The 56,155-nt window shown below is 72.7% G+C and carries 50 protein-coding genes (2 of these 50 only partly in view); 21 read left to right on the top strand and 29 right to left on the bottom strand.

The annotated features are described in order from the left end of the window. The 8 genes from ACF08F_RS19140 to ACF08F_RS19105 form a co-directional block, all read right to left on the bottom strand. Window positions 1–2,328 carry the 5' portion of a SpoIIE family protein phosphatase gene (locus ACF08F_RS19140; protein WP_392299695.1) on the bottom strand. The gene continues 72 nt to the left of window position 1, outside the view, so 2,328 of the gene's 2,400 nt are visible here — the first part of the coding sequence; it begins with the start codon at window positions 2,326–2,328; the stop codon falls past the left edge of the window. A 47-nt stretch (window positions 2,329–2,375) separates the two neighbouring features. Next, window positions 2,376–3,011, bottom strand: coding sequence for a TetR/AcrR family transcriptional regulator (locus tag ACF08F_RS19135; protein WP_392299694.1), 636 nt, complete (start codon window positions 3,009–3,011; stop codon window positions 2,376–2,378). Between the two features lie 94 nt (window positions 3,012–3,105). Then, window positions 3,106–4,380 (bottom strand): acyl-CoA dehydrogenase family protein, encoded by a 1,275-nt coding sequence (locus tag ACF08F_RS19130; protein ID WP_392299693.1) that lies wholly within the window; start codon window positions 4,378–4,380, stop codon window positions 3,106–3,108. 10 nt (window positions 4,381–4,390) lie between these two features. Next, window positions 4,391–5,560, bottom strand: coding sequence for an acyl-CoA dehydrogenase family protein (locus ACF08F_RS19125; RefSeq protein ID WP_392299692.1), 1,170 nt, complete (start codon window positions 5,558–5,560; stop codon window positions 4,391–4,393). 62 nt (window positions 5,561–5,622) lie between these two features. After that, on the bottom strand, window positions 5,623–7,692 hold the full coding sequence (locus ACF08F_RS19120; RefSeq protein ID WP_392299691.1) for an acetate--CoA ligase family protein: 2,070 nt from the start codon (window positions 7,690–7,692) through the stop codon (window positions 5,623–5,625). A 1-nt stretch (window position 7,693) separates the two neighbouring features. Further along, window positions 7,694–7,885 (bottom strand): ferredoxin, encoded by a 192-nt coding sequence (locus ACF08F_RS19115; RefSeq protein ID WP_362562478.1) that lies wholly within the window; start codon window positions 7,883–7,885, stop codon window positions 7,694–7,696. Further along, window positions 7,882–9,381, bottom strand: coding sequence for an NADH-ubiquinone oxidoreductase-F iron-sulfur binding region domain-containing protein (locus ACF08F_RS19110; protein ID WP_392299690.1), 1,500 nt, complete (start codon window positions 9,379–9,381; stop codon window positions 7,882–7,884). Before ACF08F_RS19110 ends, ACF08F_RS19115 begins: the two co-directional genes overlap by 4 nt. Beyond that, window positions 9,378–9,911, bottom strand: coding sequence for a hypothetical protein (locus ACF08F_RS19105; protein ID WP_392299689.1), 534 nt, complete (start codon window positions 9,909–9,911; stop codon window positions 9,378–9,380). Before ACF08F_RS19105 ends, ACF08F_RS19110 begins: the two co-directional genes overlap by 4 nt. A 484-nt stretch (window positions 9,912–10,395) precedes the next feature. On the opposite strand from ACF08F_RS19105, the gene ACF08F_RS19100 reads away from it, so the two are divergent. The 8 genes from ACF08F_RS19100 (at window position 10,396) to ACF08F_RS19065 (ending at window position 18,928) form a co-directional block, all read left to right on the top strand. Further along, window positions 10,396–11,643, top strand: coding sequence for an aromatic ring-hydroxylating dioxygenase subunit alpha (locus ACF08F_RS19100; RefSeq protein WP_392299688.1), 1,248 nt, complete (start codon window positions 10,396–10,398; stop codon window positions 11,641–11,643). 165 nt (window positions 11,644–11,808) lie between these two features. Continuing rightward, a complete protein-coding gene (locus tag ACF08F_RS19095) occupies window positions 11,809–12,939 on the top strand; it encodes a spermidine/putrescine ABC transporter substrate-binding protein (RefSeq protein ID WP_392299687.1) in 1,131 nt (376 codons plus the stop codon). A 1-nt stretch (window position 12,940) separates the two neighbouring features. After that, the gene (locus ACF08F_RS19090) at window positions 12,941–13,831 is read left to right on the top strand and encodes an ABC transporter permease (protein WP_392299686.1); all 891 of its coding nucleotides are present in this window, start codon (window positions 12,941–12,943) and stop codon (window positions 13,829–13,831) included. Further along, on the top strand, window positions 13,828–14,664 hold the full coding sequence (locus ACF08F_RS19085) for an ABC transporter permease (protein ID WP_392299685.1): 837 nt from the start codon (window positions 13,828–13,830) through the stop codon (window positions 14,662–14,664). The genes ACF08F_RS19090 and ACF08F_RS19085 overlap by 4 nt, the downstream gene beginning before the upstream one ends. Before the next feature lie 5 nt (window positions 14,665–14,669). Then, a complete protein-coding gene (locus tag ACF08F_RS19080; protein WP_392299684.1) occupies window positions 14,670–15,776 on the top strand; it encodes an ABC transporter ATP-binding protein in 1,107 nt (368 codons plus the stop codon). 25 nt (window positions 15,777–15,801) lie between these two features. Then, window positions 15,802–17,124, top strand: coding sequence for a flavin monoamine oxidase family protein (locus ACF08F_RS19075; protein ID WP_392299683.1), 1,323 nt, complete (start codon window positions 15,802–15,804; stop codon window positions 17,122–17,124). Next, window positions 17,117–18,517 (top strand): aminobutyraldehyde dehydrogenase, encoded by a 1,401-nt coding sequence (locus ACF08F_RS19070; RefSeq protein ID WP_392299682.1) that lies wholly within the window; start codon window positions 17,117–17,119, stop codon window positions 18,515–18,517. Before ACF08F_RS19075 ends, ACF08F_RS19070 begins: the two co-directional genes overlap by 8 nt. Before the next feature lie 78 nt (window positions 18,518–18,595). Continuing rightward, window positions 18,596–18,928, top strand: a complete 333-nt coding sequence (locus ACF08F_RS19065) for a helix-turn-helix domain-containing protein (RefSeq protein WP_392299681.1) — start codon at window positions 18,596–18,598, stop codon at window positions 18,926–18,928. Between the two features lie 271 nt (window positions 18,929–19,199). Here the strand turns inward: ACF08F_RS19065 and ACF08F_RS19060 are convergent, their stop codons facing one another. From ACF08F_RS19060 to ACF08F_RS19045, 4 genes are all read right to left on the bottom strand, one after another. Continuing rightward, entirely contained in the window at window positions 19,200–19,994 is a 795-nt protein-coding gene (locus ACF08F_RS19060) for a S8 family serine peptidase (protein WP_392299680.1), read from the bottom strand. Between the two features lie 101 nt (window positions 19,995–20,095). Further along, window positions 20,096–21,565, bottom strand: a complete 1,470-nt coding sequence (locus ACF08F_RS19055) for a tetratricopeptide repeat protein (RefSeq protein WP_392299679.1) — start codon at window positions 21,563–21,565, stop codon at window positions 20,096–20,098. Window positions 21,566–21,767: 202 nt separating this feature from the next. After that, entirely contained in the window at window positions 21,768–22,649 is an 882-nt protein-coding gene (locus tag ACF08F_RS19050; protein ID WP_392299678.1) for a diacylglycerol/lipid kinase family protein, read from the bottom strand. Window positions 22,650–22,680: 31 nt separating this feature from the next. After that, window positions 22,681–24,276 carry an FAD-binding oxidoreductase gene (locus tag ACF08F_RS19045; protein ID WP_392299677.1) on the bottom strand — a complete coding sequence of 532 codons (1,596 nt, stop codon included), beginning with the start codon at window positions 24,274–24,276 and terminating at the stop codon, window positions 22,681–22,683. A gap of 75 nt (window positions 24,277–24,351) precedes the next feature. Here ACF08F_RS19045 and ACF08F_RS19040 point away from each other — a divergent pair, with 75 nt between their 5' ends. From ACF08F_RS19040 to ACF08F_RS19030, 3 genes are all read left to right on the top strand, one after another. Further along, window positions 24,352–24,951: a TetR/AcrR family transcriptional regulator gene (locus ACF08F_RS19040; RefSeq protein WP_392299676.1), complete on the top strand. Its 600-nt coding sequence runs from the start codon at window positions 24,352–24,354 to the stop codon at window positions 24,949–24,951. Continuing rightward, window positions 24,948–26,525 carry a glycerol-3-phosphate dehydrogenase/oxidase gene (locus ACF08F_RS19035; RefSeq protein ID WP_392299675.1) on the top strand — a complete coding sequence of 526 codons (1,578 nt, stop codon included), beginning with the start codon at window positions 24,948–24,950 and terminating at the stop codon, window positions 26,523–26,525. Before ACF08F_RS19040 ends, ACF08F_RS19035 begins: the two co-directional genes overlap by 4 nt. A 62-nt stretch (window positions 26,526–26,587) precedes the next feature. Then, window positions 26,588–27,397: a TIGR01458 family HAD-type hydrolase gene (locus ACF08F_RS19030; RefSeq protein ID WP_392299674.1), complete on the top strand. Its 810-nt coding sequence runs from the start codon at window positions 26,588–26,590 to the stop codon at window positions 27,395–27,397. A gap of 80 nt (window positions 27,398–27,477) precedes the next feature. Here the strand turns inward: ACF08F_RS19030 and ACF08F_RS19025 are convergent, their stop codons facing one another. The 7 genes from ACF08F_RS19025 to ACF08F_RS18995 form a co-directional block, all read right to left on the bottom strand. After that, on the bottom strand, window positions 27,478–28,284 hold the full coding sequence (locus tag ACF08F_RS19025; protein ID WP_392299673.1) for a hypothetical protein: 807 nt from the start codon (window positions 28,282–28,284) through the stop codon (window positions 27,478–27,480). A 157-nt stretch (window positions 28,285–28,441) separates the two neighbouring features. Further along, a complete protein-coding gene (locus ACF08F_RS19020; RefSeq protein ID WP_392299672.1) occupies window positions 28,442–29,551 on the bottom strand; it encodes a serine hydrolase domain-containing protein in 1,110 nt (369 codons plus the stop codon). A gap of 647 nt (window positions 29,552–30,198) precedes the next feature. Further along, window positions 30,199–32,574, bottom strand: coding sequence for a SpoIIE family protein phosphatase (locus tag ACF08F_RS19015; protein ID WP_392299671.1), 2,376 nt, complete (start codon window positions 32,572–32,574; stop codon window positions 30,199–30,201). Between the two features lie 199 nt (window positions 32,575–32,773). After that, the gene (locus tag ACF08F_RS19010) at window positions 32,774–33,688 is read right to left on the bottom strand and encodes an oxygenase MpaB family protein (RefSeq protein WP_392299670.1); all 915 of its coding nucleotides are present in this window, start codon (window positions 33,686–33,688) and stop codon (window positions 32,774–32,776) included. Window positions 33,689–33,793: 105 nt separating this feature from the next. Continuing rightward, window positions 33,794–34,018, bottom strand: coding sequence for a hypothetical protein (locus tag ACF08F_RS19005; protein WP_392299669.1), 225 nt, complete (start codon window positions 34,016–34,018; stop codon window positions 33,794–33,796). 331 nt (window positions 34,019–34,349) lie between these two features. Further along, window positions 34,350–34,631: a hypothetical protein gene (locus tag ACF08F_RS19000; RefSeq protein WP_392299668.1), complete on the bottom strand. Its 282-nt coding sequence runs from the start codon at window positions 34,629–34,631 to the stop codon at window positions 34,350–34,352. Window positions 34,632–34,662: 31 nt separating this feature from the next. Beyond that, window positions 34,663–35,061 (bottom strand): hypothetical protein, encoded by a 399-nt coding sequence (locus ACF08F_RS18995; protein ID WP_392299667.1) that lies wholly within the window; start codon window positions 35,059–35,061, stop codon window positions 34,663–34,665. Between the two features lie 429 nt (window positions 35,062–35,490). Between ACF08F_RS18995 and ACF08F_RS18990 the strand changes: the two genes are divergently transcribed. Beyond that, entirely contained in the window at window positions 35,491–35,619 is a 129-nt protein-coding gene (locus ACF08F_RS18990) for a hypothetical protein (RefSeq protein WP_392299666.1), read from the top strand. A gap of 1,042 nt (window positions 35,620–36,661) precedes the next feature. On the opposite strand, the gene ACF08F_RS18985 is transcribed toward ACF08F_RS18990, so the two are convergent. The 3 genes from ACF08F_RS18985 to ACF08F_RS18975 all read right to left on the bottom strand — a co-directional run bounded on the left by ACF08F_RS18985 (window position 36,662) and on the right by ACF08F_RS18975 (window position 41,184). Further along, a complete protein-coding gene (locus ACF08F_RS18985) occupies window positions 36,662–38,410 on the bottom strand; it encodes a lysyl oxidase family protein (RefSeq protein ID WP_392299665.1) in 1,749 nt (582 codons plus the stop codon). A 276-nt stretch (window positions 38,411–38,686) separates the two neighbouring features. Beyond that, window positions 38,687–40,063 (bottom strand): uracil-xanthine permease family protein, encoded by a 1,377-nt coding sequence (locus tag ACF08F_RS18980; RefSeq protein ID WP_392299664.1) that lies wholly within the window; start codon window positions 40,061–40,063, stop codon window positions 38,687–38,689. Further along, window positions 40,060–41,184, bottom strand: a complete 1,125-nt coding sequence (locus tag ACF08F_RS18975; protein ID WP_392299663.1) for an aryl-sulfate sulfotransferase — start codon at window positions 41,182–41,184, stop codon at window positions 40,060–40,062. The genes ACF08F_RS18980 and ACF08F_RS18975 overlap by 4 nt, the downstream gene beginning before the upstream one ends. Window positions 41,185–41,372: 188 nt before the next feature. Between ACF08F_RS18975 and ACF08F_RS18970 the strand changes: the two genes are divergently transcribed. The 5 genes from ACF08F_RS18970 (at window position 41,373) to ACF08F_RS18950 (ending at window position 45,990) form a co-directional block, all read left to right on the top strand. Next, a complete protein-coding gene (locus ACF08F_RS18970) occupies window positions 41,373–41,933 on the top strand; it encodes a helix-turn-helix domain-containing protein (RefSeq protein ID WP_392299662.1) in 561 nt (186 codons plus the stop codon). A gap of 232 nt (window positions 41,934–42,165) precedes the next feature. Further along, window positions 42,166–43,365 (top strand): S8 family serine peptidase, encoded by a 1,200-nt coding sequence (locus ACF08F_RS18965; protein WP_392299661.1) that lies wholly within the window; start codon window positions 42,166–42,168, stop codon window positions 43,363–43,365. Window positions 43,366–43,835: 470 nt separating this feature from the next. After that, window positions 43,836–44,465 (top strand): hypothetical protein, encoded by a 630-nt coding sequence (locus ACF08F_RS18960; RefSeq protein WP_392299660.1) that lies wholly within the window; start codon window positions 43,836–43,838, stop codon window positions 44,463–44,465. Between the two features lie 90 nt (window positions 44,466–44,555). Further along, window positions 44,556–45,209 carry a copper resistance protein CopC gene (locus tag ACF08F_RS18955; RefSeq protein WP_392299659.1) on the top strand — a complete coding sequence of 218 codons (654 nt, stop codon included), beginning with the start codon at window positions 44,556–44,558 and terminating at the stop codon, window positions 45,207–45,209. Window positions 45,210–45,279: 70 nt separating this feature from the next. Further along, window positions 45,280–45,990 (top strand): DUF3093 family protein, encoded by a 711-nt coding sequence (locus ACF08F_RS18950; protein ID WP_392299857.1) that lies wholly within the window; start codon window positions 45,280–45,282, stop codon window positions 45,988–45,990. A 120-nt stretch (window positions 45,991–46,110) separates the two neighbouring features. Here the strand turns inward: ACF08F_RS18950 and ACF08F_RS18945 are convergent, their stop codons facing one another. Both ACF08F_RS18945 and ACF08F_RS18940 read right to left on the bottom strand, forming a co-directional pair. After that, a complete protein-coding gene (locus tag ACF08F_RS18945; protein ID WP_392299658.1) occupies window positions 46,111–46,734 on the bottom strand; it encodes a GNAT family N-acetyltransferase in 624 nt (207 codons plus the stop codon). A 555-nt stretch (window positions 46,735–47,289) separates the two neighbouring features. Continuing rightward, window positions 47,290–47,541 (bottom strand): hypothetical protein, encoded by a 252-nt coding sequence (locus ACF08F_RS18940; protein WP_392299657.1) that lies wholly within the window; start codon window positions 47,539–47,541, stop codon window positions 47,290–47,292. Between the two features lie 265 nt (window positions 47,542–47,806). Between ACF08F_RS18940 and ACF08F_RS18935 the strand changes: the two genes are divergently transcribed. Beyond that, window positions 47,807–48,997 carry a 4-hydroxybenzoate 3-monooxygenase gene (locus ACF08F_RS18935; protein ID WP_392299656.1) on the top strand — a complete coding sequence of 397 codons (1,191 nt, stop codon included), beginning with the start codon at window positions 47,807–47,809 and terminating at the stop codon, window positions 48,995–48,997. A 97-nt stretch (window positions 48,998–49,094) separates the two neighbouring features. Continuing rightward, window positions 49,095–50,870, top strand: a complete 1,776-nt coding sequence (locus ACF08F_RS18930) for a methyltransferase (RefSeq protein WP_392299655.1) — start codon at window positions 49,095–49,097, stop codon at window positions 50,868–50,870. Between the two features lie 110 nt (window positions 50,871–50,980). Here ACF08F_RS18930 and ACF08F_RS18925 read toward each other — a convergent pair whose 3' ends face one another. Then, the gene (locus ACF08F_RS18925; protein ID WP_392299654.1) at window positions 50,981–51,433 is read right to left on the bottom strand and encodes an Lrp/AsnC family transcriptional regulator; all 453 of its coding nucleotides are present in this window, start codon (window positions 51,431–51,433) and stop codon (window positions 50,981–50,983) included. Window positions 51,434–51,547: 114 nt separating this feature from the next. On the opposite strand from ACF08F_RS18925, the gene ACF08F_RS18920 reads away from it, so the two are divergent. Continuing rightward, window positions 51,548–52,174: a LysE family translocator gene (locus tag ACF08F_RS18920; RefSeq protein WP_392299653.1), complete on the top strand. Its 627-nt coding sequence runs from the start codon at window positions 51,548–51,550 to the stop codon at window positions 52,172–52,174. Between the two features lie 60 nt (window positions 52,175–52,234). On the opposite strand, the gene ACF08F_RS18915 is transcribed toward ACF08F_RS18920, so the two are convergent. From ACF08F_RS18915 to ACF08F_RS18900, 4 genes are all read right to left on the bottom strand, one after another. Then, the gene (locus tag ACF08F_RS18915) at window positions 52,235–53,686 is read right to left on the bottom strand and encodes an RNB domain-containing ribonuclease (RefSeq protein WP_392299652.1); all 1,452 of its coding nucleotides are present in this window, start codon (window positions 53,684–53,686) and stop codon (window positions 52,235–52,237) included. 244 nt (window positions 53,687–53,930) lie between these two features. After that, window positions 53,931–54,545, bottom strand: coding sequence for a GNAT family N-acetyltransferase (locus ACF08F_RS18910; protein ID WP_392299651.1), 615 nt, complete (start codon window positions 54,543–54,545; stop codon window positions 53,931–53,933). Further along, window positions 54,538–55,155, bottom strand: a complete 618-nt coding sequence (locus ACF08F_RS18905) for a hypothetical protein (protein ID WP_392299650.1) — start codon at window positions 55,153–55,155, stop codon at window positions 54,538–54,540. The genes ACF08F_RS18910 and ACF08F_RS18905 overlap by 8 nt, the downstream gene beginning before the upstream one ends. After that, window positions 55,145–55,780: a TetR/AcrR family transcriptional regulator gene (locus tag ACF08F_RS18900; RefSeq protein ID WP_392299649.1), complete on the bottom strand. Its 636-nt coding sequence runs from the start codon at window positions 55,778–55,780 to the stop codon at window positions 55,145–55,147. Before ACF08F_RS18900 ends, ACF08F_RS18905 begins: the two co-directional genes overlap by 11 nt. Window positions 55,781–55,988: 208 nt before the next feature. Here ACF08F_RS18900 and ACF08F_RS18895 point away from each other — a divergent pair, with 208 nt between their 5' ends. Continuing rightward, window positions 55,989–56,155, top strand: partial view of a PP2C family protein-serine/threonine phosphatase gene (locus tag ACF08F_RS18895; protein ID WP_392299648.1) — the 5' end (the start) only. 1,063 nt of this gene lie beyond the right edge of the window; 167 of the gene's 1,230 nt are visible here — the first part of the coding sequence; the start codon lies at window positions 55,989–55,991; its stop codon lies off the right edge, out of view.

Raw genomic sequence — 56,155 nt, 5'->3', positions numbered from 1 at the left:
GGTGAGCTGGGCGACCATGAACAGTCCACGCCCGCCCTCCTCGTCACTGCCGGCGTAACGGGCGTGCGGTGAGGTGTGCTGCGAGTCGGACACCTCGCAGATGAGGGAACGGTCCCGGATCAACCGCAGGCCGACCGGCCCGGAGGCATGACGGATCGCGTTGGTGACCAGTTCGCTGACCACCAGTTCCGTGGTGAAGGCCAGATCGTCCAGGCCCCACTCCGCGAGCTGTTCCACGGCCATCGCACGAGCGCGTGCGACGAGCGCGGGGTCCGGTGGCAGCTCCCAGGTCGCCACCTGCCGTGCCCCCAGCGCGCGGGTGCGCACGACGAGGAGCGTCCTGTCGTCCTGCACCTGGTCGGACGCCAGCTCCGCGACGATCTGGGCGCACAGCCGGTCGGACGACGATCCCCGCTGCTCGCCGAGCACGGCCGCGAGCCGGTCCAGCCCCACGTCGACGCCCTTCCCCCGGACCTGGACGAGACCGTCGGTGAACAGGACGATCAGGCTTCCCTCGGCGAGCTCCACCTCCACGCCTTCGTAGGGAAGCCGTTTCACGCCCAGAGGAGACCCCGGCGGCAGGCGAAGGAAGCTGACCGGGCCGTGCGGCTGCACCACGGCCGGTGCCAGGTGCCCCGCCGCCGCCCAGGTGCTCGTCCGGAGAGCCGGATCGTAGATCCCGTACAGGCACGTCGCCCCGACGGCGCTGCTGCCGACCGCGTCTTCCCCGTTGTGGTCCGACGCGTCCTTGCCGACCTGATCGTTCAGCCGCGCCAGGAGTTCGTCGGGCGCGAGGTCCAGCTCGGCCAGGGTGCGCACCATCGCGCGCAGCCGCCCCATGGTGGCGGCGGCCCCGAGGCCGTGGCCGACGACGTCTCCCACGACGAGTCCGACACGTGCCCCCGACAGCGGAATGACGTCGAACCAGTCGCCGCCGGCGCCGAGGTGGCTGTCGGCCGGCAGGTAGCGGCTCGCCGCCTCGACCCCGCTCAGCTGGGGCAGCGACCGCGGCAGCAGGCTGCGCTGGAGCATGAGCGCGGCCGTGTGCTCCCTGCGGTACCGCCGGGCGTTGTCGATGCACACGGCGGTCCGCGACGCCAGTTCCTCGGCCACGGCCCGATCGCCGTCGTCGAAGGGTTCCGAGTCCTCGCCGCGTACGAAGGTGACGAGGCCCAGGGGCGTCCCCCGCACGATCAGCGGGACGTACAGCCGTGTGGGCGCGCCCGCGACGTCGGCGGCCGACCGACCGCCGGCCAGGCTCTCGGCCTGCGACGATCCGGCGGCGTACGCGACCCGCTCGCCCACCCGGGAAGGGGCCCCCTCGGAATCCGCGACGCGTACGAGGCCCCATGCCGTGACGGGCTTCGGTTCCTCTCCTTCGAGGACCTCTGCCGCGATGTCGACGAGCACGGCGCCGGCGAACCGGGGCACGGCGACCTTGGCGAGCTCCGCTGCCGTTGCGAACGGGTCGAGCGTCGATCCGATCCGCGCGCCGGCCTCCGCGAGGAGCGCGAGGCGCTGCTGCGCACGGTAGTGGTCGGTGACGTCGATGGACTGTTCGCACACGCCCACCGGGTCTCCCCGGCCGTCCAGCAGTCGGAAATAGGACGAGGACCAGACGTGCTCACGCCGTGGGTCGGTCGGCGAGGGCCCTCGGAAGTGGACGTCGATGACCGGCTCACCGGTCTCGAGGATCTGCTGGACGAGGTCCTCCGGCGGCGTCGGGTGCTGGGCGCTGAGGACGTCACCGGGAAAGAGTTCGGTGATGGAGCGGCCGAGCAGTCCCGTGAGGTCGCCGCCGAGCTCCCGGACACTGGACGCGTTGGCCCACAGGAGGCGCGCGCCGGGACCGTAGATGGTCAGTGTCACCGGCGACTGGGTGACGAGTCCCTGCAGCATCGCCTGTCGCGTCTCCCACCAGCGAAGCCCCTCCAGCTCGGCCGCCCTGAGGACGGCGACGGGTGCCTGACCCGAGGCGGCCCCGTCGGAGGCGGGGGTCAGGGGGTGCAGGGTCACCGCCACGCGTACGGTGCCTCCGCCGCGGTGGCGCACGTCCATGACGGTGCTGCGGGTCCCGCCGAGCGGCAGCCGCTGATCCGGCCGCGGCTCGCCCGGTCTGTCGCGACCGGCGGGCGAGGTGGCGATCAGGTCCGCGGCCCGGCGTCCCAGTACCTGCGAAGCCGGATACCCCAGGAGGGCTTCCGCCTCACGGCTCCACCCGACGAGCACGCCGTCCGCGGCGACCAGGGCGAAGGCCGCCGGGGGCGGGCCGAGGCGCCCGCCCTCGTCCTCCCCGGCGGGAGGAGTGAACGGCAGCAGCCTTTCCATGCTCCCATCATCCTTGCCCGCGGGGCGAAAGGCATGCCGCGCCACGTCTACGCCTGGAGTTCCGCGGCCGTCCGGACCTCGGGGAATACGGGAGAGATGCCCAGTGACGGAGCGATCGCCGACCAGATCGTCGCCTGTGCCGTGGGGAGGTCGACACGCGCGTCGGCGAGCATGACGCGAATGCCCAGGCCGTCACAGAGCGCCAGGATCAGCGTGCTGATCGCGGCGACGTCGCACGGGGCGAACTCGCCCGTCGCGACACCGCGTTCCACCGCGCCGCCGACCCAGGCGTGGAGCTGGTCGTACAGGTCGACGGCGAGGTGCCGGGCCGCGTCGTCGCGCTGTGCGCGCACCCACAGCTCCTGCCACAGTTTCCAGTCCTGGCGCAGCTCCTCGTCCGTGGGCAGCATGGTGCGCACGATGCGCGCGAGCAGGACGCCGGACGGCAGGTCGGCGTCGCCGCCGTCGAGGTCCGTACCGGTCTGGGCGAAGGAGTGCGTCATCGCCTCGGCGAAGAGCTTCTCGCGGGTGTCGAAGTGGTAGTGGAGCAGCGCCTTCGACACCCCCGCGTGCTCGGCGACCTTGCGCATGCTGACGTTCTCGAACCCGATGTCCGCGATCACCTCGCACGCGGCCCTGAGGATTCGCTCCCGCGTCTCGAATGCGCGCTCGGCCTTGGTCACGTGGCAACTCCCCGTTTCGGTTCTCCGTCCCGGACCATCATCCCTGCGGAGCCCGTGAGCCCGCAGCCCACGAGCCCCACCCGGGCGAGGTCGCTCACGAGGTCACCGGCAGCTGCAGGACACCCGTCCCGCGCTTGACGAGTTCGCCCGCGACGATGAGCCGCTGGATCTCGGAGGTGCCCTCCCAGATCCGGTCGACGCGCAGCTCGCGGTAGAGGCGCTCGACGGGGTACGAGCGGTCGTAGCCGCGTCCGCCGAAGATCTGCAGGCACCGGTCGACCACCCGGCCGGACGCCTCGCTCGCCGCGAGCTTGGCGATCGCGGCCTTCGCATGCAGGGTCTTGCGGTCGGTCCGGCCCTCGCCGACCTCCCAGGCGACCTGGTGGGTGTACGCGCGGTTCACGGCGATGTCCACGGCCGAGTCGGCGAGCATTCCCTGGATCAGCTGGAAGTCGGCGATACGGGAACCGAACTGGCGGCGTCCGACCGCCCAGTCACGGGCCAGTTCCAGGGCCCGTTCGGCCGCCCCGATCGTGCGGGCGGCGATCATCAGCCGCTCCTCGGAGAACCAGGAGCGGGTGAGGTCGTAGCCGTTGCCGACCCCGCCGAGCACCGCGTCCTCGGGCAGGTGGACGTCGGTGAAGGTGAACTCGGGGTGCTCGTACACGAAGGTGTGCATCCAGCGGGGTACCCGGGTCATCTCGATGCCCGGGGTGTCCTTGTCCACGAGGAACAGCGTCGGCGCCCGGTCCTCCCCCGCGGCGGCGAGCACGATCATGAAGTCGGCGTGGTCGCCCACGGTGACGAACCACTTCTCGCCGTTGAGCACCCAGCCGCCGGCGCTCCGGGTGGCGGTGGTGCGCAGGTTCTGCGGGTCGGAGCCGGCCTCGGGCTCGCTGACCGCGTAGCAGTCGCGCCGGCGGCCGTGGATCACGGGCACGAGGTACCGCTCGCGCTGTTCGGGGGTGCAGTGCGCGAGGGCGTTGGCCGGCCGCCACACCATGTCCCACAGCGCGCCGGTGAGCCGGCCCAGTTCCTCCTGGACGACGACCTGCTCGGGGACGGTGAGTCCGGCGCCGCCCCACTCGGCCGGCATGTTGACGGCCTGGAGTCCGCTGTCCAGGACGGCGTCGCGGATCGCGGCGTGCGCCTGCGGCGGCAGACCGTTGTTCTCCTCGCAGTCGAGCTCGTACTTCATGATGAAGTCGGTGAGGTGACGCGCCGATTCCTTGAGCTCCTGCTGGCGTGCGGTGAGGCGGAAGTCCATGGGGTCCTGGTCCTCTCGGATGCGGGTGCGGATGCGGATGCGGGTGCGGGTGCGGATGCGGGGATGGGTGGCGGGCAGGGCGGTGGCGTGTTCTCCGGGCACGGCGGGGGGCTCAGCGCGGCAGGGCCAGCGCCCCGGTGCCGCGCTTGATCAGCTCGTTGGCGATGATCAGCCGCTGGATCTCGGAGGTGCCCTCCCAGATCCGGTCGACGCGCAGCTCGCGGTAGAGGCGCTCGACGGGGTACGAGCGGTCGTAGCCGCGTCCGCCGAAGATCTGCAGGCACCGGTCGACCACCCGGCCGGCGGCCTCGCTCGCCGCGAGCTTCGCCGTGGAGGCCTTGGCGTGCAGGGTCTTGCGGTCGGTCTCGGGCCGGTCGGCCTCCCAGGCGATCTGGTGGGTGTAGGCACGGTTGACGGCGATGTCGACGGCGCAGTCCGCGAGCATGCCCTGGATCAGCTGGAAGTCGGCGATACGGGAACCGAACTGGCGGCGTCCGACCGCCCAGTCACGGGCCAGTTCCAGGGCCCGCTCGGCGGCGCCGACGGTCCGGGCCGCGATCATGAGCCGCTCGTCGGTGAACCACTCCTTCGTCAGTTCGTAGCCGTTGCCGACGCCGCCGAGCACGTCCTCGTCGGGTACGAAGACGTCGGAGAAGCGGAACTCTGGGTGCCCGTTCACCGCGGAGTGCATGAATCGGGGGACCCGTGTCATCTCGACGCCCGGCGCCTGCTTGTCGACGAAGAACAGCGTCGCCGCGCGGTCCGGCCCGGCATCGGCCTGCACCAGCAGGAAGTCGGCGATGTCGCCGCAGGTGACGAACCACTTCTCACCGGTCAGCAGCCAGCCGCCCGCCGTGCGGGTCGCGGTGCTCGTGCCCGAGCCGGGGTCGGATCCGGCCCCGGGCTCGGTGACGGCGAAGGCGTCGAAGCGCTCGCCGCGGATCACCGGCAGCAGGTACTTCTCGCGTTGGGCCTCGGTGCCGTACGCGAGGACGTTGGCGGGCCTCCAGGGGATGTCCCAGAGGCAGTTGGTGACCTTGCCGAACTCCTCCTCGACGATCACCTGGTCCAGCAGGGAGAGTCCGGCGCCGCCCCACTCGGCGGGCATGTTGACGGCGTAGACGCCGGCGTCGATCGCGGCCCGGGTCAGCTCCCGTACGGTCTCGGCGGGCAGGGGGCCGCCCGCTTCCTCGGACTGCTCCTCGTACCGCATCAGGAGCCTGGTGTAGGCCGCGGCGCGCGCCTTGAGCTCGGTCTGCTCGGGGGTGTAGCGGAAGTCCACGGTGCGGGTCTCCTCGGGGGCGGGAAGGGCGTACGGGCAGGGTTCGTGTGGGAGGGGCGGGGTCAGCCGAGTACGGCTCGCGCGTCCAGCGCGACGCATCCGTCCGGGCGCACCAGCAGCGGGTTGACCTCCAGCTCCGCGATCTCCGGGTGGGACGCCGCGAGTTCGGTGATGCGGGCGATTACGGCGGCGGCCGCCGTCACGTCCACGGCCGGACGGCCGCGCACGCCGTCGAGCAGGGCGGCCGTCCGCAGCCCGCGCAGCAGCTTCTCGGCGGAGCCGGCGGCCACGGGCGCGAGGGCGAAGGCCACGTCCCGCAGGGTCTCGGTGAGCACCCCGCCGAGGCCGACCATCGCCACCGGGCCGAACCGGGGGTCGCGTTGGACGCCGACGATCAGTTCGAGACCGTCCGAGAGGTCCGCCATGGCCTCGACCGAGTAGGCGGGGGCACCGAGGCGGGCGTGCATCTGCCGGTACGCGGCCAGCAGCGCGTCCCGGTCGGCGAGCCGCAGCGCCACCCCGCCGGCGTCGGACTTGTGCAGGACGTGGAGGGCCTTCAGGACGTACGGCCCCTCGAACGCCGCTGCAGCGGCGAGCAGTTCGGTCTCGTCGGAGATCTCCCGGGCCGGCGGGAAGGGCACTCCGGCCGCCGCCAGCAGCGCCCGCACACCGTGGTACGAGGGGTCCCCCAGTGGGGTCGTGGCGGGCGGCCGGGCGGCAACCGCGGCCGGTGCGCCCGCCGATCGGCCGGTGAGCGCGGCGAGCGCGCGGGCCGCGTCCTCGGTGGCGTCGAACACCGGGACGCCGGCCTCCGCGAGCGCCCGGCAGCTGGGCGAATCCGGGTACATGGACTGCACGACCAGGGGCTTCGGTGTGGTGGCGAGGTGTCCGGCGATCTCCTTCGCCGCCCGCTGCTCGCCCTCGGCGAGGACGGAGCCGCCGGCCGGCCCGCCGCCCAGGCCGCCCTCGGAAGCGGCGTACCCGCCGAAGTAGCCCGTCATCAGGACGGCGTCGACCTCGTCGGCGGCCAGCAGCTCGCGGACGGTGTCGGCGTACGAGAGGGGGCGCTGCTCCCCCATGCCGGCGAGGTCGACCGGGTTTCCGACCGCGGACTGCTCCCACAGCACGCTCCGCAGCCGGTCCTGGGCCGGTGCGCCGAGCTCGGGGACGTCGAGCCCGGCGTCCTCGGCGGCGTCGGAGGCGACCGCACCGTGGCCGCCGCCGTCCGTGAGGACCGCGGTCCGGCGGCCGGTCGTGCGCCGTCCGCCGGCCAGGGCGGCGAGGACCACGGTCATCTCCCTCGGGGTGCGGACGAGTTCGACACCCGCGTCACGGCAGGCCGCGGCCACCACGTCGGCGGAGGTGGTCAGTGCCCCCGTGTGCGACTGGGCGCTGCGGGCCGAGGCCGTGCCGCGGCCGGCGGTGAGGAGGACCACGGGCTTGCCTGCCTCGGCGGCGGCACGGGCGAAGGCCCGGCCGTCGCCGAAGTCCTCGGCGTACACGGCGATCACGGAGGTGGGTTCGTGGCGGGCGCAGTCCTCGACGAGGTCGACGAGGGTGACGTCGGCCTGGTTGCCCAGCGACACGAAACGGGAGAAGCCGAGGCCGTGCGGGGCGCCGCGCAGCTGGAGTTCGAGGGCCAGGTTGCCGCTCTGGCTGAGCAGGGCGACCCGACCGGGCGCGAAGCGGTCCGAGGCCAGGTACAGCTCGGTGGTGTTGTCCGCGATGCCCAGGCAGTTGGGGCCGACGAGCACGGCGCCCGCCGCCCGGACCCGCTCGGCGACGGCCCGCTGGCGGGCGAGACCGGCCGGGCCGGCCTCGGCGAAGCCGGCGGTGATGGCGACGATCGCCTTGGCCCCGCAGGCGAGGGCGTCGTCGACGGCGGCCTCGAAACCGGTGCCGGGTACGGAGATCACCACCAGGTCGACCGGCCCGCCGATCTCACCGAGGGAGCGGGCCGCCGGCCGGCCGAGCACGGTGCCGCCGCGCCGGTTCACCAGGTGGACGGGGCGCCGGCCGGGCGCGCGGAGGGCCTGGGCGGCCACCGCGTGGCCGTACTTCGCCGGGTCGTCACTGGCGCCGACCACGGCGACGGATCCGGGGTCGAAGAGCGAGGTGAGATCACGTGCCATCTCATCCCTCCACGCGGAGTGCGGAGTTGGGGCAGCTCTCCACGCAGGCGCGGGCCCGGTCCTCGGCGGCGGTCGGCACGTCGACGACGACGACCTTCGCGTAGCCCCACTCGTCGAGCTCGACGAGTTCGGGGGTGTTCTCCTGGCAGAGGCCGTAGCCGTTGCACAGCGTGGCGTCCAGCAGCAGTTTCATGACGTTCCTTCCAGTACGGGGGCCATGGGCTCGGCGGACGTGGTCGAGGGGGTTCCGGTCGGGGCGGACGGGGAGGGGGCGGACGGGGAGAGGGCGGATGCGGACGGGGCGGACACCTTCACGGTCGGCACCGGCACGCTCAGGCGGGTCAGGCGGTGCGCGCCCCGCCCGGAGGCGTCGGCCCGGCACAACCGGCAGGGCGGGCCGTCGAGATGGGCCCTGACCTGTTCCGGGAAGACCCGCAGCAGGCTTCCGGCCAGGCCGGCGGCGGCGTCCAGCAGCCCGCAGGCACCCCGCCCGGGCAGGCCTCGCGCCCATCGGTGCAGCCTCTCGGCGGTATCGGGTTCTGCGGATCCTGAGGCGAGGCGGTCCAGGGCGTCGCTGATCGCGGCCGAGCCCGACACGCAGACGCCACACTGCCGGGCGCTCTCGGCGGCGAGGTGACCGGCCGCGTCGGCGGCGGCACCCACCGGGCAGGCGTCGGCGGCGAGGAAGCGGATCGCTCCGCAGCCGAGCGCCGTGCCCGCGTCGGCGAGTGCGCCGGGTTCGAGGGGGAGGTCCAGGGTGCGGGCGTCGACGAGCCCGCCGAAGAGACCGCCCATCAGGGCGCCGGCCGGGGCCGGGGTGCCGTGGGCGGCGGCGAGGGTGCGCAGGGCGACCCCGTACGGCACCTCGGTGAGTACGGGTGCGACGCCGCCGCCCGAGAGGGTGACCAGGGTGGAGCGCGCGATCGGTTCGCGCAGATCGGGCCGGGTGGCGACGAGCGCGATCCGGGCGAGGGTCTCGACGTTGGCGACCAGGGTCGGCGCGCCCCGGACTCCCCGCTCGTACGGGCGGGGCGGTTTGGACGTCGGCAGGGCAGGCCCGCCGTCGATCCGGCGGACGACCGCGGTCTCCTCGCCGGCGACATAGGCGGCGGCGGTCTCGACGACCTCGACGGGCAGGGGAGGTTCGCGTTCGGCGAGGGCCCGGCGGACACGGTGGGCCGCCTCCGGGTCGGAGAGGTAGACATAGCCGCGGTCGGCGCCGGTGACCGCTGCCGCGTGGACCAGGCCGTCGATGACCAGGTGCGGGCGGGCCCGGAGCAGCCAGCGGTCCTTGACCGAACCGGGCTCGCCCTCTTCCCCGTTGGCCACCACGACCGGGGCACCGGGACCTGCGGCGACGTGCTCGCCGCGCGTCCCGTTCCCCCGGTGGCGTCGCCCGTGCTCGCGGACGGTGCGGAGCTTGACGGCGGCCGGGAATCCGGCGCCGCCGCGACCGCGCAGGCCGCAGGCGTCGAGGTGGTGCAGCAGCTCGTCCGGGGTGAGGCCGGCCGCGTAGCCACCGGTGGCCTCGTACGCCGCGGCGCACTCCGTCGCGTACGGCGTCGTGCCCAGCACGGAACCGGCCGTGGGGGCGGTCGGGCCATGGATCACGGTCGAGGGGTGGCCGGGGGTCGAGGGGAAGCCGGGGTTCGAGGGAAGGCTCGTGGTCGACTGGCGGGTGCGGGTCATCTGCCGTCTCCTGTACGGGCGGTGGGGGCGGGTCCGGCGGTACGGGACCGGGTGCTCAGCAGTCGCAGCGCGCCTTCGAGCGCGGCGCGGTCCCCCGCGGTGCGGCGGTATCCCGCTCCTGGCAGGCCGATCAGCATGCGGTGGTGGTCGAGGATCACCTCGGCGGCGAGCAGCGCGGCGGCGGTCGAGGTGTCCACGTCAGCGCCCGCATCCGCATCCGCATCCGAGTCGGCTCTCGCGACCGCGACCGCGTCCGTGTCCACGCCCTCGCCGCCCTGCTCGTCGAGCCGGACGGCGACGGCGGTCACCAGTGCCGTGGCTTCGGAGAGGTAGCGCAACCAGGTGTGCCGGCTGCCCCTCAGGACCAGACGTTCCACCCGGCGCCGCTCGGCGTCCGCGAGTTCGGCCCGGGTCGGCGGCGGGCGGTGCGCCGTGCCGAGCGAGGCACGCAGCGCGGCGACGGCTGCGGGCAGCTCCCGCTCCGGCTCGGGGGTCAGCCCGAGCCAGTCCAGATGCCGACGACCACTCATGCGTGCCTCCGGAAGGGAAGGGGGTGCGGGTGCGAGCCCGAGGCTCGCCCTCGCCCTCGGTCCCGGTCTCGGTCTCGGTCTCGGTCTCGGTCTCGGCCGAGGGAGGGAATCGAGGCGGGGAATCGAGGAGGAAACCGAGGGAGGAGTGCGTGCCGGGGCGGGTGCCAGGGCACACCGGGCTGCTCATGGCACACGGGCCGTGGTGCGCAATCACCGGGGTGACGAGCGAATGCGCAGGTCAGAAGCGGTGTGGCGGTGGGGCAGCGACAGAAACACGTTTACTGACCGATCGGTCAGGCAATAACCAAGGTAGCTGACCGATCGGTCAGCGTACAAGTCTTGACCCGGCGGAATTCAGCCACCACGCTGGCTGTCCCATCGGTCAGCCCGGTCCCGGCGCCCGCCCCGACCCGCTGCCCGCAACCGGTTCGCACGACATCGACGCCCGACACCGATCGCCGCCCCGCGGCACAAGGAGTCACCGATGCACCCCAGAGCCCCCGCACCCGGCACACTCACCGCGCCCGACGCTCCTGCCGCACCCGACACGGCCGCCCGGGACCTCCCCGCTCCCGCGCTGCCGGCCCGCCACTACACCGACCCCGCCGTCGCGGCGGCCGAGACCCGCCAGGTCTTCGCCAGGTCCTGGCAGCTCGTGTGCCACGAGTCCGACCTGCCCGGCCCCGGAGCCCGGCTCGCCGCCACGGTCGCCGACCGGGAGGTCCTGGTCGTCCGCACCGAGGACGGCGGCCTCGCCGCCCACCTCAACGTCTGCCGCCATCGCGGAACGCGCCTGGTCACGGCCCCCGAACCGGCCGGCAAGGCCATCCGCTGCCCGTACCACGGCTGGACCTACCGTCTCGACGGCAGCCTGGTCGGCGCCCCCGAGGCCCGGCAGATCCCCTGCCTCGACCGGCCCCGCCTCGGCCTGTTCCCGGCCCGGGTCGAGTCCTTCCTCGGCTTCGTCTTCGTCAACCTCGACCCGGGCGCCGTTCCGCTCGCCGAGAGCTGCGCGGGACTCGCCGAGGCCGTCGGCCGCTACGCGGGGGCGGACCTGGTGCCGGTCGGCCGGGACCGGATCCACGACCTGGCCCGCGCCGAGGTCCAGGAGGCCAACTGGAAGGTCACCGTCGACAACTACCTGGAGGGGTACCACGTACCCGTCGCCCACCCCGGCCTGATGCGGCTGCTCGACTACCAGGGCTACGGCTGCGAGATCCACGACTCCTACGTCCTGTTCACCTCGCCGCTGCGCGACAAGCCGTCCTCCAACTGGACCGAGCGGCTGTACCAGCGCGTCGCCGCGCCCATGCCCGGCCTCACCGAGGCCGACCGCAGGGTCTGGCGGTACGCCGTGATCTACCCCAACACCCTCATCGACTTCTATCCCGACCACGTGCTCGCGTGGACCGCCGTGCCGACCGCGGTCGACCGGGTGGCCGTCCCCGGCGCCTTCTACACCCGCCGCGGCAGCGGACTGCGCACCCGCCTCGCCCGGCGCCTGAACATGCACATCGGGTGGATCACCAACGACGAGGACGCCGAGCTGGTAGCCCGCGTCCAACACGGGCTGTCCACCCCGGGGTTCGAACCCGGACCGCTGTCGCGGCGCGAGCTCGCGGTCGGCTGGTTCGCCGACCGCATCCGCGCCGACCTGGCCGGCTCCGCCGATCCCACGGGTCCCGGACCGGGCTCCGCCCCCGACGCCGACTCCGGCCCGCCGGGCCGGTGAGCGGCACCGCCGCATCGCCGTACCCAGCCCCGTACCCCCGAAGACCACGTACCCCTGAACGCCCGCGTACCCCGAACCCGCCCGTACGCGCCCGGCCGAACGCCCCCGCGTCCGCGCACCGACCGTTCGCCCGCCGTCCCCCAGCGGCCCTACGGAGAGGACACCATGTCCCCCGAGGCACCTTCCCTGTCCCGCCGCTCGCTGCTCCGCGCCGGCGCCGGCGCCGCCCTCGGTCTGACGGCGGCCGGCTGCGGATTCTCCTCCGCCTCCGACTCCGCCGGCCGGACGGCCGCCGAGTCCCCCATCGACGTCAAGGTCGACGGCGACCTCGTCTACTTCAACTGGGCCGACTTCGTCGACCCGGCCGTCTTCGCCGGCTTCTCCGCGGAGTACGGCGTCAAGGTCGTCCAGTCGAACTACGACTCCATGGAGGGCATGGCCGCCAAACTCAACGCCGGCAACCGCTACGACATCGTCTTCCCCACCGCGAAGTGGGCCGAGCGCCTCTCCCGAGGGGGCCGGCTGCGCCGCATCGACCACGGGCTCCTGAGGAACGCCGAGGCGGTGTTCGGCGCGTACGACTACTTCGCCGACCCCTGGTACGACGCCCGCTCCGCCCACACCGTCCCCTTCACCATGTACAAGACCGGCATCGGCTGGCGCCGGGACCGGCTCGGCGACCTCGGCGGCTCCTGGGACGACCTGTGGAACGACCGCGCGAAGGGCAAGGTGTTCGTCCTCGACGACCGCGACGAGGTGCTGGCCGTCGGCGCGCTCAAACACGGCCTGCCGCTCACCACCGACCGGCCTGGCGACCTCGACCGCGTGACCGACACGCTGCGCGCCCTGCGCCCCCGGCTGCGCGGCTTCTCCAGTGACAGCTACAACAACCTGCTCAACGGCAACGCCGACATGACCCAGGCCTGGAGCGGGGACATGGCCGCGATGCTCGCCCAGGCGAAGGACCCGTCCGTGTTCGGCTTCGAGACCGCCCGCGAGGGGGCTCCGGTCAACTCCGACTGCTACGCCATCCCCGCCGACGCCCCGCACCCCGGCACCGCCATGCTCTTCATCGACTACATGCTCCGGCCCGAGAACGTGAAGCGGAACATCGAGTACATCGGCTACCCGATGCCGGTGCGCGGCTCCGAGGACACGTACGCCGCGCTCGTGGAGCCCTTCCCCCAGTGCCTGGTGACCGCGGCCGACCTCAAGGACGACATGTACTTCCGCAACAGCACCCCGACGGGCGAGAAGGCCCGCGACGCCGCGTGGACCGACGTGAAGGCGGGCTGACATGGCCGATCCCGCCCGCACCCCACACGCCGCCGGGAAGCCGGTCCAGGAACGGCTGTGGACCTGGCTGATACTCCCCGGCACCCTCTGGATGACCGTCTTCCTGGTCGCCTCCCTCGTCCTGGTGGCCACCCTCGCGTTCGGCACCACCGACGAGCTCGGCAACCCGCGCTTCGGGTTCGTCCTCGACAACCTCACGGCCCTGGCCGACCCGGCGTACCGCACGGTCCTGCTGCGGTCGCTGGGCTACGCCCTGGCCACCTGCGCCGTCTGTCTGGTCGTCGCCTACCCGGTCGCGTACACCATCGCGACCAGGGGCGGCCGGTACAAGAACCTGTTGATCGCGGCGATCGTCGTCCCGTTCTTCGCCAACTACCTGGTGCGGATGTACGGCTGGTCCGTCGTCCTGTCCGACGACGGACCGCTGCTCAGGGCGCTGCGTGCGATCGGACTCGCCGACGGGGGGACCAGGATCCTGCAGACCGGCCCGGGCGTCGTCGCCGGTCTCGTCTACGGCTTCGTCGTCTTCATGATCATCCCGTTGTACGCGGCCATGGAACGCATGGACACCTCGCTCGTCGAGGCCGGCCGCGACCTGTTCGCCGGTCCGCTGCGGACGTTCCTGTTCGTCACCGTCCCGGCCACCCGGCAGGGCGCCGCCGCCGGCTGTGTCCTCGTCCTGCTGCCCGCCATGGGCGACTTCGTCAGCGCCCAGCTCATGGGAGGCCCCGACCAGATCATGATCGGCAACCTGATCCAGGACAAGTTCTTCCAGGGCCAGAACTGGCCGCTCGGCTCCGCACTCACCATGCTGCTGATGGCCGTACTCCTCCTCGGCATGCTCGGCTACCTGCGGCGCGCCCGCAAGGACGAGGCGGAGGCGGTCCGGTGAGGGCCGCCCGCCGGCGCCGCCGGGGCGCCGAACGCCGTCCCCGGTTCGCGATCGCCGTCACCGCCGTCTTCTTCGCGCTGCTCTACGTCCCCATCGGTGTCGTGGTGCTGTTCTCCTTCAACTCGCAGAAGTCCCTGACCGTCTTCGACGACGTCAGCCTGCGCTGGTACGGGGCGTTCCTCCGCGACGACGTGCTGCTGGACTCGCTCGGCATGAGCCTGCGGGTCTCCCTCGTCGCCATGGCCGGCTCGGTGCTGCTGGGCGTCGCACTCGCGCTCGGTCTGGTCCGGGGCCGCAACCGGCTCGGCTCCTTCGCCGGACTGGTCATGCTCGTCCCGCTCGTCACTCCGGAGATCGTCACCGGCGTCGCCGCGATGCTCCTGTTCAAGGGCCTCGGCATCGCCCTGTCCACGACGACGGTGATGCTCGCCGAGATCACCTTCTCCATCTCCTACGTGACGGTGATCCTGCGCTCCCGCGTCGCCGCCCTCAACCCGGAGATCGAGGAGGCGGCCATGGACCTCGGGGCCACCCGCCGGCAGGCCGTACGGCTGGTGACGCTGCCCGCGCTGCTCCCCGGCATCCTCGCCTCCGCCGTCCTCGTCTTCGCGCTGGTCTTCGACGACTTCGTGCTCGCCTACTTCACGACCGGCGTCGATCCGCAGCCCCTGTCGGTCCGCATCTACTCGGCGATCCGGTTCGGCGTCCAGCCCACCGTCAACGCCGTCGGCACGCTGATGCTGGCCGGCTCCGTCGGACTCGTCGCCCTCGCACTCGCCGTCCCGCGCCTGTTCGGCCGACGCGGCGGCCTCGACCTGCTCTCCGGGAAGTAGACGCCATGACTTCACAGCCCCCGCACCCCGCCGTCCGGCTCGACCGGGTCGCCAAGCGCTACCCGAGCGGCTCCGGGCGCTCCGGCGGCTCCGCCTCGTACGCCGTGCACGGCCTCAGTCTCGACATCGCCCCGGGCGAGTTCTTCTCCCTGCTCGGTCCGTCCGGCTGTGGCAAGACCACCCTGCTGCGCATGATCGGCGGCTTCGCCGACCCCACCGAGGGCAGTGTCCTGCTCGACGGTGAGGACGTGACGGGGCTTCCGCCCCACCGGCGCAACGTCAACACCGTCTTCCAGAGCTACGCCCTCTTCGACCACCTGTCCCTCGCCGACAACGTGGCCTTCGGCCTCAAGCGCCGGGGAGTCGCCCGTGCGGAGATCCGCCGCCGGGTCGCCGACATGCTCGACCTCGTCCAGCTCGGCGACCTGGCCGGCCGCCGGCCGTCCACGCTCTCCGGCGGCCAGCGACAGCGCGTGGCGCTCGCCCGCGCGCTGGTCAACCGCCCGCAGGTGCTGCTGCTCGACGAGCCGCTGGCCGCCCTCGACCTGAAGCTGCGGCGCCGGATGCAGGTCGAGCTCAAGCAGATCCAGCGCGAGGTCGGCATCACCTTCCTGTTCGTCACCCACGACCAGGACGAGGCCCTGACCATGTCGGACCGGCTCGCCGTCATGAACGCGGGCCGCATCGAGCAGTGCGGAACCCCAGAGGACGTGTACGAGCGTCCCACCAGCAGCTTCACCGCCTCGTTCCTCGGGACGTCCAACCTGGTCCCCGGCACCTACCGCGCCGGACGGGTGCTGCTCGACCAGGGCCCGGCGCTGCCCGTCGGCGACCGCCCCGGCACGACCGACGGCAGCCGGGTCAGCCTCTCGCTGCGCCCGGAGAAGATCTGGCTGTCCGACTTCGAGCCCGGTATGGCCCGGGTCACCGGGGTCGTCCGGGAGACGGTCTACTCCGGTCCCACCACCACGTACCTCATCGAACTGGCCCCCGGCGTCACCGTGCACGTCCTGGAGCAGAACACCGCCCGCTCCCGCAGGGAGGACCGCTGGAGCGGCGGCGAGGAGGTCGAGCTCGGCTGGCGGCCCGAGCACTGCCTGGTCCTGGACTGACGAAGGCCCCACCGGAGGAACATCCATGAACCACGATGTCATCGTGCTCGGCGCCGGACTCGCCGGACTCGCCGCCGCCCGTGACCTGGCCGCGGCCGGTGTCGACGTCCTCGTCGTCGAGGCCCGCGACCGGGTCGGCGGCCGCGTCGAGCAGACCGTGCTGCCCGACGGCCGCCTCGTCCAGCTCGGCGGGGAGGTGGTCGGCTCGGCGCACACCGCGTACACGGCACTCGTCGCCGAACTCGGCCTCTCGCTCGTCCCCAGCTACGTCGCCGAACCCGGCGTGCTCGCCCGTGCCACACCCGAGGGCGTCGGCGCCGGCGACCCGCCGCACTGGTTCGGCCCCGGCGACGAAGCCTCCCATCGGAAGGTGACCGACGCCTTCGCCGCACTCGCCGCGACCGTCGATCCCGACGACCCCTGGTCCCACCCGCGGGCCGGCGCCCTCGACCGGCTGTCCGTGGCGGGCTGGCTGCGGGACGAGGGGGCGAGCCCGGCCGTCGTACGGCTCTGGGAGATCGGCCAGCTCGCGCTCGCCGACGGCTCGTACGAACGCACCTCGCTGCTCGCCGCCCTGCGCAAGCACGCCGCCGTCCCCGGCCTCGGCCTCGGGCACTACGAGTACGAGGCCTGGGAGGGCCTGCGGGTGGCCGAGGGCTCGGCGACCGTGGCGCTGCGGATGGCGGCCGGGCTCGACGGCAGGATCCGTACCGGCGCGCCCGTCGAGGCGGTCGCGGTCCGCCGCTCCGGCGGGTGCTCGGTGCGCCTCGCGGGCGGCGAGACCGTCACCGCGGGCGCCGTCGTCAGCGCCCTGCCCGCGGGCCCGCTGCGCTCGCTCGCCGTCACCGGCGTCGGCGAGGAGCGGCTGGCGTCGCTGCACCACCAGCGGCACGCCCTCGCCGCGAAGTTCGTCGCCGCCTACGACCGCCCGTTCTGGCGCGACCGGGGACTCAGCGGTCTGTCCGAGTGCGAGGGAGTGCTGGGCAGCACCTGGCCGCAGGGCGAGGGCGTCCTGTCCGCCCTCATCCCGCCCGAGCGCTACGGCGTCCTGCTCGGCACCCCCGCCCACCTGCGCACCCGCGAACTCCTCGCCGAGATCGCCCGGCTGTACGGCGACCGGGCGGACCGCCCGCGCGCCGCGTACCTGCGCCTGTGGGGCACCGACCCCTGGACCCAGGGGTACGTCACGCAGTGGGCTCCGGGCGACGTCATGGCCGTCGGCCCGCGGCACGGCACCCACGAACCACCCTTCTACGTCTGCGGATCCGACCAGTGGGTGGCCGGTTACATGGAGGGCGCCGTCCGCACCGGCCGCGCCGCCGCGAAGGAGGCTCTGCGCCGTGGCTGACGGTCTGCTGAACCACATCGGCGGCGAGGACCGGGCCGCCGCCGCGGGCGCGACCACCGAGCTGGTCGACCCCGCCACCGGGCGCGTGCACGGCCGGGCCCCACGCTCCTCCCGCGCCGACACCGACGCCGCTTGCGCGGCCGCGGCGGCCGCCTTCGGGCCCTGGTCGAGGACCACCCCGGCCGAACGGCAGCGGGCCCTGCTCGCCGTCGCCGAGGCCGTCGAGGCGCACGCGGACGAGCTGACCGCCGCGGAGACCGCCGACACCGGAAAGCCGACGGCTCGGTTCCGCACGGACGAGCTCCCCGCGATCGCCGACGCCTTCCGCTACTTCGCCGGGGCCGCCCGTACCCTCCCGGGCGCCGCCGCGGCCGAGTACACCGAGGGGCGCACCTCCCTGCTGCGCCGCGAACCGGTCGGCGTCTGCGCCCAGATCACGCCGTGGAACTACCCCCTGATGATGGCCGCGTGGAAGATCGCACCGGCCCTCGCCGCCGGCAACACCACGGTCCTCAAACCGGCCGACACCACCCCCTCCTCGTCGGTGCTGCTCGCCCGGATCGCGGCCCCTCACCTGCCCCCGGGCGTGCTGAACGTCGTGTGCGGCGACCGTGACACCGGCCGCGCCCTCACCGCCCACCCCGCCGTCGCCCTGATCGCGCTCACCGGCAGCGTCCGTGCCGGCCGGGAGATCGCCGCCGCGGCGGCGGCCGACCTGAAGCGCGTCCACCTCGAACTGGGCGGCAACGCGCCCGTGATCGTCCACGGGGACGTCGACGTCCCCGCCACCGCGGCCGCCCTGGCCCAGGTCGCCTTCTACAACGCGGGCCAGGACTGCACCGCCCCCACCCGCTTCCTGGTCCACGCCCGGATCCACGACGCGTTCCTGGACGCCCTCGCCGACGCCGCCCGCGCGCTGCGCCCCGGCACCGACCTCGGCCCGCTCAACAACGCCGCCCAGCTCGCCTCGGTCCGCGCCCTGCTCGACCGGCTGCCCGGCCACGCCCGGATCGTCGCCGGCGGCACACGGCCCGCGCGGCCCGGCTTCTTCCACTCCCCCACCGTCGTCGCCGGGGTGCGCCAGGACGACGAGATCGTCCAGGAGGAGGTCTTCGGACCCGTCGTGACCGTGCAGCCGTTCGGCGACGAGTCCGAGGCGCTGCGGCTGGCCGACGACGTGCGCTTTGGACTGGCCGCGAGCGTCTGGACCGCGGACCACGACCGGGCGATGCGGGCGACCAGGTCCCTGCACACGGGAATCGTGTGGGTGAACACCCACGGCACCACGGTCTCCGAGATGCCCCACGGCGGGGCCAAGCACTCCGGTTACGGCAGCGACCTGTCCCTCTCCGGCCTCCTCGACTACACCCGCCCCAAGCACGTGATGATCTGAGCCCGTGCGATCCGGGCTCTTGACGGGGAAGGAGCTGTCGGAGTACCGCTGTTGTCGGCAAACCGACAGGAGGGGTTCGTGGTGGGCACGCTCAACGAACTGGGTGTCGGCGAGGAGGAGGAGCGCCTGTTCCGGCTGCTCCTGTCCCGCCCCGACCTGACGCTGGCCGACCTCGCGGAGGCACTGAGCACCGCTCCGGCCCCGCTGCGCCGACGGCTGAGGGCTCTTGAGGACGCCGGGCTGGTCTCCCGTACCCCGACCCGGCCCGTCCGCTACCGCCCGGCCCCGCCGGGACCCGCGGTGGACGTGCTCATCGCCCGCAGGCAGGAGGAGTTGGACCGGACCCGCTCGGAGGCGAAGGAGCTGGCCCGGCTCTGGGAGGAGGGGACGCGACGGGAACCGGCGGTCTAGGGCGTGTTGCGAAAGTAGCGCCGGCCGCCCGAAGGGCGGGCCCGACGGCGTCTGGTGCGTGCGATCGCAAGGCGGAGGGTCGCCCCGATACTGGATGTATCGGGGTGATCCCGACAACGCGGCGAGCGTGCGTGCCAGGCGCCGTCGGGCAGGCGGGACTTTCGCAACACGCCCTAGGTCGTCCAGGGAGCCGAGGCCAATGTGCGGCGGTTCCTCCAGACGCAGCGCTCCGCACGCGAGGAGATCCTCACCTTCGACAGACCGCCGTACGTCACCGAGGGCGTCGCACGGCAGGCCGAGGTCCAGCGTGAGCGCATGTCCCAGGGGGTGCGCTACCGCACGCTCTACGACCGGGAGTCGCTCCTCGCACCGGAGCAGCACGCTCTCGCGCGTGAGCTCGCCGCGCACGGCGAGCAGGCGCGGGTCGTCGACGGCGTCCCGCGTCCGGCCGTACCGGCCGCAACCAGACCACCTTCTCCTCGGTGCTGCCGCTGCCCTTGCTGTTCAGCGACGTGACCGACCACAGGCGCGCGCCGGGGGCGACGCCGACGTAGCCGATGCCGTTGTCGAGGCCGCCGACGATGCCGGCGACGTTGCTGCCGTGCCCGTTGTCGTCCATGCCGGCGTTCTCCACACAGGAGGTGACGCCGACGCAGTTCACCCGGCGGACCACGTGGAGGTCCGGGTGGGTGTGGTCGATGCCCGAGTCGATGACCGCGACGTCGACGTCGACGCGCTCGTCGCGCCCGTCGCCGACCCTCAGACCGGAGTTGGCGGAGGCGCCGATCCGGGCGGTGCCGTCGGGCGTCACCTGCCCGTGGGCGTGGGCGGTCGCGGACCTCTCGACGTACGCGACGTTCGGGTTGTTCCGCAGTGCGGCCACGACCGCCGGTGTCAGCTCGGCGGAGAAGCCGTTGAGCGCCGAGCGGTAGACGGAGCCGAGCTCGACGCCCGCGGCGGACCGGGCGACGGAGGCCGGGTCGCTCTCGTGCTGTCGGAATGCCGACAGCGTCGGACATCCGGCGTACCGCTCCGCTTCTGCCGCCCCTACTGTCTGGGCCGACATCCCCACCCCCACCAGGCGGAAGCATGAAGCGGTTCGCGATATCCGCGGGCCTCACGCCGGCCGTCGCCGCATCGCTGGGTACGGTTCCGGCGTAACACGCCCTAGCGGTCGCTCTCGCCCGAGGGTGTGCCGGTGTCTGCGTGCAGGGAAGAAGCCAGGAGGGTTCCGGACGCCGCGGCGGTCGCGTCCCTCGCGTGGTCGCGAGCGGCGGTGGCCACGGCGGCGTCGCCCAGCGCATCGGCGAGGCGAGCCCGTGCCCCCCAGTTGTACGAGCTGTCGGGGCGCAGCCCGGTCCGCTCGCTGATGAGTACGCGGGCCAGTTCGTGCCGTCCGGAGCTCAGCGCGGAGTCGAGCAGGGTCTTCTGGAGCGCGTCGCGCTGCGCGTGGCTGCCTCCGAACTCGTGCAGCCTGCGGCGCAGCGGCCGGAGGAGCTCGACGACGGTGGCATGCCTCCCCTGCCCGTGCGCCACCAGCGCCTCGCACACGGGCAGGCCGATGTCCGCGGTCATCCGTCGGTTGGTGACGCTGTCCGGACCCCCTTCGGCGAGCCATCGCCGTCGGTCCGCGACGAGCCGCTGCGCCTCTCCGAGCCGCCCGGCACCCACGTAGGACATGACGGCGTGCACGTCGTTGAACGCGTAGAAGGGAGGATCGGCGCGCGCGGCCCACGCGTCGGCCAGCGCCTCGAAGCGGGGGCCGGAGTCCCCTCCGGCGAGTCTGATGCGCCACAACAGCGCTGCGGCGTCCAGCAGTTCCATGGCCACACCGGCCGACTCGTCGTTGTGCAGGGCGGCGTCGTAGATGCTCAGGGCGGTGCCGAAGTCTCCCGCCTCCAGGGCGTAGAGGGAGTAGTGCCACCAGTTGTGGACGTCGAGGTAGTTTCCCCGCGACCAGTCCTCGCGGCGGGCGTCGAGGTAGCCGATGCCCTCCGACACCCGGCCCTGCATCTCGTACGTGTGCACCACGGCGTGGATCGCCCAGACGTCGCGGGGGTCCTGCTCGACCGCGGCGAGTCCCGCCTCCTCGGCCAGGCGGTAGTGCCCCGACTCCTCCAGTCCGAAGGCGTACATGCCCATGACCAGGCCGCGGTGCGGATCTGCGGTGTCCCAGGCGGAGAGGGCTCCGCCGATGCGGTCACGCAGGCGGACCGCGTCGCCGGTGAAGAAGTCCAGCTGGTGCCCCACCGCCAGGGCGAGCGCGTCCCTCGGGCACAGCAGGGACAGCTCCTCCAGCAGCCCGCCGGCGCGGAGCAGATCTCCGGCCAGCCACGCCTCGGCGGCGGCGACGTGCAGGCGCTCCCGCACGGGCAGGGACGAGACGTCCACGCCGGCCGTGTACCGGTCGAACCGCTGCCGCGCGGCGAGGGCGTCGTCCGGCTCCGTGCCCAGCGCCCCGAGATAGGCGGCGAAGGACTGGGCGACAGGTGAGGTCGGTGCGCTGTCGAGGGCGTCGTCGACCGCCTGCACCACCTCGGGGCTGAAGTGGAGCAGGGAGTCGACTGCGCGGTCCAGGTGCGCGGCCGTCTCCGGGGTGCACTCGTGGAGTGGATTGCCGTACCGGTCTGCCACCATCAAAGATCACCTCAGCACGTCTACGGGGGTGGTACGAGCAGGGCGGCAGCGCGAACGCCACCGCCCCCTCATGAAGCCACCGCCGACGTGTCCGGCGCCACCCGGACATGCGTCACCCGGCGAAGTGCCATGATCTGCCGCGCCCTTCCGCCGGTGACGCGGTCTCGGGGAGTGTTCCCCGGGGTGCCGACGGACGTCCCGGTCAGGCCAGGACGTTCAGAGCGGCGGGCCGCACCCTGAGCGTCACCGGCAGGGTCGCGTCGACCTCGCCGTCCGCGCCGTACGGCAGGGGGCGGTCCGCCTCGACGTGGATCTCCTTGCCCCGGAGGATCTCGACCTCGGGCCGCTCGACGTGGACGCCCGTCTTCAGCTCGTTCATCATGGCGAAGAAGAGCCGCTTCGGCGCCTTCTTGATGACCACGACGTCGAGCAGCCCGTCGTCGATCCGCGCGCCCGGGGCGATGTTCCTCCCGAAGCCGTAGAAGCCCGAGTTCGCCACGACCACGGTGTAGCCGGTGCGCTCGTGCCTCACCCCGTCGATCGTGACGCGGTACGCGGCGGGCTTCCAGGCGAGGACCGCCCGCAGGCCGCCCGCGTAGTACGAGGCCGCGCCGCGCAGCACGCGGGACTCGTTGGCATGGCGGTTGGCGACCGCGTCCACGCCCGCGTACACACTGCCGAGGACGCAGGTCCGCGCGTGCACGGCGGACTCCACCTCGATCGTGTCGACGGCCCGCGGTGCGCCGTGGAGCAGTGTTTCGGCGAGCCGTTCGGGGTCCGTGGGGAGGCCCAGGGCGCGGGCGAAGTCGTTGCCTCGACCCGCCGGGACGAGGCCGAAGACGGTGTCCGTACCGCTGAGGGCACCGCCGACGCAGCCGGCCATGCCGTCACCGCCGACGGCGAGCACGACGTGCCCTCGCGCTCCGGCTTCCTGGGCGAGCTCTCGGGCGTGCTCCAGGCTGCGGCTGTACACGGTGTCGAGACCGGCACCCGCCTCCCGCAGCAGACGGGCCAGCGGGAGCAGACCCGCCGTGCCGCTGGAACCCCCTGCGGTGGGGTTGACGACGGCGGTGAACTGTCGCATGGATCTGGCCTCCGGGCGGCAGAAGTAGGGTTCAGCGGACGGGGATGAGGACTCCGGGGCTGAGCACGCCGGAGGGGTCGACCTCGGCCTTGACGGCCTGCAGCATACGGATGCCGAGCGGGCCGATCTCCCGGGCGTACCAGTCGCGGTGGTCGGTGCCGACGCCGTGGTGGTGGCTGATGGTGCCGCCCGCGGCCAGGATCGCGTCGTTGGCCGCCCGCTTCGCCGGCTCCCAGTGAGCGACCGCGTCCTCGCCCTGTGCCGAGACGACGGTGAAGTACAGGGAGGCGCCGTTCTCGTACGTGTGCGAGATGTGGCACATGACGAGCGGCGGCGTGCCGCCCTCGGTGAGGGTGCCGGTCAGCGCGTCGCGCACGGCCGTGTAGAGGCCGGGGATCGCGGACCAGAAGGCCGCGGTCTCCAGCGTCTCGGCGAACGCGCCGGCGTCGAGCAGCGCGTCCCGCAGGTAGGGCGCGTTGTACCGGCCGTGCTCCCACTTGTCGCCGGGCTCCTCGCCGATGAGCTCGCCGTCGCAGGCGAGGAGGACCTCGCGGGCGGCGGCGCGGCGGGCCGCCGTCTCCTGCTCGGTGCCCTCGTAGCCGACGATGGCCATGCAGCCCGGGTTCTGCGGGAGTTCGGCGCTGCCGATGGCGTCCGGCTGCGCGAGGCCGATGAAGGTCTCCGACTCGTCCGACAGACGGAGCACCGTGGGCCGGGGGCCGTCCTGGGCCAGTCGGCGCAGTGCCGCCGTGCCGGCCTCGAAGGAGGCGAAGCGCCAGCCCTCGTAGACCCGCTTGGCGGGCAGCGGGCGGATGCGCACGGTGACCGCGGTGATCACGCCGAGGGCGCCCTCGGAGCCGAGGACCAGCTGGCGCAGGTCGGGGCCGGCCGCCGAGCGCGGGGCCCGGCCGGTCTCCAGGGTGCCTTCGGGGGTGGCGACGGTGAGGCCGAGGACCATCTCGTCGAAGCGGCCGTAGCCGGCCGACGCCTGGCCGCTGGAGCGGGCCGCGGCGAAGCCGCCGACGGTCGCCCATTCGAAGGACTGCGGGAAGTGTCCGAGGGTCCAGCCCTGCTCGTTGAGCAGCGCCTCGCACTGCGGGCCGCGCAGACCGGGCTGCAGCGTGGCGGTGCGGGACACCTCGTCGACGGCGAGCAGCTGGTCGAGCCGCCGCAGGTCGAGGGCGACGAACGGCCGCTTCGTGGTGGGCGCGAGGCCGCCGACGACGGAGGTTCCGCCGCCGAAGGGCACGGCGGAGACGCCGTGCTCGGCGCAGGCGCGCAGCACGGCGAGGACCTCGTCGTGGTCCCCCGGCAGCACGACCGCGGCGGGGATGTCCTCGACCTCGCCGGCACGGATGCGCAGGAGGTCGGGGGTCGACTTTCCGCGGGTGTGCCGGATGCGGCTCTCGGCGTCCTCCCGCAGGGCGTCGGTCGCGCCGAGGGCCGCCCGGAGCGCGGTGCGGGCCTCGTCGGGCAGTGACGGGGCGGGCGGTTCGATGTCGGTGAGGGCCGTCGGGCCGCTCTCGCGCGGGGTGACCCCGAGCAGGTCACGCAGCAGGCCGGTGACCGAGTCGGGCAGGGGTGCCGCCTTGGCCGGGTCGCCCCAACCGCTCCACAACATGTCCACTTCGAAAGGGTTCCTTACGGTCTGTTTCACGGATGGCGCTGCCATTCGGCGGTCGCTGGCATTACACTGTGACAGATGACGCCTATTCGTCACAACCATGAAGACACAGATCCCGTGCTCGACGCCGCACGCGACTGTGTGCTCGCCGTCGGCGTACGGCGAACCACCCTCACCGACATCGCCCGGCGCGCGGGCGTGTCCCGGATGACGATCTACCGGCGCTGGCCCGACGTGCGCAGCCTGGTGGGCGACCTGATGACCCGTGAGTGGATCGCCGTCGCCGCCGGCGCCATGCCGCCCACCGACGACGACCGGCCCGAGCGGGAGCGGATCGTCGAGGGGCTCGTCGCGGGAGCCGCGGCGTTCCGGTCCCACCCGCTCTTCCACAAGATCCTCGACGTCGACCCCGAGCTGCTGCTGCCGTACATCCTCGACCGCCGGGGCGCCAGCCAGGACGCCCTGCTCGGGCTCCTCCACACGGCGCTCGAGGACGGCCACGAGGACGGCTCCGTACGCCGGGTCCGGGCGGACCTGCAGGCCCGCTCCCTGCTGCTCGTCGTCCAGTCCTTCACGCTCTCGCTGCGCACCATGACCGACGACACCGATCCCGAACTGAGCGAAGCCGCCTTCCTCGACGAGCTGCGCACCCTGCTGGAGAGGACCATCGCCCCATGAACCCCACGAGCAGCCCCGCCCTGCCCGGCTCCTCCCTCAACGCCCGGCGCCGTCTGCGCGAACTGGACCGGCTCGCCGACGGCGACGCCGGCCTCGTGGTCGACGTCCTGGTCGTCGGGCTCGGCGCCACCGGGGCCGGAGCCGCGCTCGACGCGGCCACCCGCGGGCTCACCGTCGCCGCGATCGACGCCCACGACCTCGCCTTCGGCACGTCCCGCTGGAGCTCCAAGCTGATCCACGGCGGGCTGCGCTACCTCGCGTCCGGACAGCTCGACGTCGCCCACGAGAGCGCGGTCGAGCGCGGCATCCTGATGGAACGCACCGCCCCCCACCTCGTCCGCGCGCAGCCGTTCGTCCTGCCCCTCACCCCGCTCGTCAGCCGCGGCCAGGCCGCCCTCGCCCGCGCCGGATTCCTGGCGGGCGACCTGCTGCGCGTCGGCGCCCGCACCTCGCGGAGCACGCTGCCCCAGCCGCGCACCCTGTCCGCCGTCGAGACCCGTCATCTCGCCCCGGCCCTCCGCCCCACCGGTCTGCGCGGCGGACTGCTCTCCTGGGACGGCCGGCTCTCCGACGACGCCCGCCTGGTCACCGCGATCGCCCGCACGGCCGCCGCCCACGGCGCCCGCATCCTCACCCGCACGCGGGCCCTGGAACTCGACCGCGACGGCGCGCTGGTCCGCGACGAGACCACCGGCCAGGAGCTGCGGATCCGCGCGCGCACGGTCATCAACGCGGCCGGCGTCTGGGCGGGCGGCCTCGTCGACGACGTGCGCCTGCGGCCCTCGCGCGGCACCCACCTCGTCCTGCGTTCCGAGGACCTCGGCCGGCTCTCCGCGGGGCTGCACATCCCGATCCCCGGCGAGACGAACCGCTTCGTCCTGGTCCTCCCCCAGGGCGACGGACGCGTGTACGTCGGCCTCACCGACGAACCCGTCGACGGCGACGTCCCCGATGTGCCGGAGGTCCCCGAGACCGACATCGGCTTCCTCCTCGACGTCCTCGGCTCCGCCCTCGACGTCACCGTCCAGCGCGCCGACGTGGTCGGGGCCTTCGCGGGGCTGCGGCCCCTGCTCGACACCCGCGACGCGGCGGGCCGCACCGCCGACATCTCGCGCAAGCACGCCGTGCTCACCTCGCCCTCCGGCGTCGTCACGGTCGTCGGCGGCAAGCTGACCACGTACCGGCGCATGGCCCAGGACGCCGTCGACGCCGCCGTGGCCGCCGGGAAGCTGACCGCCGGGCCCTGCCGCACGCCCTCCGTCCCCCTCGTCGGCGCCGCCCGGCCGCAGACCCTCGCCGGGCTCGACGTCCCGGCCCGGCTCGTGTTCCGCTACGGCGCCGAGGCACCCGCGGTGCACGCGCTCGGCCTCGAGGACCCCGCCCTCGCCCGGCCCGTCGTGCCCGGCCACCCGGTCACGGGCGCCGAGCTGGTGTGGGCCGTCCGCCACGAAGGCGCTCTCGACACCTCCGACCTCCTCGACCGCCGCACCCGCATCGGCCTGGTCCCGGAAGACCGCTCCACCGCCGAAGGCGCGGCCGAGGACGCCCTCGCGCGTACCGCCCAGGTGGAGTGACGCGCGGCGGTGCCGGCACGGGTGAGGCGCGGGTGCCCGGCACCGCGGCTACCGTCGGCTCCATGGAACGAATCCGAGCGGTCCTGGTCGACATCGACGGCGTCCTCACCGTCTCCTGGAAGGCCCTGCCGGGAGCGGTCCCCGCCATGGAGCGGCTGCGGGACGCGGGGCTCCGCGTCGCGCTGGTCACCAACAACACGTCCCGCACCAGGGCCGTCATCGCCTCGCGACTGTCCGGCCTGGGCTTCCCCGTCGACGCGGGAGACGTCCTGACGGCCCCGGCGGCGACGGCGGCGTATCTGCGCGAGCACTTCCCCGGCGCGCGCTGCCTTCTGCTCAACAGCGGTGACGTACGGGACGACCTGGAGGGCGTCACGCTCGTCGAGGAGGGTGACGCCGATGTCGTCGTGCTCGGCGGCGCCGGGGCCGAGTTCGGCTACGAGGCCCTCAACCGGGTCTTCCGGCAACTGCAGCGCGGAGCCCGGCTGGTGTCGATGCACCGGAACCTGTACTGGGCCACCGAGGGCGGCCTCGACCTGGACACCGGAGCCTTCCTCGAAGGGCTGGAGAAGGCCGCCCGCACCCGTGCGGAGGTGACGGGCAAGCCGGATCCCGCGTTCTTCACGAGCGCCCTCGCCCATCTCGGCGTCGACGCGTCGGAGGCGCTGATGATCGGCGACGACATCGAGTCGGACGTTCTGGCCGCCCAGCGGTGCGGCATCCTCGGCGTACTGGTGAGGACGGGCAAGTACCTCCCCGAGACGCACCGGGCCGCCTCCGGCGCACCCGATCACGTGCTCGACTCCTTCGCGGACCTCCCCGCCCTGCTCGCCCGGCTCGACGTCGAGGGCGGCGGGACGCCTCGGCGTTGACGGGTCGGGACCCCGCCTGGGCCGCGGGTCGGCGCCCGCCGCCTTCTGCACCGCCGCTCGCAAAGGGCCCGACCACGTTGTCACGCGTGGCAGTGCAGCCGGACCAGGATCGTGTCGCCCGGCAGCGTGGCGAGGTACGCCTCGCTGCCCGGCCACACGGCGGGCCCCGGAAATTCGTGGGGGCACCGGTCGGGGTCGCAGGAGCCGTGCAGCGCGCCGCCGCCCTTCTCCCACCACCAGCCGTCCAGGGTCAGCACGTTCGTGTCCGGCCGGCGGGGGTCGGCGAACTCGCGGAGGTAGGCGGCGCGGTCCCCCTCGTAGCCGATGACGGGATGTTCCCGGGGGTCCGGGAACCCCAGGCGCCCGTAGCCGAGGCTGTGCGGGTGCCCCAGGTAGGCCTGGATGAGCGGCTGCGCCTCGTAGGCGGCGAACATGGCCTTGCCCCAGCGGTCGTCCCGGTACGCGTCGGGGTCGTCCGACCAGCGGTCGACGAAGGCCTGAAGCGGTACGGCCGGAGGATGTACCGCGGTGAGCCGGTGCCACAGGTCCCAGGAGGCCGCCACCGCCCGCTCGTGCGCGGCGGGCGGCTGCGAGAAGTCGAGCAGGGCGCGAGGCCCTCCGGCACAGACGCCGAAGGCGCTGGGGCGCGGAGTGCCGTCGTACCGGGGATCGTCGTGGACGAGCCTCGGGTCGTCCTCGTACCCGGGAGCGACGGCGAACCCCCCGCCGTCGCTGCCACCACTGATCTGCCATGAGTCCCACATCCCGCGGTCGACCGGGTTGTCGGACGTATCGAGGAAGAAGGGGGCGAGCGCTTCGTCGAGTGCTCCGCGGACATCGTCGGCGGCCTCGGGAGGCAGGCACACCGTCACCGTCACTCCGGCCATCCGCCCCTCCCCGATCGGCTCGGCCCGTCGACACGTCGGTGGACATCATGGCACTCGTGCCGGCACACGCTGCGAGCGGCCCGGGCAGACGGCCGCCCCGCTCTTCGCAGGGCGGCCTGACGGCCTGACGGCCTGGCGGCCGAAACGGTTCGCCGGGTCAGAGCGCGCAGAAGGCCTTCTCAGCCGCCGCGCCTGTGTGGTTCTGGCCGGGAGTGCCGCCGATGAGGTGGTTCTCGTTGTTCGCCTCGACCACCTGCTTGGCTCCGTCCTCGCTCGTGAGGTGGAAGCTGAAGTACCCGGGGACGGCACCGTTGTGGTACCAGGCGGTGCGACCGCAGGCGGTGTTCAGGCGCATGAGACCCAGGCCGTAATCGGGGCCGAGGCCGGTGGGGACGGTGGTCTTGAGCTCGGCCTGCTGCGCCGGGGGCAGAAGGGTGCCGCCGACGAGCGCGCGCTGGAAGGTGGCCAGGTCGTCGAGGGTGGAGACCATGGCGCCGGCGGTCTGCGTTGCCGAGACGTTGGTCACCGTCATGTCCAGGATGAACGGGCCGGCCAGGTAGTACCCGCGCAGGTAGTTGCCGTAGACGTTGTTGTCCGTGGTGGGCAGCGTGGTGTCCGCCAGGCCGAGACGGTCGAAGATCCGGGTCTTCATCTCGGCCGCGGGCTCGTTGCCGGTCACGGCCCGGATGATCATGCCGGCGAGCACGTAGTTGGTGTTGGTGTACTCCCACTTCTCCCCCGGCTTCGCGTTCGGCTGCCGCTTGCGCAGAGCGCCGTCGACCAGCTGCTGCGGCGTCCAGACCCGGCCGGTCGTGTACCCGTCGATGTTCATGGTGTAGTTGGGAAGATTGGACGTGTGGTTGAGCAGCTGCCGGATGGTGATCTTCGAACCGTCGTGGCCGTTGGAATTGACGGCGCCGGGCAGCCACTTGGCCACCGTGTCGTCGATGGACAGCAGGCCGTCGGCCTCCAGCAGCAGGACGGTGGCCGCGGTGAAGGCCTTGGTGTTGCTTCCGATACGGAACTTCGCCTTGGGATCCGCCGGCACTCCGGTACCACGGTCGCCGACACCCGCCTGTATGTACTGGGCCTGGTCACCGTCGCGCACCAGCCCGACGATCCCGGGGTAACCGTCGGCGATCCCCTGGTCGGCGCCCACCTTGAGGGCCGCGGCCGCATCCGGGACCGCGGCCTCGGAGGTGCCGAGACAGATACCGAGACTGAGGCTGCACACTGCGGCGACGACGCCTAATCGCTTGAGCTTCATGCTTCTCTCCGTGGGGTCGTACGGCAAGAATGAAGGATCAACACGCAGTGTAATAAGCCGACTTCACCATCGCGGCGACCAAGCGACGGGGTGAGATTCTTCACGACACCTCGCCCGGCCTGGTCGGTGACCCCACACCCATTCCGGGCGCGTCCGCAGTTGCCGACCGGGAATGCGAAAGTGCCTTCCGAACCGGACCGACGAACCATGCGCCGCGGGGTTCAATCGGTCTGGAGGAAGGCACTTTCTGCTGCCAGTGAGCGGGCTACAGCCCGCCGCCCGAGTGGTCGATGACGTTGCCGTTGGAGCAGTTGTTCGCGTGGTTGCCGGTCCAGTCGCTCAAGGCGGGCACCACGGCGAGCTCCTGGATGCACACGTCAGCGGCCGTGAAGTTCTAGTTGTTCGCCGCGTTGACCCCGCTGCCGAAGTTGCCGACCCAAGGCGTACGCCTCGCGCCCGATCCGCGCCTTGGCGCACTCCACCTCACAGCCGTCGTCATCGTGGTCGTCAACCGGGCACGACGCTGAGCGACAGTCAAGCGCCGTGCAGCAGTGACTGAGCGTTGCGAGCCGGGAGGCGGCCGCCACGCGGGCCTTCACGCGGTGTGCGCGGCAGTGGCAGCGGGCGCTCCCGGACCGGCTGATGCCTCAGGGGCGTGTCGGCAGGGACTGTTCCGTCCAGATGGTCTTGCCCGTACGCGTGTACCTGCTCCCCCACCGGTCGGTGAGCTGCGCGATCAGGAAGAGACCGCGGCCTCCCTCCTCGGTGGCGTGGGCCCGGCGCATCCGGGGCTGGGTGCCGCTGCCGTCGGAGACTTCGCAGATCAGCGTTTCCGCGCGGATCAGCCGGAGCACGACGGGGCCACCCGCGTAGCGGATGGCGTTGGTGACGAGCTCGCTGGCCACCAGTTCGGTGGTGAAGGCGAGTTCGTCCAGGTCCCACCGCGACAGCTGGCTCAGTACGCGCGCGCGTGCCTCGGCCACCACCGACGGATCCGCCGCGAAGGTCCAGGTGGCGGTGGAGTCCGCGGGGACCCCGCGGACCGCCGCGAGCAGGAGGGTCACGTCGTCCGACAGCGGTCCCGGCACGAGGGACCGGACCACCCCGGGGCCGGCGTCCTCCAGGGTCCGGCCAGGGGTGAGCAGAGAGGACAGCGCGTGCCGGAGTGCCGCCATGCCCTCGTCCAGATCGGCGTGGCTCCGCTCGATCAGACCGTCGGTGTAGAGGGCGAGAACGCTGCCGTCCGCCACCTCCGCCTCGAGCGGCTCGAACGGAAGGCCGCCGACCCCGAGGGGCGGACCGGGGCTGACGTCGAGGTAGGTGACGCTGCCGTCGGGGGCGGCGAGCGCGGGCGGCGGGTGTCCCGCGCTGGCCACGACGCACCGCCGGGTCACGGGGTCGTACGTCATGTACAGACAGGTCGCGCCGAACGATCCGAAGGCGATCTCGGTCCCGGGGGGACGTGGCGTCTCCGTACCGTCGGCGTCGATCGCGAACTGGGACACGAGGTCGTCCAGATGTGTCAGCAGCTCGTCGGGCTCCAGGTCGAGGTCCGCCAGCGTCCGTACGGCGGTGCGCATGCGCGCCATCGTCGCGGTGGCCTGGAGACCGTGCCCGACGACGTCCCCGACGACGAGGGCGACCCGGGCGGAGGACAGCGGGATGACGTCGAACCAGTCGCCGCTGACCCCCGTCGCCGTGTCGGTGGGGAGGTAGACGCTCGCGGCGTGCACCGTGGAGGTGTCGGTGGTGGCGGACGGCAGCAGGCTCCGCTGCAGGCCGACGGCTGCGTTGCGCTCGCGGGCGTACCGACGCACGTTGTCCAGGACCAGTGCCGTACGGGAGGCGATCTCCTCCAGCAGAGCGAGGTCCTCGCCCGTGAAGGGCGGACGGACCCTGTCCCGCCCGACTCTGATGCGTCCCAGCAGCGCCCCCCGCGCCCGCAGCCATACGCTCATCCCGTAGGCACGGGCGCCGATCGGGTCAGGGTGCCCGGAGCTCGCCTGCGTTCCGCGCGACCACACCCGGCCCGAGAGCACACCGCCGGTGTCCACCGCGATGTCCGTGGCGGGTCCGAGTGCGTCGGGCGGGAGTCCGGCGGTCGCCGTCCGGCGCAGCACGTGCTGGTGACGGTGCTCGGGAACCGGCTCCTCGTACGTGAACACGGCCTCGGCGACCTCGACGACGGCCACGTCCGCCAGCGCCGGAACCAGCACGTCGGCCAGGTCGCGGGTCGTCGCCTCGGCGGAGAGTTTGGTGCTGAGCACGGAGGTCGCCCGGTGCAACAGGTCGAGGCGGGAGCGCGTCAGCCGCTGGTCGGTGACGTCGACGAAGAGGGCCGTCACGCCCATCACGCGCCCGTTCGCCTCTTGGAGCCGGAAGGCGGACAGGGCCATGACCCGTCCCGCGCCCGGGTCGACCTGGGTGTGTACGCGCACGTCGGCGGCGACGAGCGGGATCCCGGTCGTCAGGACCTCACGCAGCCGTGCGTCGATCACGTGGGCGTCCTCCTCCCGGAGGAAGTGGGCCAGACGGGCCCCGTACAACTCGCCCGGCACGCCCGAGTAGGGCAGGAGGTGAGTGTTCGTCCGCATCAACCGGAGCTCGGTGTCGAGGACCGCCAGGCCGATCCGGTCCTGGAGGAACAGTTCCCGCATGAACGCGTGGCCCTGGCGCCACTGGGAGACGAGGAAGCGGGGTGCGCCCAGCACCAGGAACAGGGGTGGGGCCACGGCGTGCGGCCCGTCGGTGAGGGGAAGGACACGGAACTCCACTTCGCCGCCGGCGTCCGGGGCGAGTTCCGCGCGCCCGTCCCACACCGGCCCGTCGCGCTGTTCCATGACCGCCCGCCAGCTGCCCGGAACCGCCAGGAGATCGCGGACGCGCCGCCCGTGCAGGTCGCGCGCCGACCGCTTCAGCAGGTTCTCCGCGGCGGGTGTGGACCGCAGGATGGTCCCCCTGGCGTCCACGACGAGCCCGGCCGCGTGCCCCACGTCGAGGAGGTCGTCGCTACCCGGGGTCATCAGAGGGCCCCCTCCGTTCCACGCAGGGTCGGCGGCTGCGACCACCGCTCACCTCCACTCTGCCCGGGTGGCGGATCTTCAGCACGCCGTACTCCTCCGAATGGCCACCCGGTCGCCGAGTCCTCGGCGCACGTCCAGGCGGGTGCGCGCCCTCGAAGGGGCGCGGGTACGGGTGGAGCACCGTCGGCCCCGGCCGGAGTCATCGATGCGACGAGCCGCCGGGGCGGGCGCGCGGGAGTTCGGAGGGGGCCGGTGGTGCGGGCGACATCGCCCAGCGGATCCCCGCGGTCGCCAGCCGTCCGCCGATCCGTGCGGCCGCCCTCACCGGCCGCACGGGAGAGGGAAGACCCAGCTGCTCGCGTGCCCACGACGGCAGCAGCTCCACCGCGGCCGCCGCGAGCAGCGCGTACGGTGCCCGGGCCTGCCAGGGGATCGGGGGATTCAGCAGGAGGAACCGGGCGGTCTCCCGGGCCTCGCGGGTCCCGTCGAGCTCGCCGCGGTACGCCCCCAGGCGCCGCGCCAGCTCGGCCAGGCTCCGGGGCGGTCGCTCCACGCCCAGTTCCTCCGCGATCCGGGCCGTGTCCGCCACGTACCCGTCATAGCCCGCGGGATCGAGCGGGGACGCCCCGTAGCACCGATGCGCCCGCAGGAAGCTGTCGACCTCGGCCACGTGCACCCAGCCCAGGAGGTGGGGATCGGACGCGTGGTACGCCCGGCCGTCCGACGTCGTCCCTCGCACCCGCTCGTGGACGGCACGGACGCGTTCGACCGCGGACCGCGCGTCCTCGGCCGTACCGAACGTCGTGACCGCGAGGAACGTGCTGGTCCGCTGGAGCCTGCCCCACGGGTCGCCCCGGAATCCGGAGTGGGCCGTCACGGCCGCCATGGCCAGGGGATGCAGCGACTGCAGCAGCAGCGCCGACAGACCCCCGGCGAACATCGCCGCGTCGCCGTGGACCGTCCGGATCGGACGTTCGGGGCCGAACCACCGAGGCCCGGGCGTCTCGTGGATCCGGGCCCGCGTCCTCTCGCCCGAGGGGCCGGCGACGCGCCGGAAGAGCTCGCTTCCGAGCCGTTCCCTCAGGCCGTCCACGACGGGAGGCGGCCATCCCATGCGGCCAGTATGCCCCGTGACCTCGGCTGCCGGCCCGGCCTGAGGGGTCCGGCCGCCACGGGCCCGCCGTACCTCCGACGGGGCACGTAGCCGCTTCCTCGAAGCTCAGAAAGGCAGCGGTGCCTGGTCCAGGAAGGCGCGCAGGCGCTCCAGCGCCCATGCCTCCGCTTCGTCTGCGGGTTCCCGTTCGAGGCAGGCGCGCAGGTCGACGCGCCGGTCGGCCCAGCTCTTGCCTGCCTGGTCGTACGGGTAGAGCACGGAGACGAGGAAGTGCGCGAGGTCCGAGAACCGGGGGCCGCCCGCGGATCCGCCAGGTAGACGACCAGGCACTTCCCGATCTGGGAGTAGCCGTGCACCCCCGCGTCGAGGTGCTGAAGGGTGGCGAGGTCCTTCACGTACTTGAAGTGGAGGCCGGCCCCGAGGCGGAGCGGTGCCACCCGGTGCAGGATCTCCCGGGCGTTGAACGGCGTCATCGGAACGTACAGCTTCCGGCCCTGGCGGACGCCCGGGGCGGGAACCCCGCACGCGTACCGGAGGGCGGACCCGGTGAAGGAGCCGCCTGCGCCGAGCTCGCGGGGGTGGGGCAGCCCGGCGACCGCCGGGGCGGCGCGGGCTTCTCGGGCCGCCGCCGGCGCGCCGGGCAGCACGGCGGGTGCGGCCTTCAGCACTCCACCAGGACGGTGGTCACGGTCACCGTGGTGATCGTGGGGCCGGCCGCCTCCGCGTCCGCCTCGGACCGGGCCGGAAGGAGGGCGGCCAGCTCGCGCTCACCGGTCGCGAAGCCGATCAGCCGGTGCACCCGCTCCTCGTCCGTCTCCATCGCCTCCAGCTCGCGGATGACGGACTTGTACTGCTCGGGGTCCTCGCGCATGGTCCGGATGACTTCGAGAATCGCCTGTTCGGTCTCGCGCTGGGCGTCCTGCTCACTCGGCTCGTAGGCCATGGTTCCTCCTGGTCGTGGCATCGACGATCGACTACGCCATCCCTGCTGTCCGGGTGCCGACGGGAGCCTCGGGCACCGTCCCGGCCACGGCTGCCACCGGCTCGGGAGTCGGCCCGGCCGTCCGGCTCGCGCGAACGGCGACGGCGACGGCGACGGCGACGGCGACGGCGACGGCGACGGCGACGGCGAGGATCTTTGTCTCTCGGCCACACCGGCGTCGAGGTGCCGGTACAGCGCGCTCGCGGCCCGGTCGAGGGGGTTGCCGGACGGGTGGGCTTCCGATGTCGCGGTGGTCGACGACGACACCCTCCTCGTCGGGCAGCTCGACGGATTCCAGGCGCGCGCCCGCCGACGGGTCCAGCGTGAAGTCGAGGAGGTGGACCAGCTGGTCCCGGTCCGCCTTGTCCACGGGGAAGGCGGACGCGAACATCCTGTGCGCCCCCTCCCACCGCACACCGTGGGCTTCCGGCTGCTCGAAGTACGGGCTGAAGCGGTGCAGTTGGAACCGGCCGCCGCCGGACGACGGCTGGAGGTGCGGGGCGGGGAATGAGCTCGGCCATCCGCGTGTAGGACGCCCGGGTCTCCCCCGGAAGGCCGAACAGCAGGTTCCGGCCGCAGTAGATGCCCGGCTCCTGGCACCACTTGAGCAGCTGGATGTTCTGGTACGGCTTGACGCCCTTGCGCATCAGCGACGGGAGGTCGGCGTCCAGGCTCTCGATGCCCGGCTGCACCCAGCGGATGCCGGCCGCGACGAGCGTCTCCAGCTCGCCGCGACGCGTGTTCGCCTTGATCTCGTAGAAGAACATCCAGGCTCTCCAGTTGCGCCAGGACGACGTCCGCGTCCCAGGCGCGGAAGCCCATGATGTCGTGGAGGCCGCAGAACGTGCACTGCACCTTCGCCCCGTACCAGCAGCCGCGGCTGCTCTCGAACGGCAACCACGGGTTCATCTTCTCCGTCAGCCCGAGGCGCGCGAGCCGGTGGAAGTAGGCGTCGTAGTCGAGTTCCAGCTTCCGGCTGCCGGCCACCACCAGCTCCGCGGCGGGCGCGGTCACCACCTCGCCGTCCGCGGTCCGGCGGCTCACCCCCGCCAGGCCGGTCAACGAGCGGCCGTCGCGGAACCGCCGCACGAGCTCGCCCAGCACCTGCTCGCCCTCGACGTGCACGACCGCGTCGACGTACGGGCAGATCCGCATGATCGTGCTGCCCATGGGGCCCGCGTACTGCGACCCGCCGAACACGACCTGCAGAGCGGGGAAGGCGTGCTTGAGCCGTCGCGCGAACGCCAACGAGGCGCCGAGCTGGGAGATCGTCAGCGAGAGATCGACGACGTCGTACGCGGACCGGTCGACCTCGTGGACGAGGTCGTCCAGGTACTCCTCGGTGACGGGTGCCAGTGCCGCCAGGACCGTGTCGGCCAGCTCGGGCCACGGGAAGCCGGCGTCCAGCGGACGCTGTTCCCGCATCTCGGTGAGGGGGTCGCCGTGCTCGGGCCCGGTGCCGGGAAGTCCACGCGCCGGCCGGGGAGGCTGCCGGATCCGGCGATGAGCCGGTCGACCTCCTGGAGGAAGCACCTGGCCAGCCGCCGGTGTTCCCGCTCCAGCTCGGCGGTGCCGAGGGACGCCATGCTCGCGGTGACGGCGGCTCCGAGCCCACCGTCGGCCGTCGGCCGTGCGGCACCGTCGTCCCTCGCCGCCGGGGGGAGGCGGGCCCTCCTCCGCCCGGCGGGCCTTCTCGGCGTCGGCCAGGGTGAAGAGCAGGCGCAACAGTTCAAGCCGTACGGGGTCGGACCGGGACGGGTCCAAGCGGTCGACGACAGGGTCCTCTCGCACAGTCACGGCCACATGGTGGCCGATTCCCGACTGTCCGCGTCCCCGCCCTGCCGGGGCCGCACCGACGCTCTCCCGAACGGCCCGAGGGCCGCCCACGGGTGCCTTCCGGGCTGGAGGGCGAGGGCGGCTGTGACGAGGGCGGGAGCGGGACCGGCGAGCACGGGTGGCACGGCGGCTGCCGCGCCACCCGCCCTCTCAGATCAGTTCGCGTCCACGAGGTCGTGGGCGGGGACCTTCACGGTGCGGTTGCCCGGCGTGCCGCCGAGGACGACCTTCCGCAGCGCGCTGTTGTTGTCGAGGCTGGTCTCCTTCAGCCGCTTGGCCGGGTTCGCCAGCACCTGGATGTAGTAGGTGCCGTTGGGCACGTCCGTGATGTCGAACGACTGGCCCGGCAGGTCCTGGGTGTAGGTGTCACCGGAGCCGACGTCCAGCACCTCTCGGACGGAGATGGAGTTCTCCTGACCGCAGGCGGTGGCCAGGTCGGTGTTGAACGGGTGCCAGTTGGCGTTCTTCACCGTGTAGTCGACGGCGTCGGTGTTGGCCAGGCAGAAGGCCTCCTTGCCGCTGCGCACCGCTTCCTTCTTGTCCGCCTTCAGGAGCCGGTAGCTGGCGAAGTCGGTGAAGTGCCAGTGCACGTGGCCGGGACGCGGGTCCCACTCCATGGTGCCGGTCGGGGTGTACCCGACCTGCTTGCCCGCGGCGTCGTAGAAGTACTGGTAGGCGTCCATCTTGGCCTTGCCGGGCGAGCGGAAGCCGTCCACCACGAGCTGGGCCGGTCCGGCGTTCCACACGTTGGCGCTGAAGGCCAGGTAGTCCTTGCCCGGGACGTTCTGGCCGCCGTCGCTGATGGTGATGCCGTACGCCGGCAGCGACCGCAGGTCGGGCTTGGGGACGTTCGGTACGGACGGAGTCCCGCTGGGCCGGCTGGAGCGCGGCGTGAGGGCGGGTGCCTGCCGCGAGCCGTCGGTCTGCCCGGCGGTGTCGGCGGCCTGCATGTCGGTGCGCGCGGCCTGCTGCTTCTTCACCGCCCACGGCACGGCCGGCGGCGCGGCCTTCAGCGGCCCGTGGCCCACGTTGTACGAGGGACCCGCGCCGCTGGTCTCCGGTGCGCCTGCCTGGCGGGGGGTCGGAGCGTGGCCCGCCCCGTGCCCGGCGTGGGCGGCCGGGGCCTGGTGGCCCGCGCCATGCCCGGCGTGCTCCCCGGCGGTGGCCGCCCGGGCGGCGGCGGGGCCGTCCTCCCAGCTGCGCTCCTGGACGGTGATCTTCACGGTCGCGGGCTTGTCGGCGATCCCGAGGAGGTCGCGGTACTTCTTGGCGACCCCGATCTTGGCCGTGTAGGTGCCGGCGGCGAGCTTCACCGGCTGGGTGTAGGCACCGCTGTAGGTGTTGGCGGCCCATCCCTTCTCAACGCCCCAGACGGAGCCGAGGGTGAAGGGGTTGGTGGGACAGCTCTCCGGATACTTCGAGGTGGCGGGCGCGTCGGGCCGGACCCGTCCGCTGGCGTTGTTGGGACAGAAGTTCTCCGTCCGGCTGACGACCGTCTTGCCCGTCGTGTCGGTGACGGTGATCTCCGCGAAGCCGGGCAGCCCGGAGAAGTCCTTCACCGTGCCCGGGGGCAGCACCCTGCTCTTGGTCCGGCCGCCGTTCCCGAACACGGTCTGGGTGATGGTCACCGGTTCCTTGTAGGACTTCCGGGTCACCTTGAACTCCAGCGGTGATCCCTCCGAGGTCAGGTAGGTGCCCAGGTCCAGGTAGACGCCGGGCTCCTCCTTCCACGAGGTGAGCGTGACCGAGTCGGTCGCCGCGATGAGACTCAGTGTGGGCCCGGTCGCGGCCTTCGCCTGTTCCGGTGTGGCGGCCATGAGGCCGACCGTGACGGCCATGGCCGCGACGGCCGTGGTGCCGGCGAGCAGCGGACGCCGCAGCCGAGTGGTGCGCGTGGTGGTCATCGATCCCTCGTTCTCCGGATGCTGTGACAAGGAAGCGGACAGCGGGCCACCCGGTCCCCGGGGACGGGATTCCGTCCGGCGGGAGCGGTGACAGACACTCGCTGTGCCCGTCCGGTGAGATGAGGGGTCTGGATGCCCGGTTGTCCGGGGAGCCGAATACGTCCGGATGTTGGCCGGAAAACGACGCTCTGGCGGAACGGGGTGATGCGCACGCGGAGCTGACGGGCACCGAGCCGACGGGCACGGAGCTGAAGGGCACGGCCGCTTCCGGGGCGGTCACTGCCGTGCGTGCGGGTCCGGTGGGGCGGAGGGCCGGTCCCTGGGGCCGAAGCGGCCGAGCAGCAGGGTGAGGAGGACGGCCGTCAGGGTGCCGGCGACGACGCTGCTGCCCAGGATCGTCCGGGCCCAGCCGGGGAATCCCGCGTACAGGTCGGGGGTGAGCAGCGGCAGCAGTCCCACGGTGAGCGCGAGCGCGGCGGTCAGCGATCCCGTGCCGGTGCCGGACAGGTCGGCGCGGCGGAGCATCTCGACGCCCATGACGGCGATCACGGCGTAGACGACGAGGGCCGAGCCGCCGACGACGGCCTCGGGTATGCCCGCCAGGGCCCGGGACACAGGTGTGGCCAGGCCGAGGACGACGAGGAGGACTCCGGCCCCGGCGGTCACGAAGCGGCTGCGGACCCCGGTGAGCCGGCCGATGCCGATGTTCTCGGCGCTGGTGACCATGAGGGACGTGCCGAACAGCCCGCCGGCCAGGGAGACGACGGCGTCGGCCCGGGCGACGCGGGGGACGTCCCGTTCGGGAGCCGGGGTACGGCCGACGGTCTCGCTGTTGAGCACGGTCTGTCCCGTGATCTCGGCGAGGGTGGTGAGGCTGAACACGAGCAGCGGAAGGGCGGCCAGCAGGTCGAACCTCGGTGTCCCGAAGGGCAGGAAGGCGGGCAGCGCGAAGCCGCTGCCGGCCACGGGGGCGAAGGCTCCCAGACCGGTCGACACGGCCACGAGGGTGCCCGCCGCCATCCCGATGAGGACGGAGGTCTGGCGCCAGACGCCGCGCAGGAACACGTACGCGGCGACGGTCGCCGCGACGGTGAGCCCGGCCAGGAGCACCGCACGGGGTTCGCCGGTGCCGTCCGGTCCGGTGACGAGCCGGGCCGCGACCCGGATCATCGCGATCCCGATGAGCAGCACGGTCACGCCCATGACCAGGGGCGGGAAGAGCCGTACGACACGGGCGTACAGGGGCAGCACGGCCAGGAGGAGGGCCGCCGCGAGGAGGACGGCTCCGGAGGCGGTCGCCGCCCCGTGTTCCTGGGCGATCTGGAGGAAGAGCGCGGTCGCGGCGCCGCCGGGCAGCATGACGAACGGCAGGCGCCCGCCGATCCGCCACGCGCCCAGGGACTGGAGCAGCGCGCCCGCGCCGCACAGCAGCAGGACGGCGCTGAGCAGGGAGGCCGTCGCGCCGGGCTGCATCCGCAGGGTGCCGGCGACGAGGAGGACGGTGGAGACCGGGGCGGCGATCATCGCCAGGACGTGCTGGGCGGACAGGGGGACGAGGCGCCGCCACGGGACCGGCGCGTCGACGGCCTCCACCGCGTGAACGGATCCGGAGGCCGACGGGGAGGAGGAGGTGGGAGCAGGGGTGGTCGTCATGCCGTCGCCTCCAGCCACGGGATGTCGGCCGCCGTGTAACGGTAGGCGCGGAAGACGGCGTTGGGCTCGGACGGGAAGAGGCCCCGGACCTCGCTCTCGCCGTAGCCGGCGAAGTGCGGGACGACGTACTCCCAGCACAGGTAGCCGTCCTTGGTCACTTCGAACAGCCGCCCCGAAGGCGAGTCGGTGACGAGGGTGTTGCCGTTCGGCAGGCGCTGCGCCGAGCCCATGAACGGCGCGAAGAAAAACTCGCGCGCCGGGTCGTGGTACTCCCACACCGTGTCGCCGGTGGTCCGGTCGATCTCGATGACACGGGAGTAGGGGACGTCGTTGTCCGGCCGGAAGACCCCGTTGTCGAAGACGAGCAGCCGGCCGTCGTCCAGTTCGGTGGGGGCGTGCTGCTGGCTGACCGTGCCGGGGCGGCTGCGCCAGAGGATCTCGCCCGTGTCGCGGCTGATGACGACGACGGCCGAGACGCTGCGGAGGCCGGCCAGGATGTTGCCGTCCCGCAGGGGCGTGACGCTGTTGATCAGCGGCCAGTGTTCACGGGAGTAGGCCTCGTGGAGCGGGAAGGACTCGCGGTCGAGGTGCTCGGAGGCCCGCCAGGACCAGAGGAGTTCGCCGTTCGGGCCGACCTCCTTGATGGTGTCGGCCCAGACGGTGTCGCCGCCGGCCTCGGAACCGGGCACACCGCCCCGTACCGTCGCCGCCTCGGCTCCGGTCAGGGGTTCCAGGGCCGTGTAGAGGATGCGTCCGTCGTCGAGGTGGTGGGCGTCGTGGTGCTGGAGGGGATCGCGGTGTTCCCGCAGGACGGTGCTGTCGGGTGCCGCGCGGAGCATGACGCCGCCCCGGTACTTGTGCCACATCGGGAAGAGCGCACGCTCCCCCGGCAGCACGCCGTTGTAGGCGAGAGTGCCGTCGGCGAGCAGGCGGGCGTGGCGGCCCGGGCGGTACGGGAGGTCCCAGCGGTGGACGGTGCGGCCGTGGAGGTCGATGAGGTAGACCTCCCCGGTGCCGGTGAGGGGGGCGTACAGGGTGTAGCCGTCGGACGCGGCCGTCTCGTCCAGGGCGATGAGTCCGACAGGGCGGCGGCGGCGTGAGTTCTGGTCGATGGGGGGCATGGCGGGATCCCTCGCTTCAAAGTTTCTTTGATGACAACAACAGACTTTGACGTTAGGGGCGTTGTGTGACGGGCGTGTGTCGGGAGTACGAAACCGTCTCCGGGTTCCCGCGCCGCGCGACGTAAGGTGCCGTCAGGCGCGGTCCACCAGGGAGAACGGCGCCTCGGGCGGGGAAGGACGGGACATCCATGGAGGCTGGGGACGCGGACACCCCGCGGGTGGGGGCTGCCGTACGCCGCCGACGCAGGGCACTCGATCTGACGCTCGCCGACGTGGCGCGGCTCAGCGGGCTCTCCTCCCCGTTTCTCAGTCAGATCGAGAACGACCGGGCGCGGCCGAGCATGAGGTCGCTGCAGCGGATCGCGGACGCCCTCGGCACGACGGCGGTCCAGCTCCTGGCCGCCTCGGACGCGAGCCGCACGGTCGACGTGGTGCGCGCCGACGACGACGGCGGCCTCTCCCGGGAGGCGGGCGTCAGGCCGGTGGTCCGGGGCCTCCATCAGCTCCACGCGCTGGAGTTCGTCGGCGAGCACGAGGCGGATCGCGAGTTCCAGCACCGCAACGACGAGCTGATGTACGTGGCGGACGGATCGGTGGAGGTGGAGGCCGACGGCCGGATCCACCGGTTGGGACGCGGGGACACGCTCCTGGTGTCCGGCGGCGTACGGCACCGCTGGCGGACCACCGCGCCGGGCGCGCGGGTGCTCGTGGTCGCCGTCGGCGACCACGTGGACGTCCTGAAGCCCTGACCGGCCTTCACGCCGTCGGACCTTCCGGGTCCGGTTCCCTCCGTGCCCTTTTCACGCAGGAGTTGGCGAGATCGCGTGTACGACGTGGAGGCGATGCGGAGAGATCTTTAAGAAACGTTGTTGAATAACGTGTCACCAGGGGTTCGCACTTGATTTGCTCCTGCCAACTCGCACAGGGTTTCCCTCGAACGTTTGACGCCCCACACGTCAACACGAGGAGAGAACCACCTTCATGGCAACTCACAAGCGATCCCACGGACTTCGCAACGCGGCGATAGCCACAGGTACCGCAGCCGCGGCAGCCGTCGCACTGTTCGCGGGCAATCTCGCCGGGGCGGCCGCTCCGGCGGAAGGCACCGTCCACGGACTCGGTGCCCCGGGCGCCGTCTCCGGCAGCTTCGTCGTCATCCTCGACGCATCCGCGAACAAGGCGGAGCTCGCGAAGAAGTACGGCGGCACCCTCCAGCGCTCCTACGGCTCGGAGGTCAACGGCTTCTCGGCCTCCGGTCTGTCCGTCGAGGAGGCGAAGCGCCTCGCCGCCGACCCGGCCGTCGGCACGGTCGTGCAGAACAAGCGCTTCAGCATCAACGAGACCCAGGATCAGCCGCCGTCCTGGGGTCTGGACCGGATCGACCAGGCCGACACCGCGGGCGACCAGAAGTACACGTACCCCGACGGCGGCGGCGAGGGCGTGACCGCGTACGTCATCGACACCGGCGTCCGGGTCTCTCACCAGGACTTCGGCGGCCGGGCCAGCCACGGCTTCGACGCCGTGGACAACGACCAGACCGCCGACGACGGCAACGGCCACGGCACCCACGTCGCCGGCACCATCGCCGGTACGGCTCACGGTGTGGCCAAGAAGGCCAAGGTCGTGGCCGTTCGCGTCCTCGACGACAACGGCTCCGGCACCACCGAACAGGTCGTGGCGGGCATCGACTGGGTGACCCAGAACCACTCGGGCCCCTCGGTCGCGAACATGAGCCTCGGCGGCGGCGCCGACGAGGCCCTGGACGCGGCTGTCCAGCGCGCCATCGCCTCCGGCGTGACCTTCGCGGTGGCGGCCGGCAACGAGTCCGCCGACGCCGGGCAGGGCTCGCCCTCCCGGGTGCCCGAGGCGCTCACCGTGGCGTCCAGCACCAAGGACGACGAGCAGTCGGACTTCTCGAACTTCGGCTCCGTGGTGGACCTGTACGCGCCGGGCTCGGAGATCACCTCCGCCTGGAACGACAGCGACACCGGCGTCAAGACGATCTCCGGAACGTCGATGGCCAGCCCGCACGTGGCGGGCGCCGCGGCCCTGTACCTCGCGGCCAACCCCTCGGCGACGCCGGCCGACACGGCCGCAGCGCTGACCGGGGCGGCCACCGCGGACGCCATCAAGAACCCGTCCTCCGGCACCGCGAACAAGCTCCTGAAGGTGGCGCCGTAGCGGCACCGCACCACCGGTCGGCCGACCACTGAGCCACGAAGGTGGCCCTCCACAAACCGGTGGAGGGCCACTTCCGGCTGTCCGGGCCGGGCACGGCGTTCGAGCGACGACCCATGTGCCGGCTTCGTCGGTCGGATTCGGTTGCGGCTCCGGATCTGGTTGCGGCTCCGGATCCGGTTGCGGCTCCGGATCCGGTTGCGGGTTCGGATCCGGTTGCGGGTTCGGATCCGGTTGCGGGTTCGGATCCGGTTGCGGGTTCGGATCCGGTTGCGGGTTCGGATCCGGTTGGAGGAACGGCACCCGTTGCAGGCGGGGATCCGGTTGCGGGTGGGTCAGGGGCATCGGGATACGCTGCGGATGGCCGTCGGGCTCCTCGTGAGCCACAGGCCTGATCCTGGACGTTCTCCCTGAAAGCCCGGCAGCTCATGTCCGGCACCCTCGCAGCACGGCCGCCTTCGCCGGCCCGTGGAATGGTGCGTGGCGCGAGGGCCGGCGCCCTGGCGGCGCTGTGCGTCCTGCTGCCGCTGGCCGGTCACCTGCTCGCGCAGGGCCACATGCCGCGCTGGGCCCTGCTGCTGGGCATGGGGGCGGTCGCGGTGCCCGGTGCCGTGCTGCTGAACCGGCACAAACTCTCCGACACCCAGCTCATGGCGGCGCTCGCCGGTGCCCTGCTGGCCCACCACGCGGCGTACGCGCTGCCGGGGGCCTGCGCGGCGGTGGTCGGTGCGCGCGAACCGCTGGACGTGGTCGAACACGCCTCGGCGGTCGGCGTTCCGCCGGAGGTCTTCTTCGCCGGGCACCTGGCCATGCTGGTGCTCGCCGCGCGTCTGTTCGGGCTGACCGAGCGGCTGCTGTGGCACGGCAAACCCCTTCTCGAAGTCCTGCGCGCCCTGCTGACGTTCGTCCGGCCGCTCGTGCCCGTCGGCAACGGGCCGAGGACGGCGCTGCGCGATCTCGAACCGGGCGCGATGCCGCGGGCCGTCCTCGTCGTACGGCTGCACGCGGGGCGAGCACCTCCGAGGTACGGGCGCGCCGGGTCGTGGCGTGCCCCTCTCCCGCAGACCGGGCTGTCGTCCGGCGGAGGCTTCTGCTTGGCCTGATGGCCGGGTGAGGGGGGTCGTCCGCCGCGGCGTCGGCGTACCCCCCGCTCCGGCTGGTCCGGGCAGCACAGAGAGACCCCCTCCCTTCCCATGCACTGCCTCTCCCGGCGTGCCGCCCGTACGGCGGCACGCACCCTCGTCGTCCCTCTGAGTGCCGCGCTCCTGTGGGCCGGTGCACCCGGCGCCTCGGCGCACACGGACCTGACCTCCAGCACGCCGGCCGGCGGCGCGACCCTCGACGCCCTCCCGCAGACCATCGGGCTGACCTTCAGGGACGTGATGTCGCAGGAGTTCGCCAAGGTCGCCCTGACCGCCCCGGACGGAACCCCGGCAGGTGCGGGGGCGCCGCGGGTCGACGGCATGCGTGCGTGCCTCGCCGTGAAGCCGGGTCTGCCGTCCGGCACGTACACCGTCGGCTACCGAGTGGTCTCGGCCGACGGCCATCCCGTGTCCGGGTCCTACACCTTCACGGTCCGGGCGGGGGCTGCGCCGAGCTCCGCGCCGAGTTCCGCACCATCTCCGCCGACGGTTCCGCCGGCCCCTTCCGCTTCGGCTGATGCGGCGACCGCGAGTCCCTCGCCGACGTCGAGCACCCGGCCCACGTCGCGTGGCAGCGGCAGCGGCAGCGGCAGCGGCAGCGGCAGCGGCCTGATCGTCGGTGCACTGCTCGTGGCAGGAGCCGGTGCCGGCGCTGGTGCCGCGGTGCTCGTGGCGCGCCGTCGGAGGGCACACCGTGTCGGTTGATCCTGCTGTGCGCAAGGTGGGCCGTCTGCCGGTGATCCTGCTCGCCTCGGTCGTACTGGCCGTGGTCGTCATGGTCGTGGGGATGTGGGCGACCGGTTCCACGGCTCGGCGGGTGCCGGGCATCGAGGACGCCGGTCCGCTGACGTCCTGGGGCCTGCCCCTGGCGCGGATCGCCGTGGACATCGCGTCGGTGGCGACGGTGGGTGCCCTTCTCCTGGCCGGCGTCCTGCTGCCCGGCGGCCGCGCTCTGGGGCGGTCGCGCACGACCTGCCTGACCTGGGCGGCGGTCGCCGCGGGGCTGTGGTCGCTCGCGTCGGTGGCCCTGATGGTCCTCACGCTGTCGGACCTGTTCGCCCGGCCGGTCGCGGAGGTTCTCGACCCGGCGACGGTGGCCGACTTCGCCCTCACCTCGGCGCAGGGCCGCGCCTACGCCGTGACGGCGGCGGCAGGGCTCGTCCTGGCGACCCTGTGCGCGGGCGTGACCACCGTCCCGTGGACGCGGGCGGCGCTCGTCCTCGCCGTCGGTGCGGTGTTGCCGCCTGCCTTCACGGGGCACTCCGCGGCCTCCGCCGACCACGACGCGGCCGTCACCAGCCTCGCCCTGCACGTGGCGGGAGTCGCCGTATGGGTCGGCGGGGCCCACATGATGATGCGCAGCTACATCACGGGAGCGGTCCGCATAGAGAACACCGACCCCGCCGACCCCACACCGTACGTCTACCTCTCGACCCGCACTCCGCAGGCGCTGGCGAACGCCGTGGACGCGGACCGGACGCGGTGAGTTCCCCGCGCATCGCGGGGGGGGGCGGGTGCGTACGTCACCCGGTCCCCCGCAGGTAACCAAGGGCACCCCAGCGTCTCAGGCGGCCGCAACTGCCGCCTTCAGTCGTATGGTTCCGCCTCAGCCGCCTGCCGGAGTCGCACGTGACGGCCCGGCGGGCTCGTCGCCCAGAACGCGGGCGTGCAGGTGCATGTCGTGCCGGCCGTCGTCGTGGAGGGCGGCGCTGCGCTTGACGCCTTCCAGGCGGTAGCCCGCTTTCGTGGCGACCCTGCAGGACGCCGCGTTGCGTGTCGAGTGGTCCAGCTCCAGGCGGTGGAAACCGATCTCGTCCAGGGCCCAGGCGGAAAGCGTGGCGAGGGCGCTGGACGCCACGCCGGCACCTCGGGCGGCCGGGAGCACCCAGTACGCGACGTCGGCGACGCCGTCGTCGAAGTCCCAGCCGCGAAGAGCGATGCGGCCCAGCACCTCGCCGCCCTCACGGGCGACCGCCCAGTGGGCGCCCCGTTCTCGTCGCCAGTCCTGGTGATAGGCGTCGAACCACTCCAGGACCTGCGCCTCGGTCAAGGGCCGCCGCGTGTGCCAGCGACGGACCTCGTCGTCGCGGTAGGCGGAGAGGAACGGTGCCGCGTCGCTTCCTTCCCAGGGGCGCAGCAGCAGACCGCCGAAGGCCGTGAGCACGGGTTGCGGGGAACTGCCGAGCGAGCCGGAGGAGATGACGGGCGGCGTCGAGAGAGCGCGAGTCATGAGGCCATGATCAGCCGAAGACGGCCCCACACGTCAAGATCCCGGCCCGGCCCCGGCTCCGCCGACGGCCTGGTCGTCACCGAGCCCAACAGCCGGTGCACCCGCCACGAGCTCGCCGAGGAGCACCGCCAGGCCGGCCCCTTCGGCTGACCGCGCTGGGCGACTCACCGGATACGGCCTCTCAGGTCTCGACACCGGAATTGCGGGCTCCGCCATAGCCCTGTGAGTCGGCTGCTGATGAGGTCGGCGGATGGCGATCCTCCCCCTCATCGCGCTCCTGACCCTCCTGTGCTTCGGGCTCGCGGCGTACGGCTTCGGGCGACTCGGACAGGCCGGGGTGCGCCGAGCCCACCGGCGGACCCGTCCGAAGTGCGCTGCCGCATACATCTGCCTGCGGCGGAACGGCGAAAGTCACACGCCCGACGGCACACCCGGCTTCGTCGGACCGGCCGTACTGGGCCTCGTCGCAACCGCTGCGGCCTGCCTGCTCCTGACCCACACGACAGGGCGACCTCCCTCCGGAGAACCCCCACGGCCTGACGGCGCACCACGAGGTCAGCCGGCGGAGACGATCCGGCCGGGCCTTCCGTCCTGGCCGATGGTCACCTCGTGGGATGCGCCGTCGCCGGTCGTCATACGAATCCGCTCAGGCCCGGTCCATACGGCTTCACTGCGTACGCCTCCGTCGAAGTCGTTCTCGAAGTCGCTTTCGAAGCAGTCGACGGTCCAACGGCGTTCCAGCGGTGGCCTTCCTTGCTGGACGTAGACGCACCACACCGGGTCGAAAAAGCCACGGTCGACCACCACCAGCCGGCCGCCGCTCCGAGGACCACGGCCACTGTCAGCAGCAGAAACGCGGACGGTCTGCGATATCGCGTGTAGTCCATGATCCCCCGAGCGTTGTGGATCACGCAGCCTGGGAGGGAGAACGGGCAGAGGCCAGGAGAGCCTCGTCGTGGCTCCGGTGCCGCCGAGTGCTGTGGCGACAAAGGAGAATCCTTTTCTCATGGAATGCGGCATTCGGGTGACGTTTGACGAGTGACGTACTTCACCGTACCTAAGATCAACTTTCGTGACAGACAGTCAACACACACGGGACGGCCGGGAGTCGGCGGACGTCGTCATCCTCGGGGCCGGTCCCGCCGGGCTCGTGCTCGGCAACCTCTTACTGCGCAGCGGAATCGACTGCGTGGTCCTCGAACGCACCGCACGTGACCACGTCCTGAACCGGGCCCGGGCCGGGTTCCTCGCCGCTCACACCGTGCGCGTGCTGCGGCGCCACGGCCTCGACGAGGGGCTGCGGCGCCGGGGCAGCGAGCACGGCGTCTGCGAGTTCCGCACCGAGGACGGCCTCTTCCGGCTCGACTACCGGCAGCTCGGGAACGGCGAGCCCCACACCGTCTATCCCCAGCACGAACTCGTCGCCGACCTGCTGGCCGCGTACGTCGACTCCGGCGGCCGGATCCGCTTCGAGACCGAAGCGGTGCAGGTCGGCGACGCGGACGGCGCCCGGCCGTGGGTCGCGGCCCGGGAACCGGACGGTCTGACCGTACGGTGGCGGGCGAGGTACGTCGCCGCCTGCGACGGCCGCCACGGCGCCGGTCGGAAGTCGCTTCCGGACGAGGCCGTACGACACCACCGCGACCACGGGGTCTCCTGGCTGGGGCTCCTCGCCGAGGCACCCCCCAGCCTCGACGCCGTCGGCTACGCCACACACCCCCGTGGCTTCGCCGGGCACATGGCCCGGTCCGCCGACATCACCCGCTACTACCTCCAGTGCGAACGCGGCACCCCCGCCGACGACTGGAGCGAGGAGCGGATCTGGGACGAGCTCGACCTGCGGATGCGGAGCGCCGACCACGGCCCCCTCCGGCGCGGGCGGATCGTGCAGCGCGCCGTCGTCGACCTCGAGTCCGACGTGCTCGGCACGCTCCGGCACGGCTCCCTCTTCCTGGCCGGCGACGCCGCCGCGCTCATCAGCCCCTCCGCCGCGAAGGGCGCCAACCTCGCAGTCCTGGAGGCCGAGCTCCTCGCCGAGGCGCTCGCCGCCGACCTCCACCGCAGCGACTCCGAAGGACTCGCCCGCTACTCGGACCGGTGCCTGACGCACATCTGGCGTGCGCAGGAGTTCTCGCACTGGATGATCGGCCTGCTCCACGGCGCACCGCCGTTCCAGGAGGGGATGCGCCGCTCCCGCATGGAGTCGCTGCGGACGTCCCGTACCCACCAGGACTGGTTCGCCGAGCAGTACGTCGGCATCTGACCTCTTCCGCCCCTCCCCCACCACCGCGGTCCAAGGCCCCGGCTCCCGCAGCCGGGGCCCGCTCCCGCCCGCTCTTCTTCATCGAGGACCCCCACTGATGACCAGCCCTGCCCTCGCGAGCGCCCTCTCACCCGACGACGTCCGGCGCCTGCGCGCGACCGCCGAGTTCGTCCGGGAGCAGGAGACCTCCGTCCTGCTCTCCCGCGTACTGCCCGGCCTCGACGGCCCCGAACTGCGCGCGGTGGCCGACCGGTGCCGCTTCGCCCACGCCGCGCTCCTGGTCTTCCCCGCCGACCACCCCGGACTCCGCGCCGCGCTCGCCGCCTGCGGCCTCCCCGACGACGCCGCAGCCCAGCCCAGCGTCGTCGTACGCGACCGCCTGGCCGCCCGCCACGCACTCGACCCCGCCGATCTTGACGTAAGGATTCTCCGCCCCGCGGCGCACGGCCCCTCCGGCGAACGCCGCGCCGTCGAGGTGTTCGCCCTCGCGGTCCCGCCGGCCTCCGCCCTCTCCTCGCTCGCCGCGCACGAACGCGCCCACGACCACGAGGCCCACCTGGCCTTCGACGTGGACCGACCCGATCCCCTGCTCCTGCGCGGCCTCCGGGCCAGCCTCGCCCGCCACGGCGCGGTCGCCGACGGCGGCGGGTACAACCCGCACGAGGACGGCACCGTCTTCTACTTCGCCACCCCCGCGGAGACGAAGACCGACTACCGGCGCATGGAGCTGTACGCGCGCGGCGACCACCGGGACCTGCTCGCGGAGCACCTGGAGGAGCAGCGTTCGGGGGCGCCCGAGGGATCATCGGCCGGTACGCGTACGGGTACGGGCTCGCGTACGGATGCGGTCGCCGACCCCGACTCCCGCGCGGCGGAAACGCTCCTGCGTCTGCTGACCGGGGCCTGGACCACCCAGGCCCTCGCCACCTGCGCCGAGCTGCGACTGCCCGAGGCCCTCGGCACACGCGGCCCCCTCAGCGCCGAGCGGCTGGCGCACGCGGTCGGCGCGCGGCCGGACGCGCTGAGGACGCTGCTGCGCTATCTCGCCATGGTGGGGGTCGTGTCCGAGGAACGGGACGGGTTCCGGCTCACCGCCGCCGGCCGGCTCCTGCGCGAGGACGCCACCGGCTCGATGCGGCCCCTGGCGCTCATGTACGGCGGCCCGTTCTACCAGTCCTTCGCACACCTGGGCCACGCCGTGCGGACCGGCGAGCCGGGCTTCGAGCACCTCTACGGCGAGAACCACTTCGACCACTTCGCCCACGACCCCTGCCTCGCCACGACGTTCGACCGGTCCATGGCCGCCGGCTCCCGGATGTTCGACCCCCTGCCCGCACATCCCGTCCTCACGGCGGCGGCCGGCTCCCCCGTCCCCCGTACCGTGATCGACATCGCCGGCGGCACGGGCGAGCTCCTCGGCCGGGTCCTGGCCGCCCACTCCTCGCTGCGCGGGGTCCTCCTGGAACGGCCGCACGTCGTGGCCGCCGCGCGCGAGCGCCTGACCGCCGCCGGCGTCGGCGACCGATGCGACTACCGGGTCGGCGACTTCGCCGACGTACCGCCGGCCGGAGACGTGTACCTGCTCTCCCGCGTCCTGCACGACTGGGACGACGCACGGTGCCGCGACATCCTTCGGCACCTCGCGCGAGCGATGCCGTCCGACGCCGACCTCCTCGTCGTCGAACGCCTGCTGCCCGCCGACGCCACGCCTTCCCTCGCGACGGCGTGGGACCTGCACATGCTGTGCAACACCGGCGGCCGCGAGCGCGGAGCCGACGAGTACGCGCGACTGTTCGACGCGGCGGGCCTCGACCTCGTCGGGCAGCGCCCGCTCCCCCTCGACGCCCACGTCCTCCACGTGCGGAAACGCTGACGCCACCCGGCAGGGCGCACCGGCACGTCGTGCGCCCTGCCGGCCCGGGGCCCTCGGCCCGGTCGGTCGGTCGGCGGGACACCGGGTCGGGCGTGCCGTCGGTACGGCTCCTACTCGGGCAGGGGGCGGTCGTCGATGACGTGCTTCATGACGAGGGTGGACGTCAGGCGCTGGACCCCGGGCAGTCGGGCGAGCTGCCGGTCGTACAGCTCCTGGAACGCGGCCAGGTCGGCGGTCGCGACCCGCAGGAGGTAGTCGGGCTCGCCGAACAGCCGCTGGGCCTGGAGGACGTGCGGCACGGCGGACACGGCCTCTTCGAAGGCGGTGACCGTGTCGGCGTCCTCCCACCGGAGCGTGGCGAAGACGAGGGCCTCGAAGTTCAGGCCGACGGCGGCGGGGTCGACGACGGCGCGGTAGCCGCGGATGGCGCCCTCGCGTTCGAGGTCGCGCAGGCGGCGGTGGCAGGGCGAGACGCTGAGCTGCACACGGCCGGCCAGCTCGGTGATCGTCAGGCGGCCGTCGAGCTGCAGCTCGGTAAGAATCTTCCGGTCCATGGCGTCCATGACGAAGATTCTCCCCCACATCACGCGATCATGGGGTAAAGACGCAAACACCTTCGGGCTGATTCGGCCTAGCGTTCCCTCCAGAGCCTGAGAGTGTGTGAGAGGGAACGATCGATGGACACGACGACGCTGGCGGCCTTCCTCGCCGTGGACCTGCTGCTGGTGTTCACCCCGGGCGCGGACTGGGCCTACGCGATCTCCGCCGGTCTGCGGGGACGCTCGGTCGTCCCGGCCGTCACCGGGCTGATCGTCGGCCACACGGCGTACGCGCTCGTGGCCGTCGCGGGCCTGGCGGTGCTCGTGGCGAGCTCCCCGGCCGTGCTCACCGCGTTGACCATGGTGGGTGCCGGCTACCTGCTGTGGCTGGGCTGGGGCGTCCTGCGGCAGCCGGCCGTGCCGACGGCGGCTGCGGGAGGTGGAGCCGAGGCCTCCCGCCTGCGGGTCATGCTCAAGGGGGCAGGGATCAGCGGGCTGAACCCGAAGGCGCTGCTGCTGTACTTCTCGCTGTTCCCGCAGTTCATCGACTCCGCCACGGGTTGGCCGGTCGCCGCGCAGACCGGGCTGCTCAGCACGATGCACCTGACCGCCTGCGCGGTCGTCTACCTGTCCGTCGGAGTCCTGGCCCGCACGGTGCTGAGCACCCGGCCCACTGCTGCCCGGGCCGTCACCCGTGTCAGCGGTGCCATGATGATCGCCATCGGCGCGTTCCTGCTGGTGGAACGCCTTGCCGCGGCCGGCTGAGGAACCCGTACCGCTCCGCCCGCCCGTCCTCGGCCGGGCCCGGCGGTGCTGACGGGCCGGCTACGCCGTGCGGAAGAGGACCTTGTGCCGGCCGGAGAAGAGAGGGTCGGCCCGGGTGAGCCTGGCCTGGACACTCGCGCCCAGCTCGAGCTCGACACCGGAGGTGATCTTGCCCATCACGGCGGGTTCCGCCAGGTGCACCGTGCCTTCCTTCGGCTTGTCGTCCTCCGCGTCGGTGTTGATGACCGTACCGACGAAGATCTCGCCCTCCCGGTCCTTCAGCAGCGCGGCCTCGGCCAGGTCCACCGCGCGCCGGTCGGCCAGCTTCCCCTTCCCCCTCGCCATGTCGCACGGCAGGCACGGCAGGGCGTCGAGCACCCAGCCCGGCGGGTCCTCGCCGGCGCACGCGGCCACGCACAGCTCACCGGTGTAGCGGTCGAGGAGGCGCCGCAGCGGGGCCGTGGCGTAGGTGTACGGAGCCGCGATGGCCGCGTGGAGCGTGTGCTTCGGGATCCCGTGGTCGCGGAACGTGGCGTACTCCGCCTTGAGCAGCATGGCGGTGGCCTCGCTGAGGAAGGCCATCTGCTTCCGGTCGGCCGGGTCGAGGGAGTTGACCAGCGTGGCGTACGTGGCCTCGGGCTTCCACTCGATGCCCAGTTTCTTCGCGAGCCCTCGTACGCGCTCGACCTCGCCCTGGTCGGTCTGCGCCCTCTGGGTCCGCAGGATCCCGGTGCCGCTCTCCAGCATGATCCGGGCCGCGGCCATTCCGGTCATGAGGGAGATCTGCTCGTTCCAGCCCTCCACGGGCAGGGTCGCCACATAGCTCAGCCGAAACGATCCGTCCGTGAGGGTGAGCTCCTGGTCAGGCAGGTTCACCGCGACGCCACCGCGCTTGGCCTCGACGGCTTCCCGCAGCCTGCCGATCTCGCGCAGCAGGGCGACGGGTTCCGCAGCCGTGCCGGCATCGATGTCCCGCTGGACCGCGGCGTAGTCGAGCTTGGCCTTGCTGCGGACCTTGGCCCGGCTCACAGTCGAGGCGGTCACGTTGCCGTCGGAGTCGAGGTCGTGCTGCCACAGCAGGGCGGGGACGACCTGGTCCGGGAGCAGGCTGGCCGGTCCCTCGGAGATCAGGGGCGGATACAGGGGCACCTTGAGGTCGGGGAAGTACAGCGTCTCGATCCGGTCGCGTGCCTCGGCCTCCAACGCACTGCCGGGCTTGACGAAGGCCGTGACGTCGGCGATGGCGTAGTGCACGCGGTACCCGCCCCCGGGCCGCCGCTCCAGGTGCATCGCCTGGTCGAGATCCCGCGAGGTCGGCGGATCGATCGTGAACAACGGCAGATGAGTGGCGTCCTTCTCAGGCAGCTGGACGTGGTCCATCGCCTCCTGAGCGGCTTCCAGCACGTGCACGGGGAACTCCACGGAGGCCTTCAGCTCGGCCCGGATCTGTCGCAGGCCTTCGAGCAGGGCGTTCCGGGCTTCCGGGGACATACGCATCTGACCGCGTCGCATGCCCCGAGCGTAGGTCCGCTCCTTGGGAACAGCTCGCCGGACGAGTCCGGACGGAGGACGGGGAAAGCACAGCCGGTCCCTCAGAACCCCGGGGCGGGGGTGAAGCCCGGCCACCACGACGGCGCGCCGTCCCGGCCCCTTTGGTTCCGATGTGGATTTCCTCAAGACATCCGCACGCCTCTGATGTGGGTGCTTCGGGGAGGTCGGGCGGACGTGGAGCACGGCTCCGGCTCGGGGCAGTCGGTCAGGTGGGGCCCGGGCGTCCCGGGCTCGTCATGGCCGTGACGGTCAGCGGGCCCAGGGGGGTCCGCTGCAGTTCCGTGAAGCCGAGGTGGCGGTAGAGGGGGACGTTCGTGGGGTCGGCGGTGGTCAGGAAGATGCCCGCCGGGGCCGGTGTCGTCGCCAGCAGGTGGTCCAGGAGGAGGCGTCCGGCGCCGTGTCCCGCGCTGTCGGGGCGTACGCCGATGAATTCCAGGGTCCATGCGCCCGGCGGACACACGGTCTCGGCGTGCCGCAGATAGCGCAGGGTCCTCCCGAGGGCGGCGGGTCCGCACCTGAGGCCCGTTCGGGCCGCCCAGGCCGCGCGGGCCGGGATTCCGGGGGCCGCGCCCGGCGGTGTGAGGACCGCCGAGGCGACCTGCCGTCCGTCCGACGTCGCCGTGACCGCGTACCGGAGGGCACCGGGCAGGGTGGCGTGGGTCCGGAGGGTGGTGGTGAACCAGTGGGTCCTCACGGTCTGCGACGTACCGCAGATCCAGGAGAGGGCCGGTTCCCGGTGGAAGGCCGTTGCCAGGGTGCGGGCGCAGGCGGTGGGATCCGGTGTCGCGTCGAGCCTCCAGCGCGGGGTGGCCTCAGGCATGGCGTCGCCTCTCCAGGGGCGCCTCCGGGACGAGATGGCAGACGAGTAGTTTCAGGAAGAACAGCGGCGCGAACCAGGCGAGAACGTACGGCACGTCGAGCCAGTACAGATTGACCAGGACGGCGGCGGTCAGCGCGCTCATCGAGACCAGTCGCTTGAGGTGCAGCGGCGAGAACTCCACGACGGCCGCGCCCGTGAGCAGCAGTGCGGCATTGCCCAGCGTCCAGGGCCAGTCGCCGGACAGGACGACCAGGCCCACGGCCAGGAGATGGAGCATGTGCGCGGAGACGAACAGGAGCCGTGACCGCCGGGTGCCCGGGCCGGGCCGGTGGTACCAGCGCTTCGCCGCGTTCGTCGCGTTGGTGAGCACTCCGCCGATGAGGTCCAGTCCCGCCAGTGCGACCACCGCGCACTGCGGTCCCGACCACTCGCGCCAGGATCCGGATGCACGTATCCCTGCGAAGAGGAGCAGGGCGCACACGGCGAGGCCCGCGATCTCCACCGCCGTCTCGGAACGCGTCTTGCCCGGTCCCATGAACCGTTCGACGCGGCCCGCGAGTCCCGGCGGGGTCTTCGGTATGTCCCAGTCGATCTCGATGTCAGTGCGCATCGGCGTTCCCGTCGTCGGGGTGGGGTCCGGTCTCGGTCCACAATCCGCGGAGCAGACGCCAGAGTTGCGCTCCGTCGGTCTCGTGCGAGGCGGTGGGCACCGGTGCCGCCTTCATGCGGGCGACCGCCCAGCTGTCCGCGGTTCTGACGACCGCCGCGGTCACGGTCACCAGGAGCTCGCGGTCCACGTCGGTGCGGATCACGCCCAGCCGCTGACCGTCCGAGACCAGATCGTCGAACCACGTCAGCCACGGTCCGACCTCGCCACGTGTGTGCCCGATGGCCGCGTCGGCGAGGGCGAGGTCGTCCGGGTGGGCCTGCAGGTGTGCCGCGAGTGCGGAGGCGCCGGCGTCGAGGCGGGACCAGAAGTCGGCCTCGTCACGGGCCGCCGCCCAGGGGCCGAGCGCGCCGAGCAGCCGGCCGAGTACGCCGTCGAGCACGGCGGACAGCAGGTCCTCGCGCCCGTCGAAGTAGTGGTACGCCGCGGTCTTCGAGAAGCCGGCCGCCTCGATGATCTTGTTGTACGAGGCGGCTTCGGTGCCCTGCTCGGCGAAATGGCTGCGCGCGACGGCCAGGATCAGCTCCTGACGTTCGGCGGGTAGTCGATCGAAGCGAGGAAGAGGCATGCACTCATAGTACGTACCGATGGCGTGCACCACCAGTACACCTCGCCGGTTTTCCGCGTCCGCGGGTCCGTCGGTGAGGACGTACGAGGTCTCACTCACGCAGCAGATCGCCCCAGGTCTCAAAACGGTGGACCTCGGCCGCCACCACGCGATCACTTCTATCGTTGGACCTGCACACGGTGGGGTCGGCGGTGAGGCGGGCAGCGGAATGAACGAACAGCGAGTCGACTATGCGGCCGTGTTCCAGGCCCTTCCCGGCATGGTCGCCCTGCTCACGCCCGAGTTGGTGTACATCGACGTCAACGAGGACTTCGCACGGCTGGCCGGCCGTTCGCGCGAGCAGCTCGTCGGCCGCTACATCTTCGACGCGTTCCC

This window comes from Streptomyces sp. NPDC015130 (genome assembly GCF_043080005.1).
GTDB lineage: Bacteria > Actinomycetota > Actinomycetes > Streptomycetales > Streptomycetaceae > Streptomyces.
This window is presented reverse-complemented; position numbering and strand designations above follow the sequence as displayed.

What these genes read in the sequence shown, in the direction of transcription:
- ACF08F_RS19120 (WP_392299691.1), bottom strand. Translation starts at nt 7,692, where the DNA reads ATGGCACGTGATCTCACCTCGCTCTTCGACCCCGGATCCGTCGCCGTG.
- ACF08F_RS19115 (WP_362562478.1), bottom strand. Translation starts at nt 7,885, where the DNA reads ATGAAACTGCTGCTGGACGCCACGCTGTGCAACGGCTACGGCCTCTGC.
- ACF08F_RS19110 (WP_392299690.1), bottom strand. Translation starts at nt 9,381, where the DNA reads ATGACCCGCACCCGCCAGTCGACCACGAGCCTTCCCTCGAACCCCGGC.
- ACF08F_RS19105 (WP_392299689.1), bottom strand. Translation starts at nt 9,911, where the DNA reads ATGAGTGGTCGTCGGCATCTGGACTGGCTCGGGCTGACCCCCGAGCCG.
- ACF08F_RS19100 (WP_392299688.1), top strand. Translation starts at nt 10,396, where the DNA reads ATGCACCCCAGAGCCCCCGCACCCGGCACACTCACCGCGCCCGACGCT.
- ACF08F_RS19095 (WP_392299687.1), top strand. Translation starts at nt 11,809, where the DNA reads ATGTCCCCCGAGGCACCTTCCCTGTCCCGCCGCTCGCTGCTCCGCGCC.
- ACF08F_RS19090 (WP_392299686.1), top strand. Translation starts at nt 12,941, where the DNA reads ATGGCCGATCCCGCCCGCACCCCACACGCCGCCGGGAAGCCGGTCCAG.
- ACF08F_RS19080 (WP_392299684.1), top strand. Translation starts at nt 14,670, where the DNA reads ATGACTTCACAGCCCCCGCACCCCGCCGTCCGGCTCGACCGGGTCGCC.
- ACF08F_RS19075 (WP_392299683.1), top strand. Translation starts at nt 15,802, where the DNA reads ATGAACCACGATGTCATCGTGCTCGGCGCCGGACTCGCCGGACTCGCC.
- ACF08F_RS19060 (WP_392299680.1), bottom strand. Translation starts at nt 19,994, where the DNA reads ATGTCGGCCCAGACAGTAGGGGCGGCAGAAGCGGAGCGGTACGCCGGA.
- ACF08F_RS19055 (WP_392299679.1), bottom strand. Translation starts at nt 21,565, where the DNA reads ATGGTGGCAGACCGGTACGGCAATCCACTCCACGAGTGCACCCCGGAG.
- ACF08F_RS19050 (WP_392299678.1), bottom strand. Translation starts at nt 22,649, where the DNA reads ATGCGACAGTTCACCGCCGTCGTCAACCCCACCGCAGGGGGTTCCAGC.
- ACF08F_RS19040 (WP_392299676.1), top strand. Translation starts at nt 24,352, where the DNA reads ATGACGCCTATTCGTCACAACCATGAAGACACAGATCCCGTGCTCGAC.
- ACF08F_RS19035 (WP_392299675.1), top strand. Translation starts at nt 24,948, where the DNA reads ATGAACCCCACGAGCAGCCCCGCCCTGCCCGGCTCCTCCCTCAACGCC.
- ACF08F_RS19030 (WP_392299674.1), top strand. Translation starts at nt 26,588, where the DNA reads ATGGAACGAATCCGAGCGGTCCTGGTCGACATCGACGGCGTCCTCACC.
- ACF08F_RS19025 (WP_392299673.1), bottom strand. Translation starts at nt 28,284, where the DNA reads ATGGCCGGAGTGACGGTGACGGTGTGCCTGCCTCCCGAGGCCGCCGAC.
- ACF08F_RS19020 (WP_392299672.1), bottom strand. Translation starts at nt 29,551, where the DNA reads ATGAAGCTCAAGCGATTAGGCGTCGTCGCCGCAGTGTGCAGCCTCAGT.
- ACF08F_RS19015 (WP_392299671.1), bottom strand. Translation starts at nt 32,574, where the DNA reads ATGACCCCGGGTAGCGACGACCTCCTCGACGTGGGGCACGCGGCCGGG.
- ACF08F_RS19010 (WP_392299670.1), bottom strand. Translation starts at nt 33,688, where the DNA reads ATGGGATGGCCGCCTCCCGTCGTGGACGGCCTGAGGGAACGGCTCGGA.
- ACF08F_RS19000 (WP_392299668.1), bottom strand. Translation starts at nt 34,631, where the DNA reads ATGGCCTACGAGCCGAGTGAGCAGGACGCCCAGCGCGAGACCGAACAG.
- ACF08F_RS18995 (WP_392299667.1), bottom strand. Translation starts at nt 35,061, where the DNA reads ATGTTCGCGTCCGCCTTCCCCGTGGACAAGGCGGACCGGGACCAGCTG.
- ACF08F_RS18990 (WP_392299666.1), top strand. Translation starts at nt 35,491, where the DNA reads ATGATGTCGTGGAGGCCGCAGAACGTGCACTGCACCTTCGCCCCGTAC.
- ACF08F_RS18985 (WP_392299665.1), bottom strand. Translation starts at nt 38,410, where the DNA reads ATGACCACCACGCGCACCACTCGGCTGCGGCGTCCGCTGCTCGCCGGC.
- ACF08F_RS18980 (WP_392299664.1), bottom strand. Translation starts at nt 40,063, where the DNA reads ATGACGACCACCCCTGCTCCCACCTCCTCCTCCCCGTCGGCCTCCGGA.
- ACF08F_RS18975 (WP_392299663.1), bottom strand. Translation starts at nt 41,184, where the DNA reads ATGCCCCCCATCGACCAGAACTCACGCCGCCGCCGCCCTGTCGGACTC.
- ACF08F_RS18970 (WP_392299662.1), top strand. Translation starts at nt 41,373, where the DNA reads ATGGAGGCTGGGGACGCGGACACCCCGCGGGTGGGGGCTGCCGTACGC.
- ACF08F_RS18965 (WP_392299661.1), top strand. Translation starts at nt 42,166, where the DNA reads ATGGCAACTCACAAGCGATCCCACGGACTTCGCAACGCGGCGATAGCC.
- ACF08F_RS18960 (WP_392299660.1), top strand. Translation starts at nt 43,836, where the DNA reads ATGGTGCGTGGCGCGAGGGCCGGCGCCCTGGCGGCGCTGTGCGTCCTG.
- ACF08F_RS18955 (WP_392299659.1), top strand. Translation starts at nt 44,556, where the DNA reads ATGCACTGCCTCTCCCGGCGTGCCGCCCGTACGGCGGCACGCACCCTC.
- ACF08F_RS18950 (WP_392299857.1), top strand. Translation starts at nt 45,280, where the DNA reads ATGGTCGTGGGGATGTGGGCGACCGGTTCCACGGCTCGGCGGGTGCCG.
- ACF08F_RS18945 (WP_392299658.1), bottom strand. Translation starts at nt 46,734, where the DNA reads ATGACTCGCGCTCTCTCGACGCCGCCCGTCATCTCCTCCGGCTCGCTC.
- ACF08F_RS18930 (WP_392299655.1), top strand. Translation starts at nt 49,095, where the DNA reads ATGACCAGCCCTGCCCTCGCGAGCGCCCTCTCACCCGACGACGTCCGG.
- ACF08F_RS18925 (WP_392299654.1), bottom strand. Translation starts at nt 51,433, where the DNA reads ATGGACGCCATGGACCGGAAGATTCTTACCGAGCTGCAGCTCGACGGC.
- ACF08F_RS18920 (WP_392299653.1), top strand. Translation starts at nt 51,548, where the DNA reads ATGGACACGACGACGCTGGCGGCCTTCCTCGCCGTGGACCTGCTGCTG.
- ACF08F_RS18915 (WP_392299652.1), bottom strand. Translation starts at nt 53,686, where the DNA reads ATGCGACGCGGTCAGATGCGTATGTCCCCGGAAGCCCGGAACGCCCTG.
- ACF08F_RS18910 (WP_392299651.1), bottom strand. Translation starts at nt 54,545, where the DNA reads ATGCCTGAGGCCACCCCGCGCTGGAGGCTCGACGCGACACCGGATCCC.
- ACF08F_RS18905 (WP_392299650.1), bottom strand. Translation starts at nt 55,155, where the DNA reads ATGCGCACTGACATCGAGATCGACTGGGACATACCGAAGACCCCGCCG.
- ACF08F_RS18900 (WP_392299649.1), bottom strand. Translation starts at nt 55,780, where the DNA reads ATGCCTCTTCCTCGCTTCGATCGACTACCCGCCGAACGTCAGGAGCTG.